This window comes from Streptomyces sp. NPDC014734 (assembly GCF_043083325.1).
Lineage (GTDB): Bacteria > Actinomycetota > Actinomycetes > Streptomycetales > Streptomycetaceae > Streptomyces.
The window spans coordinates 499,441-555,614 of the sequence record NZ_JBIBYN010000002.1; the positions used below are offsets into that span (position 1 = coordinate 499,441).

At 70.3% G+C, this 56,174-nt stretch carries 52 protein-coding genes (2 of these 52 only partly in view); 28 read left to right on the top strand and 24 right to left on the bottom strand.

All coding sequences use genetic code 11. From position 1 onward, the window contains the following. Positions 1–919: the 3' portion of a protein kinase gene (locus tag ACF1CT_RS06120; protein WP_391782546.1), read on the top strand. 716 nt of this gene lie to the left of the window's left edge; only the last 919 of its 1,635 coding nucleotides appear in the window; its start codon lies beyond the left edge, outside the window; it ends in the stop codon at positions 917–919. A 204-nt stretch (positions 920–1,123) separates the two neighbouring features. Here the strand turns inward: ACF1CT_RS06120 and ACF1CT_RS06125 are convergent, their stop codons facing one another. The 3 genes from ACF1CT_RS06125 to ACF1CT_RS06135 all read right to left on the bottom strand — a co-directional run bounded on the left by ACF1CT_RS06125 (position 1,124) and on the right by ACF1CT_RS06135 (position 3,499). Beyond that, entirely contained in the window at positions 1,124–2,116 is a 993-nt protein-coding gene (locus ACF1CT_RS06125; protein ID WP_391782645.1) for a phosphotransferase, read from the bottom strand. A 67-nt stretch (positions 2,117–2,183) separates the two neighbouring features. Further along, entirely contained in the window at positions 2,184–2,636 is a 453-nt protein-coding gene (locus tag ACF1CT_RS06130) for a pyridoxamine 5'-phosphate oxidase family protein (RefSeq protein WP_391782547.1), read from the bottom strand. Positions 2,637–2,839: 203 nt separating this feature from the next. After that, the gene (locus tag ACF1CT_RS06135; protein ID WP_391782646.1) at positions 2,840–3,499 is read right to left on the bottom strand and encodes a response regulator; all 660 of its coding nucleotides are present in this window, start codon (positions 3,497–3,499) and stop codon (positions 2,840–2,842) included. 341 nt (positions 3,500–3,840) lie between these two features. Here ACF1CT_RS06135 and pdhA point away from each other — a divergent pair, with 341 nt between their 5' ends. From pdhA to ACF1CT_RS06155, 4 genes are all read left to right on the top strand, one after another. Further along, on the top strand, positions 3,841–5,106 hold the full coding sequence (gene pdhA, locus ACF1CT_RS06140; protein ID WP_391782548.1) for a pyruvate dehydrogenase (acetyl-transferring) E1 component subunit alpha: 1,266 nt from the start codon (positions 3,841–3,843) through the stop codon (positions 5,104–5,106). A gap of 2 nt (positions 5,107–5,108) precedes the next feature. Continuing rightward, entirely contained in the window at positions 5,109–6,089 is a 981-nt protein-coding gene (locus ACF1CT_RS06145; RefSeq protein WP_391782549.1) for an alpha-ketoacid dehydrogenase subunit beta, read from the top strand. Between the two features lie 10 nt (positions 6,090–6,099). Beyond that, positions 6,100–7,533, top strand: a complete 1,434-nt coding sequence (locus ACF1CT_RS06150; RefSeq protein WP_391782550.1) for a dihydrolipoamide acetyltransferase family protein — start codon at positions 6,100–6,102, stop codon at positions 7,531–7,533. A 272-nt stretch (positions 7,534–7,805) separates the two neighbouring features. Then, positions 7,806–8,312 (top strand): DUF2004 domain-containing protein, encoded by a 507-nt coding sequence (locus tag ACF1CT_RS06155; RefSeq protein WP_391782551.1) that lies wholly within the window; start codon positions 7,806–7,808, stop codon positions 8,310–8,312. A gap of 170 nt (positions 8,313–8,482) precedes the next feature. Here ACF1CT_RS06155 and ACF1CT_RS06160 read toward each other — a convergent pair whose 3' ends face one another. Further along, complete coding sequence (locus tag ACF1CT_RS06160; RefSeq protein ID WP_391782552.1) at positions 8,483–9,247, bottom strand: alpha/beta hydrolase; 765 nt, start codon at positions 9,245–9,247, stop codon at positions 8,483–8,485. Positions 9,248–9,354: 107 nt separating this feature from the next. Here ACF1CT_RS06160 and ACF1CT_RS06165 point away from each other — a divergent pair, with 107 nt between their 5' ends. The 3 genes from ACF1CT_RS06165 (at position 9,355) to ACF1CT_RS06175 (ending at position 10,813) form a co-directional block, all read left to right on the top strand. Then, complete coding sequence (locus tag ACF1CT_RS06165; protein WP_391782553.1) at positions 9,355–9,486, top strand: hypothetical protein; 132 nt, start codon at positions 9,355–9,357, stop codon at positions 9,484–9,486. Between the two features lie 110 nt (positions 9,487–9,596). Further along, positions 9,597–10,280 carry an SMI1/KNR4 family protein gene (locus ACF1CT_RS06170; protein WP_391782554.1) on the top strand — a complete coding sequence of 228 codons (684 nt, stop codon included), beginning with the start codon at positions 9,597–9,599 and terminating at the stop codon, positions 10,278–10,280. Positions 10,281–10,423: 143 nt separating this feature from the next. Then, positions 10,424–10,813 carry a VOC family protein gene (locus ACF1CT_RS06175; protein ID WP_391782555.1) on the top strand — a complete coding sequence of 130 codons (390 nt, stop codon included), beginning with the start codon at positions 10,424–10,426 and terminating at the stop codon, positions 10,811–10,813. Between the two features lie 141 nt (positions 10,814–10,954). Here ACF1CT_RS06175 and ACF1CT_RS06180 read toward each other — a convergent pair whose 3' ends face one another. Continuing rightward, on the bottom strand, positions 10,955–11,458 hold the full coding sequence (locus ACF1CT_RS06180; protein WP_391782556.1) for an ATP-binding protein: 504 nt from the start codon (positions 11,456–11,458) through the stop codon (positions 10,955–10,957). A 263-nt stretch (positions 11,459–11,721) separates the two neighbouring features. On the opposite strand from ACF1CT_RS06180, the gene ACF1CT_RS06185 reads away from it, so the two are divergent. Together ACF1CT_RS06185 and ACF1CT_RS06190 are read left to right on the top strand one after the other, a co-directional pair. After that, entirely contained in the window at positions 11,722–12,612 is an 891-nt protein-coding gene (locus tag ACF1CT_RS06185) for a helix-turn-helix domain-containing protein (RefSeq protein ID WP_391782557.1), read from the top strand. Further along, entirely contained in the window at positions 12,609–12,791 is a 183-nt protein-coding gene (locus tag ACF1CT_RS06190; RefSeq protein ID WP_391782558.1) for a DUF397 domain-containing protein, read from the top strand. Before ACF1CT_RS06185 ends, ACF1CT_RS06190 begins: the two co-directional genes overlap by 4 nt. A 33-nt stretch (positions 12,792–12,824) precedes the next feature. Here the strand turns inward: ACF1CT_RS06190 and ACF1CT_RS06195 are convergent, their stop codons facing one another. Then, entirely contained in the window at positions 12,825–13,478 is a 654-nt protein-coding gene (locus ACF1CT_RS06195) for a class I SAM-dependent DNA methyltransferase (protein WP_391782559.1), read from the bottom strand. 396 nt (positions 13,479–13,874) lie between these two features. Here ACF1CT_RS06195 and ACF1CT_RS06200 point away from each other — a divergent pair, with 396 nt between their 5' ends. Beyond that, positions 13,875–14,957 (top strand): hypothetical protein, encoded by a 1,083-nt coding sequence (locus tag ACF1CT_RS06200; RefSeq protein WP_391782560.1) that lies wholly within the window; start codon positions 13,875–13,877, stop codon positions 14,955–14,957. A 203-nt stretch (positions 14,958–15,160) separates the two neighbouring features. Here ACF1CT_RS06200 and ACF1CT_RS06205 read toward each other — a convergent pair whose 3' ends face one another. After that, entirely contained in the window at positions 15,161–16,060 is a 900-nt protein-coding gene (locus tag ACF1CT_RS06205) for a D-alanyl-D-alanine carboxypeptidase family protein (protein ID WP_391782561.1), read from the bottom strand. Positions 16,061–16,438: 378 nt separating this feature from the next. Between ACF1CT_RS06205 and ACF1CT_RS06210 the strand changes: the two genes are divergently transcribed. Next, on the top strand, positions 16,439–17,131 hold the full coding sequence (locus tag ACF1CT_RS06210; RefSeq protein WP_391782562.1) for a GntR family transcriptional regulator: 693 nt from the start codon (positions 16,439–16,441) through the stop codon (positions 17,129–17,131). Further along, positions 17,128–18,438 carry a nitrate/nitrite transporter gene (locus ACF1CT_RS06215; RefSeq protein ID WP_391782563.1) on the top strand — a complete coding sequence of 437 codons (1,311 nt, stop codon included), beginning with the start codon at positions 17,128–17,130 and terminating at the stop codon, positions 18,436–18,438. The genes ACF1CT_RS06210 and ACF1CT_RS06215 overlap by 4 nt, the downstream gene beginning before the upstream one ends. A 100-nt stretch (positions 18,439–18,538) precedes the next feature. Here the strand turns inward: ACF1CT_RS06215 and ACF1CT_RS06220 are convergent, their stop codons facing one another. Then, entirely contained in the window at positions 18,539–19,363 is an 825-nt protein-coding gene (locus ACF1CT_RS06220; protein ID WP_391782564.1) for a maleylpyruvate isomerase family mycothiol-dependent enzyme, read from the bottom strand. A 194-nt stretch (positions 19,364–19,557) separates the two neighbouring features. Here ACF1CT_RS06220 and ACF1CT_RS06225 point away from each other — a divergent pair, with 194 nt between their 5' ends. Further along, complete coding sequence (locus ACF1CT_RS06225) at positions 19,558–20,358, top strand: carbon-nitrogen family hydrolase (protein WP_391782565.1); 801 nt, start codon at positions 19,558–19,560, stop codon at positions 20,356–20,358. A 107-nt stretch (positions 20,359–20,465) separates the two neighbouring features. Here ACF1CT_RS06225 and ACF1CT_RS06230 read toward each other — a convergent pair whose 3' ends face one another. Further along, positions 20,466–20,957 carry an LURP-one-related/scramblase family protein gene (locus tag ACF1CT_RS06230; RefSeq protein ID WP_391782566.1) on the bottom strand — a complete coding sequence of 164 codons (492 nt, stop codon included), beginning with the start codon at positions 20,955–20,957 and terminating at the stop codon, positions 20,466–20,468. Positions 20,958–21,021: 64 nt separating this feature from the next. Here ACF1CT_RS06230 and ACF1CT_RS06235 point away from each other — a divergent pair, with 64 nt between their 5' ends. The 3 genes from ACF1CT_RS06235 to ACF1CT_RS06245 are packed head-to-tail and all read left to right on the top strand — an operon-like array spanning position 21,022 to position 22,725. Next, a complete protein-coding gene (locus tag ACF1CT_RS06235; protein WP_391782650.1) occupies positions 21,022–21,153 on the top strand; it encodes a hypothetical protein in 132 nt (43 codons plus the stop codon). A 24-nt stretch (positions 21,154–21,177) separates the two neighbouring features. Then, on the top strand, positions 21,178–21,852 hold the full coding sequence (locus ACF1CT_RS06240) for a recombinase family protein (RefSeq protein WP_391782567.1): 675 nt from the start codon (positions 21,178–21,180) through the stop codon (positions 21,850–21,852). Between the two features lie 30 nt (positions 21,853–21,882). After that, positions 21,883–22,725, top strand: a complete 843-nt coding sequence (locus tag ACF1CT_RS06245; protein ID WP_391782568.1) for a zinc ribbon domain-containing protein — start codon at positions 21,883–21,885, stop codon at positions 22,723–22,725. Between the two features lie 60 nt (positions 22,726–22,785). Here ACF1CT_RS06245 and ACF1CT_RS06250 read toward each other — a convergent pair whose 3' ends face one another. Next, the gene (locus tag ACF1CT_RS06250) at positions 22,786–23,517 is read right to left on the bottom strand and encodes an XRE family transcriptional regulator (RefSeq protein ID WP_391782569.1); all 732 of its coding nucleotides are present in this window, start codon (positions 23,515–23,517) and stop codon (positions 22,786–22,788) included. A gap of 131 nt (positions 23,518–23,648) precedes the next feature. Between ACF1CT_RS06250 and ACF1CT_RS06255 the strand changes: the two genes are divergently transcribed. Both ACF1CT_RS06255 and ACF1CT_RS06260 read left to right on the top strand, forming a co-directional pair. Continuing rightward, a complete protein-coding gene (locus ACF1CT_RS06255) occupies positions 23,649–23,846 on the top strand; it encodes a hypothetical protein (RefSeq protein WP_391782570.1) in 198 nt (65 codons plus the stop codon). Positions 23,847–24,089: 243 nt separating this feature from the next. Further along, positions 24,090–25,913, top strand: coding sequence for an NHL domain-containing thioredoxin family protein (locus ACF1CT_RS06260; RefSeq protein WP_391782571.1), 1,824 nt, complete (start codon positions 24,090–24,092; stop codon positions 25,911–25,913). Positions 25,914–26,017: 104 nt separating this feature from the next. On the opposite strand, the gene ACF1CT_RS06265 is transcribed toward ACF1CT_RS06260, so the two are convergent. The 4 genes from ACF1CT_RS06265 to ACF1CT_RS06280 form a co-directional block, all read right to left on the bottom strand. Next, on the bottom strand, positions 26,018–26,764 hold the full coding sequence (locus tag ACF1CT_RS06265) for a DUF4232 domain-containing protein (protein ID WP_391782572.1): 747 nt from the start codon (positions 26,762–26,764) through the stop codon (positions 26,018–26,020). Between the two features lie 299 nt (positions 26,765–27,063). Further along, a complete protein-coding gene (locus ACF1CT_RS06270) occupies positions 27,064–30,045 on the bottom strand; it encodes a BTAD domain-containing putative transcriptional regulator (protein ID WP_391782573.1) in 2,982 nt (993 codons plus the stop codon). A 234-nt stretch (positions 30,046–30,279) separates the two neighbouring features. Continuing rightward, positions 30,280–31,578, bottom strand: a complete 1,299-nt coding sequence (locus tag ACF1CT_RS06275) for a M18 family aminopeptidase (RefSeq protein ID WP_391782574.1) — start codon at positions 31,576–31,578, stop codon at positions 30,280–30,282. Positions 31,579–31,949: 371 nt separating this feature from the next. Further along, a complete protein-coding gene (locus ACF1CT_RS06280; protein WP_391782575.1) occupies positions 31,950–33,776 on the bottom strand; it encodes an acyl-CoA dehydrogenase in 1,827 nt (608 codons plus the stop codon). Between the two features lie 172 nt (positions 33,777–33,948). Between ACF1CT_RS06280 and ACF1CT_RS06285 the strand changes: the two genes are divergently transcribed. The 3 genes from ACF1CT_RS06285 (at position 33,949) to ACF1CT_RS06295 (ending at position 36,843) form a co-directional block, all read left to right on the top strand. After that, positions 33,949–34,389: an SseB family protein gene (locus ACF1CT_RS06285; protein ID WP_148836880.1), complete on the top strand. Its 441-nt coding sequence runs from the start codon at positions 33,949–33,951 to the stop codon at positions 34,387–34,389. Between the two features lie 252 nt (positions 34,390–34,641). Further along, positions 34,642–35,598 carry a pirin family protein gene (locus ACF1CT_RS06290; protein WP_391782576.1) on the top strand — a complete coding sequence of 319 codons (957 nt, stop codon included), beginning with the start codon at positions 34,642–34,644 and terminating at the stop codon, positions 35,596–35,598. 189 nt (positions 35,599–35,787) lie between these two features. Continuing rightward, positions 35,788–36,843 (top strand): AI-2E family transporter, encoded by a 1,056-nt coding sequence (locus tag ACF1CT_RS06295; protein WP_391782577.1) that lies wholly within the window; start codon positions 35,788–35,790, stop codon positions 36,841–36,843. Positions 36,844–36,845: 2 nt separating this feature from the next. On the opposite strand, the gene ACF1CT_RS06300 is transcribed toward ACF1CT_RS06295, so the two are convergent. Next, entirely contained in the window at positions 36,846–38,975 is a 2,130-nt protein-coding gene (locus tag ACF1CT_RS06300) for a SpoIIE family protein phosphatase (RefSeq protein ID WP_391782578.1), read from the bottom strand. A gap of 250 nt (positions 38,976–39,225) precedes the next feature. Here ACF1CT_RS06300 and aspS point away from each other — a divergent pair, with 250 nt between their 5' ends. Continuing rightward, positions 39,226–41,016 (top strand): aspartate--tRNA ligase, encoded by a 1,791-nt coding sequence (gene aspS, locus ACF1CT_RS06305; RefSeq protein ID WP_391782579.1) that lies wholly within the window; start codon positions 39,226–39,228, stop codon positions 41,014–41,016. Between the two features lie 104 nt (positions 41,017–41,120). On the opposite strand, the gene ACF1CT_RS06310 is transcribed toward aspS, so the two are convergent. Continuing rightward, on the bottom strand, positions 41,121–41,462 hold the full coding sequence (locus tag ACF1CT_RS06310) for a DUF5713 family protein (protein ID WP_391782580.1): 342 nt from the start codon (positions 41,460–41,462) through the stop codon (positions 41,121–41,123). A 454-nt stretch (positions 41,463–41,916) separates the two neighbouring features. Here ACF1CT_RS06310 and ACF1CT_RS06315 point away from each other — a divergent pair, with 454 nt between their 5' ends. After that, positions 41,917–42,768: a L,D-transpeptidase family protein gene (locus ACF1CT_RS06315; RefSeq protein WP_391782581.1), complete on the top strand. Its 852-nt coding sequence runs from the start codon at positions 41,917–41,919 to the stop codon at positions 42,766–42,768. 213 nt (positions 42,769–42,981) lie between these two features. Here ACF1CT_RS06315 and metG read toward each other — a convergent pair whose 3' ends face one another. Further along, positions 42,982–44,595: a methionine--tRNA ligase gene (gene metG, locus ACF1CT_RS06320; RefSeq protein WP_391782582.1), complete on the bottom strand. Its 1,614-nt coding sequence runs from the start codon at positions 44,593–44,595 to the stop codon at positions 42,982–42,984. Positions 44,596–44,926: 331 nt separating this feature from the next. Here metG and ACF1CT_RS06325 point away from each other — a divergent pair, with 331 nt between their 5' ends. Together ACF1CT_RS06325 and ACF1CT_RS06330 are read left to right on the top strand one after the other, a co-directional pair. Further along, positions 44,927–45,619 carry a response regulator transcription factor gene (locus ACF1CT_RS06325; protein WP_391782648.1) on the top strand — a complete coding sequence of 231 codons (693 nt, stop codon included), beginning with the start codon at positions 44,927–44,929 and terminating at the stop codon, positions 45,617–45,619. 194 nt (positions 45,620–45,813) lie between these two features. After that, the gene (locus tag ACF1CT_RS06330) at positions 45,814–46,992 is read left to right on the top strand and encodes a sensor histidine kinase (RefSeq protein ID WP_391782583.1); all 1,179 of its coding nucleotides are present in this window, start codon (positions 45,814–45,816) and stop codon (positions 46,990–46,992) included. On the opposite strand, the gene ACF1CT_RS06335 is transcribed toward ACF1CT_RS06330, so the two are convergent. Further along, the gene (locus ACF1CT_RS06335) at positions 46,926–48,608 is read right to left on the bottom strand and encodes a VWA domain-containing protein (RefSeq protein ID WP_391782584.1); all 1,683 of its coding nucleotides are present in this window, start codon (positions 48,606–48,608) and stop codon (positions 46,926–46,928) included. The two genes, ACF1CT_RS06330 and ACF1CT_RS06335, sit on opposite strands and share 67 nt — an antisense overlap. Positions 48,609–49,128: 520 nt before the next feature. Here ACF1CT_RS06335 and ACF1CT_RS06340 point away from each other — a divergent pair. Next, a complete protein-coding gene (locus ACF1CT_RS06340) occupies positions 49,129–49,530 on the top strand; it encodes an RNA-binding S4 domain-containing protein (RefSeq protein WP_391782585.1) in 402 nt (133 codons plus the stop codon). Positions 49,531–49,548: 18 nt separating this feature from the next. Here ACF1CT_RS06340 and ACF1CT_RS06345 read toward each other — a convergent pair whose 3' ends face one another. From ACF1CT_RS06345 to ACF1CT_RS06355, 3 genes are all read right to left on the bottom strand, one after another. Beyond that, positions 49,549–51,564, bottom strand: coding sequence for an FUSC family protein (locus ACF1CT_RS06345; protein WP_391782586.1), 2,016 nt, complete (start codon positions 51,562–51,564; stop codon positions 49,549–49,551). A gap of 367 nt (positions 51,565–51,931) precedes the next feature. After that, positions 51,932–52,882 (bottom strand): NADP-dependent oxidoreductase, encoded by a 951-nt coding sequence (locus tag ACF1CT_RS06350; RefSeq protein WP_391782587.1) that lies wholly within the window; start codon positions 52,880–52,882, stop codon positions 51,932–51,934. A gap of 12 nt (positions 52,883–52,894) precedes the next feature. Further along, positions 52,895–53,857 (bottom strand): hypothetical protein, encoded by a 963-nt coding sequence (locus tag ACF1CT_RS06355; RefSeq protein WP_391782588.1) that lies wholly within the window; start codon positions 53,855–53,857, stop codon positions 52,895–52,897. 118 nt (positions 53,858–53,975) lie between these two features. Here ACF1CT_RS06355 and ACF1CT_RS06360 point away from each other — a divergent pair, with 118 nt between their 5' ends. Then, complete coding sequence (locus tag ACF1CT_RS06360; protein WP_391782589.1) at positions 53,976–54,392, top strand: hypothetical protein; 417 nt, start codon at positions 53,976–53,978, stop codon at positions 54,390–54,392. 239 nt (positions 54,393–54,631) lie between these two features. Here ACF1CT_RS06360 and ACF1CT_RS06365 read toward each other — a convergent pair whose 3' ends face one another. From ACF1CT_RS06365 to ACF1CT_RS06375, 3 genes are all read right to left on the bottom strand, one after another. Beyond that, entirely contained in the window at positions 54,632–55,054 is a 423-nt protein-coding gene (locus ACF1CT_RS06365; RefSeq protein WP_391782590.1) for a universal stress protein, read from the bottom strand. A 165-nt stretch (positions 55,055–55,219) separates the two neighbouring features. Beyond that, entirely contained in the window at positions 55,220–55,891 is a 672-nt protein-coding gene (locus tag ACF1CT_RS06370) for an FMN reductase (RefSeq protein WP_391782591.1), read from the bottom strand. A gap of 5 nt (positions 55,892–55,896) precedes the next feature. Further along, positions 55,897–56,174, bottom strand: partial view of an LLM class flavin-dependent oxidoreductase gene (locus ACF1CT_RS06375; RefSeq protein WP_391782592.1) — the end only. The gene runs 814 nt beyond the window's last position; only the last 278 of its 1,092 coding nucleotides appear in the window; its start codon lies beyond the right edge, outside the window; it ends in the stop codon at positions 55,897–55,899.

A 56,174-nucleotide genomic window follows, 5' to 3' on the forward strand; every position in this document is an offset into this window, starting at 1 on the left:
CCCGTTGTCCGTCGTGTACCAGCATGTGCAGGACACTCCGGTCCCGCCGTCCGAGGTGCTGCAGGCGGTCCCGCCGGAGCTGGACGGGCTGGTCATGCGCTCGCTCGCGAAGGACCCGGACGACCGGTTCCAGAGCGCCGAGGAGATGCGCGGGCTCATCCAGTACAGCCTGCAGATGCTCCAGGCGCAGGGCGGCCACACCGGTATGTGGAACACCGGACCGGTCGTGGCGCACGAGCCCGGTCACACCCCGCCCATGGGCCTCACCGGCCGCACGATGGCGATGAACCAGGCGCCGCACGGCGACACCTCGCAGGGCCCGATCCTGCCGCCGATGAACCCGGACGACGGCGGCTACGACGGCGGATACCAGGGCGGCGGCGGGCGCGGCAAGCTGTGGCTGTTCGTCGTGCTCGCCCTGATCGCGATCGGTGCCGGTGTCGCTCTCGCGGTCAACGCGGCGAACGAGAACGACAAGCAGCACGAGAAGACACCGGCCACGACGTCCGGTTCGCCGTCCGCGTCGGAGAGCCCGTCCGCGCCGAGCGACGAGCAGACCGAGCAGAGCAGGCAGCCGGAGAACTCCTCCGGCAACCAGCAGGAGACGCCGCCGCGCAACCCCTACACCCCGCCGGTCCGGCCGAGCCACACGCCCGACCTTCCGTCCAACGAGGCGTCGACGCCGCCCGACGGCAACACCGACTCCGGTACGGGCACGAACGAGGGCGGCAACGGCAGCGGTGAGAGCACGAACAACGGTTCGGGTGAGAGCGGCAGCAACGGCAGCGGCGACAACACGAGCACCGGCCCCGGCACGAACGAGGGCAGCACCAACGGCAGCGGTCCCGGGGGCGATTCGAGCGGAACCGGCAACGGCGCGGCCGCCGGCCCCGGCGCCGCGGCCGGCAGCGGTACGTGACCGGCCGGGCCGCCGCCCGCCGACGAGGCCCGCGGCGGCCCGGCTCCGGGGTCACGGCCCCGCAGATGACGGGCATCGGCCCGGTACATGTCCGGCATCGGCCGTGCACAGGGCCGTAGCGGTCCGGCCGTGCACAGGGCCGTAACGGGTCCGGCCGTGCGTGAGGCCGTAACGGGTCCGGCCGTGCGTGAGGCGTTCACGGCCTCACCCCGTGAACGCCTGGCGCACCGCCTCGTACTCGCGCGTCCACCAGACCGCCAGGGCCGACACCGCGGGGAACTGCGGGTCGGCCCTTCGGTCGTGGAGGCAGTACCGCCAGCGCAGTATCCAGAAGTCGTTGAGCCGCTCCCACCACACCCGGTGCACCGCCGCGGCAAGTTCCGCCGTTCCCGCTCCGGCCGCCCGTCGGTACGCCTCCGCGTACGCCCGCACCTTCGGCAGGTCCAGTTCCCCGGCCGGCTGCACGAAGAAGATCGCCGCCGCCCGTACCGCCTCCTCGGCACGCGGCTGGACCCCCAGCCGGTCCCAGTCGACGATCGCGACCGGCTCGGTGCCCCGGTAGAGCACGTTCAGCGGGTGGAAGTCGCCGTGCACCCAGCCGGTGGCCGGGACCCCGGGCGTGGGCGGCCTGCGGTCGGCGTGGCGCTCCAGCAGGGCGCGCCGCTCCCGCAGCCGGTGCTCGGCCAGTTCGTCGAACGAGTCGCGGGTGCACCGTTCGCGGGTGGCCGTCAGCAGCTCGTCGATCAGTGCGAAGGTGTCGACGGGGTCCGGGCTCAGATATCCGCCGGGCGGCCCGGAGGGTTCGGTGGCCGGCCCCATGACCTGCTCAAGCCCGGTGTGCACGGTTCCGAGCAGTGCGCCGAGCCGTCGCGATTCGGAGGTGGTGAGCTGGGCCCCGGCCCGGTGCAGCCCGTCGATCCAGGGGTGAAGGGCGTAGCACCGGCCGCCGATCTCCGTGACCGTGTCGCCCTCCGCGTCCTGGAGGGGTGGGGCGACCGGCACGCCGAGCGACTGGAGCCGCTGGGTGGCCCGGTGCTGGCGGACGATCGTGGCACGGTCGCCGGTGGAGGCGTCGAGGTGGTGCTTGAGGAAGTAGGAGCCGCGCGTGGTGGAGACCCGGTAGCCGTGGTTGAGCAGGCCCTGCGTGACGGGCCTGCAGACGAGCGGTTCACCGGCGTCCGGGTAGTGGCGCAGCACCTCGTCCACCGGCGGGACCGGTGGAACGGGAGCGAGGGGTACAGATGAGCGCGGCACTCGCCAGATGTTAGATCACGCTGCGTTGCGGTTCGGCTGACTTGCGTGACGGACCGGAGTGTGCGTGGAAACCCAGCGTATGCACGGTGACGAAGCGCGGGGCGACCGCGAGGTAGGCCGCGGCGAAGGGTTCGCCGTTCACCAGGGCGGGGGCGGAGCCGAAGAGCTCCTGTTGTCCGGGAGTGGGGTGCACGATCTCCGCGGGGCCGGTGAACTGGACGGACCACAGCGCGCCGTCGTCCCCCGAGGGCGCGGTGTTGTAGTTGTCCGCCCCGTACGCGACCACCGTGCCGTCGCAGGCGTCGTGGTAACCGAGCCCTCCGTGCATGCGCAGGACGACCCGGCCGTCGGCCACGATGTGGCGGGCCACCGCCAGTATCGGAAGGGCCCGCATGCTCGTCGCCAGTCGGCCGTACGCGACGCGGCCGAGCAGGTCGAGCGCGTGGAGATCCTCTGAGGGCATGCCCACCACTCTCCGACACCGTCGCGGCGTCAGAAAGAGGCCGGGGCCCCGGGTGGTACGGGACCAAAGTCCCGCGGACCACGGCGCCCGCGGACCACGGCGCCCGCGGACCACGGCCGCCCGCAGGTGCGACGGCCCGGCTCCCCGTTGGTGGCTCGGAGCCTGTCGGGTGACCTCTGACCGGGTGGCCACCCGACAGGCCCTCAGCCCTTCTCCGCCTGGAGCCTGGCCACGTACGCAGCGGCCTGCGAGCGTCGTTCCATGCCCAGCTTGGAGAGCAGACTGGAGACATAATTCTTGATCGTCTTCTCGGCGAGGTGCAGCCGCTCACCGATCACGCGGTTGGTCAGCCCCTCGCCGATCAGGTCGAGGATCTTGCGCTCCTGTTCGGTGAGACTGGCGAGCCGCTCGTCCCCCCGGCCCTTCTTGCCCTCCCGCAGCCGCTCCAGCACCTGCGCCGTCGCGACCGGGTCCAGCAGCGACTTCCCGGCCGCCACGTCCCGTACCGCGCTCAACAGTTCATTTCCGCGGATCGCCTTCAGCACATACCCCGATGCGCCCGCCATGATCGCGTCGAAAAGCGCCTCGTCATCGGCGTACGAGGTCAGCATCAGGCACTTGATGCCGTCGTCCTGGGAACGGATCTCCCGGCACACCTCCACCCCGCTGCCGTCCGGCAGGCGTACGTCGAGCACGGCGACGTCCGGCCGGGTCGCGGGAATGCGGACCAGTGCGTCCGCCGCCGTTCCGGCCTCGCCGACCACCTCGATGTCGTCCTCGACCGACAGCAATTCATGGACCCCGCGCCGGACCACCTCGTGGTCGTCCAGCAGAAAAACAGTGATTTTTCCTTGTTCGCGCACAAAACGCAGTCTCACACACTCGCCCCTTCCCTGCCGCCGAACGGCGGGATAACGTGCGCTTGTTCCGGTAGCCCGCAAGGCTGTTCCCGGCGCCGTGACCAGCGGGACTTCCCGACTTTTTCGATTTACTTGGAAATCCAAGCAAAATCGCAGGTCAGATGGGGTTTCGCAGTTATGCGGTGCACTGGGTAACGTGCTTTTGACAGGGCGCTCGCCGGGGCACCTGTCACGCCTGTTTTCCGGACCGAGCGGCACCCACCCCGTGCACGGGTACGGACGCAGGCGAGCCGCACTGGTTTCCCGGCAGACCCCGGGGGCCGGACCGACGGAGGAGCACGCACGTGACCGTGGAGAGCACTGCCGCGCGCACACCGCGACGCAGCAGCAAGCGGACCAGCGCCGTGAAGACGACCGCGAAGACGACCGCGAAGACGACTGAGAAGTCGACTACCGGGGCAACCGCGAAGGCGGCCACCAAGGCGACCGCGAAGAAGCCCGCTCGTACGCCGCAGAGTTCCGATCCCGAGCTCGTACAGCTGCTGACGCCCGAGGGCGAGCGCGTGGAGCACCCGGACTACAGCATCGACCTGACCGCCGAGGAGCTGCGCGGTCTGTACCGGGACATGGTTCTCACCCGGCGTTTCGACGCCGAGGCGACCGCCCTGCAACGCCAGGGCGAGCTGGGCCTGTGGGCGTCGCTGCTCGGTCAGGAGGCCGCCCAGATCGGCTCCGGCCGGGCCCTGCGCGACGACGACTACGTCTTCCCGACCTACCGCGAGCACGGTGTCGCCTGGTGCCGGGGGGTGGACCCGACCAATCTCCTCGGCATGTTCCGCGGCGTGAACCACGGCGGCTGGGACCCCAACAGCAACAACTTCCACCTGTACACGATCGTCATCGGCTCGCAGACCCTGCACGCCACCGGCTACGCCATGGGCGTCGCCAAGGACGGCGCGGACTCGGCCGTGATCGCGTACTTCGGCGACGGCGCCTCCAGCCAGGGGGACGTCGCCGAGTCCTTCACCTTCTCCGCGGTCTACAACGCCCCGGTCGTCTTCTTCTGCCAGAACAACCAGTGGGCGATCTCCGAGCCCACCGAGAAGCAGACCCGCGTCCCGCTCTACCAGCGCGCGCAGGGCTACGGCTTCCCCGGCGTCCGGGTCGACGGCAACGACGTGCTCGCCTGCCTGGCCGTGACCCGTGCGGCGCTGGAACGGGCCCGCCGGGGCGAGGGCCCCATGCTCGTCGAGGCGTTCACCTACCGCATGGGCGCGCACACCACCTCCGACGACCCGACGAAGTACCGGGCCGACGAGGAGCGCGCCGCGTGGGAGGCCAAGGACCCGATCCTCCGCCTGCGTACCCACCTGGAGAAGGAGGGCGCCGCCGACGAGGCGTTCTTCACCGAGCTGGAGGCCGAGAGCGAGGCCCTCGGCAAGCGGGTGCGCGAGGCCGTGCGCGCGATGCCCGACCCGGACCCGATGGCCATGTTCGACAACGTCTACGCCGACGGGAACCCGCTCGTCGACGAGGAGCGCGCGCAGTTCGCCGCGTACCAGGCATCGTTCGCGGACTCCGCCGAGGACTCCGTCGAGGAAGGCAAGTAGCCATGGCCATGGAAAAGATGTCCATCGCGAAGGCGCTCAACGAGTCGTTGCGCAAGGCCCTCGACACCGACCCCAAGGTTCTCGTCATGGGCGAGGACGTCGGAAAGCTCGGCGGTGTCTTCCGGATCACCGACGGACTCCAGAAGGACTTCGGCGAGGACCGGGTGATCGACACCCCGCTCGCCGAGTCCGGCATTGTCGGCACCGCGATCGGCCTGGCGCTGCGCGGCTACCGCCCCGTTGTGGAGATCCAGTTCGACGGCTTCGTCTTCCCCGCGTACGACCAGATCGTCACGCAGCTCGCCAAGATGCACGCCCGCGCGCTCGGCAAGATCAAGTTGCCGGTCGTCGTGCGGATTCCGTACGGCGGCGGCATCGGCGCCGTCGAGCACCACAGCGAGTCCCCCGAGGCGCTGTTCGCGCACGTCGCGGGGTTGAAGGTGGTCTCGCCGTCGAACGCGAGCGACGCGTACTGGATGATGCAGCAGGCCGTCCAGAGCGACGACCCGGTGATCTTCTTCGAGCCGAAGCGCCGCTACTGGGACAAGGGCGAGGTCGAGACCGACTCCATCCCCGGCCCGCTGCACAAGGCCTCGGTGGCCCGTTCCGGTACCGACCTCACGCTCGTCGCGTACGGCCCGATGGTGAAGGTCTGCCTGGAAGCGGCAGCCGCGGCCCAGGAGGAGGGCAAGTCGATCGAGGTCCTGGACCTGCGTTCGATGTCCCCGATCGATTTCGACGCCATCCAGACCTCCGTGGAGAAGACCGGGCGGCTCGTCGTGGTCCACGAGGCGCCGGTGTTCTACGGCTCCGGGGCCGAGATCGCCGCTCGCATCACGGAGCGCTGCTTCTACCACCTGGAGGCACCGGTGCTGAGGGTCGGTGGCTACCACGCCCCGTACCCGCCGGCGCGGCTGGAGGACGAGTATCTGCCGGGTCTCGACCGTGTGCTCGACGTCGTCGACCGCTCGCTGGCGTACTGAGGACTGGGACGTGACAACGATGACCGACACTTCCAACGCGGCCCGCTTCCGCGAGTTCAAGATGCCCGACGTGGGCGAGGGCCTTACCGAGGCCGAGATCCTCAAGTGGTACGTCCAGCCCGGCGACACGGTCGCCGACGGCCAGGTCGTGTGCGAGGTCGAGACGGCGAAGGCGGCCGTGGAGCTGCCCATTCCGTTCGACGGCGTGGTGCACGAGCTGCGCTACCCCGAGGGCACGACCGTCGACGTCGGCCAGGTGATCATCGCGGTGGACGTGGCCCCGGGCAGCGGTGACGCGACCCCGGCGCCGGTCGCCGAGCCGGTCGCCGAGGTCGCAGCCGAGGACAAGGCCGAGGACGAGGCGCCGAAGGGCCGCCAGCCCGTCCTGGTGGGGTACGGCGTCTCCGAGAGCTCGACCAAGCGGCGGGCCCGCAAGGGCACTACCGCTTCCGTACCCGCCGCCGCGGCGGCGGTCCAGGGCGAGATGAACGGCCACCGCGCCACCGTGGTCCCGGAGAGCCGGCCGCTGGCCAAACCGCCGGTGCGCAAGCTGGCCAAGGACCTGGGCATCGACCTGGCGACGGTCGTCCCGACCGGCGAGGGCGGGATCATCACCCGCGAGGACGTCCACGCGGCGGCCACGCCCGTACCGGCCCAGGCGCAGGCCCCGGCGCCCGTTGCCGCCGCTCCGGTGGCGGCCGAGGCCGAGGTTCCGGCTCCGGTTGTCGTCGCGACGGTGGGTGCCCGCGAGACCCGCATCCCGGTCAAGGGCGTACGGAAGGCCATCGCCCAGGCGATGGTCGGCAGTGCCTTCACCGCCCCGCACGTCACGGAGTTCGTGACCGTCGACGTGACGCGGACGATGAAGCTGGTGGCGGAGCTCAAGGAGGACAAGGACATGGCGGGGGTGCGGGTCAACCCGCTCCTGATCATCGCCAAGGCCCTCCTGGTCGCGATCCGTCGCAACCCGGACATCAACTCCGCCTGGGACGAGGCGAACCAGGAGATCGTGCGCAAGCACTACGTCAACCTGGGCATCGCCGCCGCCACCCCGCGCGGCCTGATCGTGCCGAACATCAAGGACGCGCACGACAAGACCCTGCCGGAACTCGCCGCCGCACTGGGCGAGCTGGTCTCCACGGCACGCGACGGCAAGACGTCCCCCGCGGCCATGGCGGGCGGCACGGTGACCATCACCAACGTCGGCGTCTTCGGCGTCGACACGGGCACCCCGATCCTCAACCCGGGCGAGTCCGCGATCCTCGCGGTCGGCGCGATCAAGCTCCAGCCGTGGGTCCACAAGGGCAAGGTGAAGCCGCGTCAGGTGACCACGCTGGCCCTGTCGTTCGACCACCGCCTGGTCGACGGCGAGCTCGGCTCCAAGGTCCTGGCCGACGTCGCCGCGATCCTGGAGCAGCCGAAGCGGCTGATCACCTGGGCGTAGGGGTCCCGGCGGCACGCACGCCCCCGGTGGTGCGCGTGCTCCGGGTGGTGTGAGCGCCTTCGGTGGTACGTGCACGAGGTGGGCCCGCGCGGAGTTCGCGCGGGCCCACCTTCCGTCGGGGCCCGCTTTTCGTCCGGGCCACCTTCCGTCCGGGCTGTCGGTACTCCGTCGACGGTCCCGGGCGTCGACGGCCGGTGTCAGAGGGCTTCGCTACGGTGGACCGATCCATGGAGTCGCCCGCATTCGGCACGGCAAGAGGACGGTGGCCTCGCGTGAAAGCCATTGAGCACGCCCACTTCGGGCGCGTGGAAGCACGCGCGCCGGATGGTGCGGACGCCGTCTGGGAAGGCACCGCACGGCTCGGGGACGACGAGGTGGAGGCCCAGCTGTGGGCCGGACCGTCCAGTGAGCCGGACGTCGACGAGCTGGACGCACTTGCTGCATGCCTCACCGACTTGTCGGCTCTCGACACGGCGGCTCGCACGGCGCTGCGGACGTACCTGCACGAGGATCGCTACTTCATCGACTTCCACGTCGAGGAGCTTGAGGACAGCGAGACGCTTGCTCGTCTCGTACGGGACGCGGCCGGTGAAGCGGTCGGAGCCGATTCCTTCACCGCAGCCATGCGCCTGAGCCGTGTCGGCCTATGGCTGGGCGATCTGTCCGACGGGGCCCCCGTCATCCTGGACTACACGTTCGATCCTGATCTCAGTGATCAAATACTCGCCGTCAAGTCGACCCGGGACGGGACGGTGGTCTCCGTCGACTGGGAGAGCTGACGGCGTCATCGCGGCACGACACGACACCCCGTGCGGACGCGGGATCACGGCGGTCGTCCCGGAGAAGGCCGATCAGGCCGCGTAGCGCGTGAAGCACCGCGGAAAGCGCCGTGGAAAGCGCCGCGGGGACGGCGCCCGGTCGGCAGACCGGACGCCGCTGCCGCTCACCTTCAGGCCGGTGGGGCGACCGCCCGGTCGAGGTGACGGGCGAGGAACCGGGCCGCGCTGTCGGCCTCGAACCTGGGCAGTTCGAAGTGGGTGCCCGCGTTGGCGTGCAACGTCTTCTCCTTCGAGGCGAAGGCGTCGAACAGCGCGAGGCTGCCCTCGCGCGGGATGCGCTCGTTGTCCCACTGCACGTCGAACTCGATCGGGACGGTGATCCGCTTCGCCGTCTCGATCAGGGCATCGGGCCAGTGCATGCCGAAGACCGCGGCCGTGATCCTGGGCTCGTTCGCCACCAGCGGTACCCCGATCGCGGTGCCCAGGCCGATGCCGATGTAGCCCACCGGTCCCTCGGCGCCGATCTCCGGGAGTCGCTGGAGGGCGTCCAGGGCCGCCTGCCACTCGGGCACGGCGATCTCCGCCAGTCGGGCGTTGTAGCGGACGACGATCGGGCCCTCCGGCTCGCCCGCCGCCTGCGCCGTGCGCAGCTCGGCGATCTCCCGCTCGTCGTGAGCGGAGCGCGGCCGGTCGCCGTGACCGGGTGCGTCGATGACGGCGACATGGAAGCCGCAGCCGTTCACGAGAAGGCGGGCGCGGCCCGTCATCGCGGGATGCTTCTTGTGGGCGCCGCCGCCGTGGCCCATCAGGACCAGGGGCGCGCGACCGGTGCCGGAGGCCGGCGACCAGAGGACGCCGGGGACGTCGCCCATGGTGAAGTCGCGCTCGACCATGCCGTTCGACGACGACTCGTCGGTGAACTGAAGAGAGTGCACGGGTGTTGCCTTTCGGGAGTGCCTTGTTGTCGAGGCGCTCCCGGCGACACCAACGTCAGTCGCCGGCCGTGACGGGAAGGGGGAGCACCCACGTCGATACAGCGTTCATGGGTCTCACCTCCTCGGGCGGCGTCACGGTCGTCCGCAAGGCAAGCTACCAGCCCGATGCGATCCCGCTCATTCCTTTTTTCGCGTTCCTCTTCCGCGCAGCGGCGATCCGTTCACGGTTCCGTTTGTGAAGCACGTGATCCGTCGCCGCGACCCACTCCGCGCCCTTGTCCGCATCACCCTCCGGCGATGACCGCCCGCTGTGTACGGGTGTGTCGGTGCCGGCAGGGAGACTGCGGTCATGCCATACGAACCATCCGCGGTGCGTTCCGCGTGGACGCGCATCGACAACTGGCTCCGGGCGCATGCGACCGTGTCCTACGAGAACCTCGCTCCGCCCGCCGACCCGCGGGAGATCGAGGAGGCGGAGACGGCCATGGGCCTGGCGCTGCCCGACGAGTTGTTGCAGTCGCTGGCGTGCCACAACGGCCTGCGCTCCGAGGACATGACCTTTCCGGGAGGAACGCCCCGTTCCATTGCCGAGATCGTCTCCTTCCGACAACTGTCCATGGACATCCCGCGCCGTGGTGAGTCGGCCCCGCGGGGCCAGGCGCCCCCGGCCGACGGCAAGGAGCCCTGGTGGGATCCGCAGTGGATTCCGTGGGCGCACAGCAATGGGGACGCGCAGGTCATCGACATGCGGGAGGGACCGGACCAAGGACGGGTCGGCATCCAGCGGCACGACGGCTCCGGCGACTTCAGCCGGTCCTGGCCGTCGCTGTCCGCGTACCTCGAAGCCGTCGCCGACGTCCTGGAACAAGGGGGGACGGTACTCGACCTGAGCCCATTCGTCTGCGAGGCGTACGAGGACGAGGAGCGCGAGGACGGCGAGTACGAGCTGTACTGGGAGCCGCTGGACGAGTCGAAGAGGTCGCGGTTCTCCCCGGGAGGTGTACCGGCGCCGGTGTCCCGGCCACTTCGGTGAAGAGCCCGTGCCGCCTTCACCGCAGCGACGCACCTCTGCGGGCGGGGCGGCGCGCGGTCGGGACCACTTCCGTTCATCCACCGCTCAACACGCTGGGACACATCGGGAATTGGGCCGCCGGTACGCGTTGTTAGGGTGGCCCGATGGCAACGGTCAAGAAGTTCCAGGTCACTTTCGACTGCGCAGAACCGGAGCGCGTGGCTCGCTTCTGGTGCGAGGTGTTGGGGTACGCCATCACGCTGCCTTCCGAGGGGCAGGGTTCATGGGCCGTGGCCTCCGATCCCACGGGTGAGGGACCGCGCATGTACTTCCAGCGCGTGCCCGAGGGAAAGGTCGCCAAGAACCGGGTCCATCTCGACGTGCGGGTCGGCACCGGCCTCGTGGGCGAGGAGCGCCTGGCCACCCTTGAGGCCGAACGCGATCGGCTGGTCGCGCTCGGCGCGGTGTGCGTGACGGTCCTGTATGCCGATGAGGAAAACGAGTCGTGCATCCCGATGCGGGACATCGAGGGCAACGAGTTCTGCGTCGACTGAGCAATCGGCCGAGCACCTTCCCTTCCGGGACGACAAGGTGGGAGGCCGTCCTCGGACGACGTGTGCGTCGTGCCTCCTCGGGAGGCCGCCGTTCGGATGGTGCGGCTGATCACCCGGACCTGACGGCTCCTGGCTCGCACGTCACCGATGGGCCCGCGCACCACGCGCGGGCCCATCGGCGTTTCCGCACTCCGTGCGGGTGAGGTCGAGTTCGGCGAATACGGTCTTGCCGACGACACGGGACTCGGCGCCCCATCGGTCGGCCACCTGGCTGACGATCAGCAGCCCGCGCCCGGTCTCGTCCCCGGCCCCCACCCGCTCCCCGCGCTCGCGCGGGCGCTCGACGCCCGCGTCGCTCACCTCGATCCGCAGGGCGCCGGGCACCAGGATGAGCCGGACCCGGAACAACCGCTCCGGCCCGGCACCGTGCAACAGCGCGTTGGTCGCCAACTCGCTGACCAGCAGCGCCGCGTCACCGGACCGCTCCGGGTATCCCCACTCCGTGACGAGCCGGGCGACGCGCCGACGACTGAAGCTGACGTTGCTGGGGTGCGGGGCGTAGTCGAGCCGGTCCTCGCGGAGTACGGGGGCGGGGCCGGGCAGCCCGGTGGCGAAGGGCGGCGGGACCTCTTGGGTTGCGGACATGGGTGCGAACTCCTCGTGGGCGGTCATGGACGCGTGCCTCCGTGGGTGCGAGCGGTGGCGATGCCGCGGCTGCGGCGCGCCGCTTCCGGCGCGGGGCAGGGCGGTGCGCTTCCGCCTGAACAACGTGATCAGTTCGGCACCGAACGTAGCGTCGCCAATGTGCGGGACTCAAGACTCTGGGTCATATATTCCCCGTACGGATTAAAGAGTGCTGTGGGCGCCCAACTAGCTGCGACACTGAGGGCGTTCATCGGGAGGGCGAAATGCAGACAGCCGGCAGGAAAGCCAATGGCAACCGCGTCTCCACCGTTCTCGGTCGACGGCTGGGCGGGGAGCTTCAGAGGCTACGAGTGGCGGCGGGCCGGACCCAGCGCGAGGCGGCCGATGTACTCAGCGCTACCCAGACCAAAGTGGTGAAGATGGAAAGCGGATGGGTTCCCATGCGTGATCCGGACATCATCGCGCTCTGCGGTGCGTACGGTGTCGGGGATCCGAAGGTCCGCGCGTACTTGCTGGAGTTGGCCAGGACAGACCGGGAGCGCCGCAAGGTCAAGGGGTGGTGGAACGAAACTCCCACACTGGCGACTCAGGCCGACTACATCGCGATGGAGGATGTGGCGGTCAAGGTGCGTCAATGGCAAATGGCCATCATCCCGGGCTTGTTCCAGACCGCTGAGTACACGCGGGCCATGGGTGTGGCCGACATGTCCTGGGACGACATCGACCGGATCGAGGACATCGTCGCTGGCAGAGCGAAGCGGCAGGCCAGATTGCAGGGCGACGATCCACTTCGCATCCACGCGGTCATCTGGGAGGCGGCGTTCCGCCAGCTGATGGGCGGACCCCACGTGATGGCGCGCCAACTCGGGCATCTGTGCCAACTCGCCGAGCTCCCGAATGTTCATATCCAGGTGCTGCCATTCTGGGCGGGTGGCCATCCGTGCATCGGCGGACCGTTCAATGTGCTGTCATTCGGAGAGGACGAAGCTGTCGATGTCGTGCACATGGACACTCCCCGGTCCACGATCTGGGTGGAGCATGCCGGAGAGAGTGAGGTGTTCGTCAACCTCTTCAACCAGGCGGCACGCATGAGCCTGGCGCCGTACGACTCCATTCAGTTCATCGACAGCATCGCGAAGGAAATGACCAGATGAACACGTTCTGTTTCCGTAAATCCAGCTACAGCGCAACGGCCAGCGAGTGCGTCGAAATCGCCCGCAACATACCCCACACCGTCGCCGTCCGTGACTCCAAGAATCCCGCCGGTCCGGTCCTGATAGTCGCCCCCGCCGCGTGGGATGCCTTCCAGGACGGCCTGGTCCGGTCCGACTGACCCGGAACGGCCCGGCCGAGACTTCCGGAGTTTTTACGCGTTCGCGCGTACGAGCAGCGTCCCGATGTGACCCGGACGGGGAGCGTCCAGAACCTGTGCCTCGGCCGTGGCGAATCCGGCGCGGATGAGCAGGCGTTCCCACAGGGCGGGGCGGTAGCTGTAGCGGTAGGTGTACATCGCCCTGCCCGCGAAACCGCCCTTGTACATGCCCTGCGGTCCGTACGCGCCGGGGATGGCCGGTGGCTGCGAGAAGACGAAGACGCCGCCGGGGGTGAGGCGCCGGCGGACGAGTGGGAAGAGGCGGCTCGGGTCGCTGAACCAGGCGGCTCCGAAAATGGAGTAGACGGCGTCGTACGTGTCCTCGTGCTCGCTCAGATGGTCCAGGACCTCGGCGCACACGAACTCCGCACCGGTACCGGCCCATTTCGCGGAGGTCTTCTCGACCATGACGGGAGACAGGTCGATTCCCCTGGCGGCGATGCCCAGTCGGGCGAGATGGGCGAGGGAGCGGCCGGTGCCGCAGCCGATCTCCAGGACGGAGCGCGGGGAGCCGAGCAGTTCGGGACCGGGGCCGTGACCGGTGTACTGGGTCCAGCAGAAGACCGGCTCCATGTCGGTCTTGAAGGCCGAAGCGGCGTAGACGTCCCACAGTTCGGTCTCGGTGGCGATGTCGTGCTGTGCGGGCAAGGCGGTTCCTCATTCTCGGGGGCTGTCCCTGTACCTGCTGTGATCTGGTCATGAAGGCGGCGGTAGGACCCGGCGGCGTTGCAACGTGACGGAAGCTGCGCGGAGTTGTGCTCTCTCATGGTGGGGCTGTTCATCTGGGCCGAAGCGACCCGAGGCGCGCGGTTGCGACGAGTCCGCGGCACGGAGGGCGCTGCTGTCGCGTTGAATCCGGTGTCCGGAAGGCGAGCGCAGGGGTGCGACGGGGCAGCGGCACGTGCCGTCGCATCCGGCAGAGGCATGAACCTGCCACGGAAACCGAGTGTGGTGGACGTGGCACGTTCTGTCACCTTGGATCAGATGAAATGACCCCGGCAGCGCGCCAACGCTCCGGGGTCCGGCACAAGGACCAAACTCCCCATGCAGATTCATCGTAGCCGCCATGCGCGCGGTTTCACTGTTCTTCCCAACGCGTTGTTGCAGGACCGGCGGTTGTCGTACACCGCGCGCGGTCTGCTGGCCGATCTTCTCTCCCGTCCGGACGGCTGGTCCGAGGACGGTCGGCAGATGGCCGACGCCAGCCCGCAGGGCCGTCTCGCGGTCGCGAAGGCGCTGCGGGAGCTGACGGCCTTCGGGTACTACCGGGTCCGCACGTTCCGTCGTGACGACGGAACGTGTGTCAGCGAGTCCCATGTCTACGACACCCCGCAGGCCGTTCCGGGCCCGGAGGCCGAGCGCCAGGTCGTACCGGGTACCGGCCGTCCGGGTTCCGGTGGGCCGACCGCCGGTGGCGCGGGTGCCAACCCCGTAAAGGACCGAAGGAAAAAACCCTCCCTCCCCGGTCGGCGTCGGCGCCGACCGCCGGGCGTGGTGGGTACGGGGGGTGTTCGTACCGGTCCGGGGGAGGGCGAGCCGCCGGGGATGGCCGGGGCGGTCGATTCGGGGGTCTGTGCCGGAGGCGGGGGTGATCGGGGCCGTGCCGGTCCTTCGACGGCCGGGGCGCACGGTGCGGCCGTGGCCACGCTGCTGCGGGCGATCGGGCCGGAACCCCGACTGCGGTTGGGCGCGGGCGAGGCGCTGGGCCTCGCGCCGTTGGTCTCCGCCTGGCTGGAGCGCGGCTACGACCACCGTGACCTCGCCGGGGCCCTCCTGGGCGGGCTGCCCGCACGTATCCACTCCGCCTCGGCGTTCCTGGGGAACCGCCTGAGCCGCAAACTGCCCCCGCCGTCGCCCGAGTCGGCCGGACCGGTCCGGCCACGCGGGGCCGAATGCGTCGAATGCCGCCGACCGATCCCGCGCGAAGGCACGTGCCGCGACTGCGTTCGCGCCACCGGCGGTGGTGGCGGCGGTGATGGTGGTGGTGGCGGTTCACGCCGTGACGCCGACATCGGTGTCCGTGCCCGTACGGCCGTCAGGGGCCGTGCATTGGTCCGCGCCGCGCTGCGGACGGGTGGTGCGCACGTGCCGGCCATCGCATCGGCGGAGGGTGACGGCGCAGGCTGATGGCGAGCGGCCCCGTCCCCGACTCGTGCCGGGGCCGGATGCGACTGTGTGACGGGGCTGCGTGCGGGGTTGCGTGCCGGCATCGCGTGCCGGGCGATCGGGCAGGGCAGGGCAGAGCAGGGCGATCGGGCAGGGCGGTACGTGACGGCGGGAGGGGTCCCGCGTGGCGCGGGACCCCTCCGTGTGCGCGGTGCCGGACCGGGCTACTTCTTGAAGCCGTAGTCCATGATCTTCTTCATGTCCGCCGACCGGTTGGTCGCGTTGGTCGAGGCCAGCACGGTGCCGACGATCGTCTTGCCGTTGCGGGTCGCGGCGAAGACCAGGCAGTACTTGGCCGTCGGGCCGGAACCGGTCTTCACGCCGATCGCGCCGCTGTAGCTGCCGAGCATCGTGTTGGTGTTGGCCCACGACATGTAGCGGTAGCCGCCGGACTTCGTGGTGACCTTCTGCTTGGTCGACCTGGTCTTCACGATCGAGCGGAACGTGGAGTTCTTCATCGCGCTGGAGGCGATCTTCGTCAGGTCGCGCGGCGTCGAGTAGTTCGTGCCGTTCCCTATGCCGTCGAACGAGTCGAAGTGGGTGTTCTTCAGACCGAGGGACTTGGCGGAGGCGTTCATCTTGCCGACGAACGACTTCACCCGGGCCGCGCGGGTCGAGCCCGAACCGAACTTGTCTGCGAGGGCGTACGCGGCGTCGCAGCCGGACGGCAGCATCAGGCCGTACAGCAGCTGGCGGACCGTGACCTTGTCGCCCACGATCAGACGGGCCGACGAGGCGCCCTTGGAGACGATGTAGTCGCTGTATGCCTTCTGGATCGTGACCTTGGAGTCCAGGTTCACATTCTTCTGGTCCAGGACGACCTTGGCGGTCATGATCTTCGTGGTGGAACCGGTGGAACGGCGAGTGTCCGCGGTCTTGGCGTACAGGGCCTTGCCGTTTCCGCTGTTCATCACGAAGCCGCCCTTGGCGGTGATCTTCGGGACGGGCGGTGCGGCGGCCTGCGCGGAGGAGGCGAACACGCTGCCCGCGATGACGGCACCTGCGGTGAGAGCCACCGTGGCAGTGGCGGAAACGCGGTTGATGCGCTTAAAGCCGATTTTCAACTTGGTTGCTCCAAATGCCCCTGAAATGCGGCCACATGAAGGTGCCGCTCGGTGATGAGACTCACGAGCCGCGGGAATGGATGCGTGGTTTCCCGGGGTTATCGGGGCAATTTCGGAGTCAAGGGCGGTTCAGGGGATGGTCAAGGCGGTGGGTGCCGGGCGTCGGCCGGCCGTCCTGCCGGGCCGTGTCGCCCCGCGTTGCAGTGCCGTCCTGCCGCCCCGCGGCGCCCCGCACTGTCGTGTCGCCCCGTACTGCCGTGTCGCCCGGTGCCGCCGTGCCGCCCGGTGCTGCCGTGTCGGCCGCCCCTTCATGCCCCCCGGTGGTCGGAGTCCGGACAGAAATTCGTCATGTACGCATGTTGTATCTATCCTGTGTGCATGCCTGCCTCACCCCCGGCCGTGAAGCCCCCTGTCCACTCGCTCAAGCCCGGCTCCAAGCGGCCACCCGCCGCCGAGCGCGTCTACACCCACATCAAGGAAGCGGTCCTGGAGCGCCGCTACGAGGGCGGCACCCTGCTCACCGAGGGCGATCTCGCCGAGGCCACCGGAGTCTCCCGCACTCCGGTCCGGGAGGCGCTGCTCCGCCTGGAGGTCGAGGGGCTGATCAAGCTGTACCCGAAGAAGGGCGCCCTCGTGCTCGCCGTCTCCGCCCAGGAGATCGCCGACGTGGTGGAGACCCGGCTGCTGGTCGAGGAGTTCGCGGTCCGCAAGGCGGTGCCCGCCTCCGCGCAGTTGATCGGACGGCTGGAAGAACTTCTCGACGAGCAGCGGCAGTTGGCCCGGGAAGGCGATCTGGCCGCCGTGTCCGTGAAGGACCGCTGCTTCCACGCGGAGATCGTGCGCAACGCGGGCAACGACATTCTCTCCCGCCTCTACGACCAGTTGCGGGACCGGCAGTTGCGGATGGGAGTCGCCGTGATGGAGGCACACCCGGACAGGATCACCGCGAACATCACCGAGCACGGCGAGCTGCTGGAGGCGATCAGAGCCGGCGACGCCGACGGCGCCGCGCAGGTCGTGCGGCGCCATGTCAGCCGGGTCAAGGTGCTGGTCAGGGGTGAGGACCGGTGAGTTCAGCCGCCGCTCCCACCCTGTCCCTGCCCGGTGATCCACCCGGTGGCCGGCGCGCCGCGTGGGTGTGGGGCATCGGGGTCGCCGTCTACTTCGTCGCCATCATCTTCCGCACCAGTCTGGGCGTCGCCGGGCTCGACGCCGCCGACCGCTTCCACGTCAACGCCTCCGCGCTCTCCACGTTCTCCATACTTCAGCTGCTCGTCTACGCGGGGATGCAGATACCCGTCGGCCTGATGGTCGACCGGCTCGGTACCAAGAAGGTGCTCACCTTCGGGGCCGTGCTGTTCACGCTCGGGCAGCTCGGCTTCGCGCTGTCGCCCTCGTATGGCATGGCGCTGGCCTCCAGGGCGCTGCTCGGCTGCGGTGACGCGATGACGTTCATCAGTGTGCTGCGGCTCGGCGCCCGCTGGTTCCCGGCCCGGCGCGGTCCGCTGATCGGCCAGGTCGCGGCACTCATCGGGATGGCGGGCAATCTCGTCTCGACGCTCTTCATCGCCCGGGCCCTGCACGGGTTCGGCTGGACCACCACCTTCGTCGGCAGTTCGGCCGCCGGGGTCGTCGTCCTGGTCCTGCTGCTGCTGTTCCTGAAGGACCACCCCGAGGGCCATGAGCCGCCGCCCGTCGAGCACGCGGGTGCCGCCTTCGTGCGCAGGCAGATCGCCGACGCCTGGCGGGAGCCCGGCACCCGGCTCGGCATGTGGGTGCACTTCACCACGCAGTTCCCGGCCATGGTGTTCCTGCTGCTGTGGGGGCTGCCGTTCCTGGTGGAGGCGCAGGGGCTGAGCAGGTCCACCGCCGGTGAGCTGCTCACCCTGGTGGTGCTCTCCAACATGGCGTTCGGGCTGGTCTACGGGCAGATCATCGCCCGGCACCACGCGGCCCGCGCCCCACTGGCGCTCGGGACGGTCGGGGTGACGGCCCTGCTCTGGGCGTCGGTCATCTTCTGCCCGGGCGGCCACGCGCCGATGTGGCTGCTCATCGTTCTGTGCGTGGTGCTCGGCGCGTGCGGCCCGGCCTCGATGATCGGGTTCGACTTCGCCCGGCCCGCCAACCCGCCGGAGCGCCAGGGAACCGCGTCGGGCATCGTCAACATGGGCGGCTTCATCGCCTCGATGACCACGCTGTTCGCCGTCGGCGTGCTGCTGGACGCCACCGGCGACGACTACCGGATCGCGTTCGCCACGGTCTTCGTACTGGAGGCGCTCGGCGTCGTCCAGATCCTGCGACTGCACTCCCGGGCCACGCACCGCGAGCGCGAACACCATGTGGTCAGCCGCGTGGAGGCCGTGCACGTCCCCGTGTGACCGGCATCCGGTCGGCGGCGCGCCCGTCCTGACCCGACGGGCGCAGCCGACCGCGGTGGCGCGAAATCCGGGACGTGACGGCGTCAGGCCGCCGTGCCGGTCACGGTGTCACGGCGAAGTTCCGCAGGATCGCCTCGGCCAGGTCCGGATCGCCCTCGACCTTGACGCGGTCCGCGACCGCGCCCGCGCGCACCCGTCCGCAGGCGAGACGTGCGTACGTCTCCCAGTCCATCGCCAGAGTCACGGCAGGGCCGAGCGACGGCGAGCCGTCCACCGAACCGCGTCCTTCCGCGTCGACCCTGACCGTGCGCAGAAACTCGACAGGTCCGTTCACATCGATCACCACCGCCGAATGGGCGGGCGCCCCGGCGTCCTTGGCGACCACCTTCGGCAACTCGTCGAGCAGGACGTCCCGGACGATGGTGGCGCCGGGCGAGTCCAGATTGCCCGGCCGGCCCAGCGCCGCACGCAGATCCTGCTCGTGCACCCAGATGTCGAACGCCCGCATCCGCAGCGCCACTTCGAGGGTCTGCTCGGCGCCGAGCGGCGCCCGGATCAGGGTCTGCGGGTCACGGTTCTCGTTGCGCAGCTGACGGGCGCGGCGAATGATCGTGTACTCCAGCTCGGCGAGCATCTCCGGGGAGGTGTGGTGGCGCCGCACATCGACCTGCATCTCCATGTAACGGGCGAGGTCGTTCTGCATGTGGTAGAGGTCGCGCGGCAGCGTGTGGATCGGACGCGGATCGCCGAGCTGCTCGCACTCCATACCGATGATGTGCGAGACGATGTCGCGCACGGACCAGGCGGGACACGGAGTGCGGCGGTTCCACTCCGCTTCGGCGAGCGGCTTCACCAGCTCGACTATCGACTCGATGGAGTGGGTCCAGGCATCGGCATAGGTCTGAAGGCTGGGATGGACGGTCACGGGACCCCTCGTGCGGTTCTGCGGTGCGTGGGCTGAGTGCTGGGCGCGGGCGGGCCGCGGGCTGCGGACGGCGGACGGTGGGCTGCGTGGGAGGTTCGGTCGCTAAGTTACGCTGCGATCAGGCACCCCGGCAGTGCTTTCGTGTGACGATCGTAGGCCTGTGTTGACGGCTCGAATGCCAGGACGGTGGTAGTGTGCGCGCCTCCCTCATCCAGATCGCAGTAGACCCGGACGAATCCGTCGACTCCCGCAGGCGGCGGGCGGCGGAACTGATCGCCGCCGAGCGCGGCGCCGACCTGGTGGTCCTTCCCGAACTCTGGCCGGTCGGCGCCTTCGCCTACTCCGCGTTCGCGGACGAGGCCGAACCGCTTCTGGGGCCCACCCACGAGATCATGGCGAAGGCCGCCGCCGACGCCGGAGTCTGGCTGCACGCGGGCTCCTTCGTCGAGCGCGCACCGGACGGCACGCTCTACAACACCGCGCTCGTCCTCACTCCCGAGGGCGAGTGTGCCGCCGCCTACCGCAAGATCCACCGCTTCGGCTTCGACCAGGGCGAGGCGGTGATGATGGGCGCCGGTGAGGAACTGGTGACGGTCGCCCTGCCGCAGACCACCCTGGGCCTCGCCACCTGCTACGACCTGCGCTTCCCGGAGATGTTCCGGGGCCTTGTGGACGCGGGCGCCGAGACACTGGTCGTGGCGGCCGGCTGGCCCGAACGGCGTCGCGCCCACTGGACGCTGCTGGCACAGGCGCGGGCCGTGGAGAACCAGGCGTATGTCCTGGCCGTCGCCACCGCCGGTACCCACGGCGGGGTTCAGCAGGCCGGACACAGCATGGTCGTCGACCCCTGGGGCGAGATCCTCGCGGAGGCGGGGGCGGACGAGGAGGTGCTGAACGTGGAGTTCGACCCGGCGAAGGTGGCGACGACGCGCGAGCAGTTTCCCGCGCTCAAGGACCGCCGCCTGGGGCTGGCCGTGCCCGTGGCCGACGCGTAGGGCCTCCCGGAGGTTCCGGCGAACCGCCCGGGGGCGGTTCGCCCGGATGCCCCGTTTCACGTGAAACGGGGCAGACCCATCGATCGGTGGGGCGGTGAGGTGGTGGATCAGTCGTCGTGTTCCTTCTCCGCGAGCACGATGACGCACACCGATACGGCGATGAGGAGGGCCAGGTCGGCGTCCTCCCGCACGATATCGATGCCGTAGGTGTCACGAACGGTCAGCCAGCGCCGCGAGATCTGGGCGAGCAGCTCCCCGTCGTAGTCGATGGCGAACTCGCGGTCCAGGATCTTGCCGCTGACGTCCAGCTCGGTGCCGTCCACCAGTGTGACCCGGTAGTGGTTGCGCAGCAGCGACAGACGTTTGCGCCTGATCTTGGCGAGTTGTTCTCCGCCGCGCTCGATGAGCATGGTGTCCCGCAGACTCAGCAGCTTCTGCCGGATCTCGATCAGCACGCGGCCCTCGGAGTCCTTCAGCTCGAAGGTGTCGCGGACCCGCATGGCCTTGCCGTCGACGAGGAAGACCTTGCGGCCGTCCGCGTCCTCGATCCAGTAGTCGTCACCGATGGCGAAGAGGCGTTCACGTACCTGGAATCTCATGGCTCACAGGTTCCCCCAGGACCCGCAGGAATGCGTGCGGGCCACGGTGATGTTGACTGTTCACATGGCAACACGTGCGCGCGTCAGGGCCCCCGAGCTGATCGGCAAGGGCGGCTGGCTCAATACAGGCGACCAGCAGTACACCCTCGCCGACCTGCGAGGACGCATCGTGGTCCTGGACTTCTGGACGTCCTGAATCATTGAGGGAACTCCAGATAGGGTGAACGTGCATCACCACACCATTGCTGACCTGTACCTACGCCTGTCGCTGGACAGGGAGGGCAAGACCGCGATCGACCGCCAGGAAGCGGACTGCCGCGCGTGGGCGGAGCGCAACGGGATCACGGTCCGCAAGGTTCACATCGACCGGGGACGGTCCGGGTACAAGAGCGTCAGCCGCAAGGGCTTCGATGCTGCGATCACCGCTGTGACGTCGGGTGTCGTCGGCGTGCTGATCGTGTGGAAGCTCGACCGGTTGAGCCGTAAGGGAATCGGTGAAGTCGGCAAGGCGCTGGACGACTTCAGCCGTGTGGGCGGACGGCTCGTGTCCGTCATGGACGGTCTCGATACGGCGAACGACAGCGCCCGCGTCACCATCGCGCTCCTCGCTGAGCTTGCCCGCAACGAGTCCCGGAACCTGGGCATGCGTGTCAGCAGCGCGAAGCGGTTTCTGCGGCAGCGTGGTCAATGGATCGGCGGTCAGCCCCCGTACGGGCTCAAGGTGGACCCGGACACCAAGAGACTCGTGCACGACCCGGAGACGGCTGTGTACGCGCGTCTGATCGCTGACGAAGCACTCTCGGGGAAGGCGCTCGTACATGTGGCGCGCTTCCTGAATGAGCACGGGATCGAGTCATCGCGTGGTGGGAAGTGGAACTCGTCCAGCGTGATGTAGTTGCTTCGCGGTCCCGCCTTCGCAGGGCTCATGCCTCAGACAACGTACGAAGAGGCTGCGGACGGTACCCGGAAGTACGGCTCGAAGGTCATTCCGTACCGTGATCCCGAGACCCTGGACACCGTGAGCATCGGTGAAGGCATCATCACGGTGGGAGAACGCGAACTCATCATCAGACAGCTTGAGTCCCGCACCTTCCCGCTTGCCGGAAAGCGTCACGGACACAAGCAGGGGACAGCGCTCCTCACCGGGATTGCCCGCTGCGGTCTGTGCGGGGCACGCATGAGCCAAGCGGGAACGTCGTATGCCTGTTCCTCGAACCGGATGGGACGCGGTTGCATCGGAGTCACAGCACGGGTCGAAAGTCTTGATACCTACGTGAGTGACGCGTTTCTGCGTCGTCTTCCCTCCCTTGAGCCCGACGATGACCTCCTTGCCGTCATCGCGGAGCGCTGGGTGAAGCAGGAAGATCCGGAAGTGTTCGCGAAGCGCAGTGCCATCGAGGCGGAGATCCGCGAGGAGGACGCACGTCTCGCTGACCTTGAGGAAGCTCGTTATGTGCGAGGGGAGTTCAGCGGAACGGACGCAATCGACCGATACAACAGGCTTGCGGGAAGACTCCGAGGGCGCATCGAGGGGCTGCGCATTGGTCTCGCTGAGATGCCAGCGCCGACCATCGATATGACCCCGCTATTGGACGGGGAACTTCTCCGAGAAGCGTGGAAAGCCAGCGATACGGCGGGGCGGCGGGAACGGCTCCGTCTCGCGATGGACTCCGTGACCGTCAGCAAGGGGCGCCGGGGCGCGCGGTTCGTCGGCCATGAGCGCTGTGACATCGCGTGGGCAGACCACTCGGATGACCTGGGGGCGTAAGCCTGCCCGAGAGACCGTTCACCGATGGTGGGCGGTCTCTCTCGTGTCCGGGTGCTGACGTTACGGACGCTTGGGTGCCGCACCGTTCCAGAGTTCCTCGCCATGCTCGCTGAACCGGTCGAACATGCCACCGTCGCCCCGCTTGTGGAGGTGGAGGAGCGGGGAATCGTGGCCGACCAGCCGGGCGAGGTGAGGAGTCACGAGCGCGTCGGCATCGAAGCGGAACACCGACAGGCTCACATGGTTGATCGCGTCTTCTGGAGCGCTGAAGCGTGTCTCAAGACCCTCCAGCGGGCCGAGACGGTCAAGGTGCTCCAGAGTGATGCGGATGCGTGTGGAGACAGTCAAGGCCACGTCCTCGATGCTTTCCCGCTGACGGGTCACGTCGCCGTCGGGGTCGCCCAGCAGGAAGCGGACGCGACACCCGGAAGCGACCTTCCGGCGCAGCATGTCAGGGAACGCCGGAACCTGGGTCCACAGGAAGTAGTTCGTGTATCCGGCGAAGAACAGTTCTGTGGTGGCATCGCTGATCAACTCGCTCCACACCGTTGACGGGCACGCGGAACGGTACGGGTAGCTGTGGACCAGTTCGCGGTCGTGGCCGCTCTTGATGCGGTCCTTGACTACTTGCGGCCAGATCATTTCCTCGTCCACTCCCAACGCCCGAGAGGCGTCATCGCGGTTCCGTGCGTGGGGCGTCAGTTCGGCATCCGCTAGCCATCGCTCGATCGTCTTGCCAGTCACACCAATATGCATGGCGAGCTGACGCGTGCTGACACCAGCATCCGCCATAGCTGATCGTAGGGCAGAGTTCAAGAGGTCCCCCGTAGACGTTTGGGCCTTTCTGTGACCGTAGCGAAGAATGGTCCAACCGTCCTTCGTTCGGAATGGATACGTCCGTGAGGGCGCGTCACGATCGCGCAATGAGCGAACCGACGAGGTATCAGACCGGCGTGGTGGAACTGCCGTTGCGTATGGAGTTGGAGCCGTCCCCGGTGGAGGGGTGTCCGGGCTGTACCGAACTCGCGAACGTGCGTGATCGGTCCCGCACGGTGGGCGACATGAGTACGGTGTCCGACTGCAACGTTTTGATGCGTCGGCACCCGGACGGCCACCAGTGATCACGCGGAAGGACATCGGCGCACGCGTGGAGGATGCGGCGGGGCGGGTCGGCATCCTGCGGGACGTGGTTCCTGACTACGAGGACCCTGGCGAGTCCCCGGGGCTGCGCCGCAAGCGTCCTACGGCGTTCCTCGGGCCCGTGGGCGGGGGTGCTGAATGGCTGGTGTCGCCGGAGCATGTGAGGCGGGCGTAGTGGGGTGGGGCGTCGTGGTCACCGTGGTGGTAGTGGCACGCTTGGACGCATGAGCAAGCGTGTCCGCGTCCGCGCCCCTGAGCTGCAAGGACGGTCCTGGATCAACACCGGTGGCAAGGAACTGTCCCTCTCGGACTTCCGAGGTCGCACATTGGTGCTAGATTTCTGGACCTTCTGCTGTGTGAACTGTCTGCACGTCCTCGACGAGCTTCGCGAGCTGGAGGAGAAACACCGCGACACCGTCGTGATCATCGGTGTCCACTCGCCGAAGTTCGTCCACGAGGCCGAACACCGGGCGGTCGTCGATGCGGTCGAACGCTACGAGGTCCGGCACCCGGTCCTCGACGACCCGGAACTCGCGACCTGGAAGCAGTACGCCGTACGGGCCTGGCCCACCCTTGTCGTCATCGACCCCGAGGGCTACGTCGTCGCGCAGCACGCGGGCGAGGGCCATGCGCACGCCATCGAGAAGCTGGTCGAGGAGCTGGAGACCGAGCACGCGGCGAAGGGCACGCTGCGCCGGGGCGACGGCCCCTACGTCCCGCCCGAGCCGGTCGCCACGCATCTGCGGTTCCCCGGCAAGGCACTGCTCCTGCCCGACGGCGGCTTCCTCGTCTCCGACACCACCCGCCACCGCCTGGCCGAGATCGAATCCGACGGCGAAACGGTCCGTCGGTATGTCGGCACCGGCGACCGCGGGTACGCCGACGGCGGCTTCGAAGGGGCCCGGTTCTCCGAACCTCAGGGGCTCGCCGAACTGCCGGACGGCCGGATCGCCGTCGCGGACACCGTGAACCACACCGTGCGGGCCCTGGACCGCACCACGGGAACGGTGACGACCCTTGCCGGTACCGGCAGCCAGTGGTGGCAGGGATCGCCGACCTCCGGCCCGGCCCGCGAGGTCGACCTCTCCTCGCCGTGGGACGTCGCCTGGTTCGCGGACCGGCTGTGGATCGCCATGGCCGGGGTCCACCAGCTGTGGACGTACGACCCGGCGACGGGGTCCGTGCGGGTCGGGGCCGGCACGACCAACGAGGGACTTGTCGACGGACCGGCCGAGGAGGCGTGGTTCGCCCAGCCCTCGGGGCTCGCCGTTTCGGCGGACGGGGAGCGGCTGTGGGTCGCGGACTCGGAGACGTCCGCGCTCCGGTACGTCGAGCGCGACGGCGACGGCTTCGCCGTCCGTACGGCCGTCGGCACCGGACTCTTCGATTTCGGGCACCGCGACGGCGCCGCGGACCAGGCGCTGTTCCAGCACCCGCTGGGAGTGACCGCGCTGCCCGACGGATCCGTCGCCGTCTGCGACACGTACAACCACGCGCTGCGCCGCTACGACCCCGCGAGCGGCGAGGTCACCACCCTGGCCACGGACCTGCGCGAGCCCAGCGACGCGGTGCTGGCCGACGGTGATCTCGTCGTCGTCGAGTCCGCACGGCACCGGCTGACCCGGCTGCGGCTGCCGGAGGAGGCCGTGCGCGTCGACGAGCGGGCACATCGCACGCAGCGCGCCGCCACCGAGATCGCCCCGGGCACGCTCCGGCTCGATGTGGTCTTCCGGGCGCCCGCCGGGCAGAAGCTGGACACCCGCTACGGCCCCTCGACCCGGCTGCTGGTCTCGGCGACCCCGCCGGAGCTCCTGGCGGAGGGGGCGGGAGCGGGCACCGACCTCTTCCGCGACCTGGTCCTCGCCGACGGGATCACCGAGGGGGTGCTGCACGTCTCCGCGATGGCCGCCTCCTGCGACGACGATCCGTCGAACGAGTACCCGGCCTGCCACGTCCACCAACAGGACTGGGGCGTCCCCGTCCGCGTGAGTGCGGAGGGAACGCCCCGACTGCCGCTGGTGCTGGCGGGACTGGACGACCAGGTCTGAGGGAGCGCACGGCGCCGGAAGCGGAGGGCCCCCGTGTCGGTGCGGTGTGCGGCGCGGGGGAGTCGTCGCACACCGCGGCCCGTCGTGCGGCCCGGCCCGGCGGGTCAGGAACCCGCCTGCTTCATGGAGCTCACGGCGTCGGCAACCGTGTTCTGGTAGAGGCCCAGCTTCGGGTTGTTGACCTTCACATCGGGGCCGAGGTCGAAGTTCTGCGTGTCCGCGTTGGGCATGTGGTCGTCGTCGGCGAGCACGTTCATCTCGTTGACCCAGGTCACACCGTTCGCACCGCCCGGGTTGAGGTCGATCACCGCGATGGCGGCCGTCTTGGGCTTGACCGGGTAAGCGGGGGCGCCGCCCAGGCCGCCGGGAACGGCCGGCGTGATGTCGGAGCTGTGGTCCGAGGCCTTCGCGGCACCCAGGCTGACCCGCGGGTAGTAGCTCAGACCGCAGGAGTTCGCACCGACGTTGTTGACCTCGATCACGTGCTGGGTGGTCGAACCCTCGCGGGGGTACACACGCACCGACAGGTCCTCGCTCTTGCACGGGTGCTTGTAGGCGTAGCTGTCGCTGGTGTCGCCGCCCGCCTTGGCGCCGCCGTTGGACGCGCCGGTCTTCGAGCTGTCCGTCTTCGTGGTTCCGGCGTTCTGCGCGGTACCGCCGGTCTTCGCGGTGGTCGTCGCGTCGGTGGCGGGCTGGGAGGCGTCCGCCGAAGCACCGGCAAGTGCCGTGTCGTTCGCCGGGCCGGCGGACTTCGTGCCGGTGTCGTCACCCCCGCAGGCGGTGAGCGCCAGGGCGAGCACGGCGGTGGTCGCGGCGGCGAGGGCGGCGGAGCGGTTGCGGAAGGTACTCATGGAAATTCCCCCGAGTGTGACGAGTGCGATGGGAGGCGGACGCCCCGGTCATGTGGCGAGCGCCTCTGACCTGCTGACATCCATGAGTCTGGGGTCTGCCGCTCATGTTCCGCTGTCGTCCGGCTGACGTCCCGCTGACGTCGTCGACCGTGCTTCCGTGCGTCCCTTCACCGCTGCTCGGAGCTTCGGCCGGGCGGTTCGGTCCGGGCGTCTGGGGCGGGCGGTTTGGTCCGGGCGGTTCGGGCCGGACGGCTTCGAACGGGAGGGCTGGGCCAGGCGGCTTGGGCCGGGCGTCTGGGTCAGTGGTCGTCGGTGAGTCGCCCGACCGCCTCTTCGTACCGCCTGCGGTACTCCGTGCGCGCGGTGACCCGCAGCAGTGCTTCGAGGGCCCGCACCGCCCCCTGGTCGTACCCGGCGCGTTCCGCCTCCACGGCCGCCAGGTCCAGCAGCCGGATGCCCTCCTCCTCGTCGCCGAGCGCGAGCATGGCCTCCCCGCCGACGGTCAGCAGCAGGATCCGGCGGGCCACCTCCTCGTGTTCGGGCCCGAGGTCGAGCGCGGTCCGGGCCGAATCGAGGGCTTCCTGAGGCCGGTTCGCGGTGAGCTGCATCCGGGCGAGATGCTGGAGGGCGAGCATCTCGGTGTGCGCGTCGGCCTCCTCGCGGGCCAGGTCGACGGCGCGCGCGCAGTCCTCCAACGCCGTGTCCAGACCCCCCTGCTCCGCCTGGACGACCGCCAGATTGATCAGCGCGGTCGCCTCGCCGAGCCGGTCACCGGCTCGGCGGGCGAGGTCCGGCGAGCGTTCGAGCAGGGCGATGGCCTCCGCGGTCCTGCCCTCCTCGGTGAGTACCCAGCCCAGCAGGTTGAGCACCCGTGACTCGGCGTACGGATCCTTCTGGCAGCGGGCGGAGTCGAGGGCCAGTTCCAGCAGCGGGGACCAGTTGTCCCGTACCCGCCACACGACCTGCGGCCACTGGAGCAGGATGATCCGCCAGGCCCGGTCGTGGAGTCCCGCGGCCCGGGCCGCGATGGCGGCCAGGCACAGGTCGTCGCGTTCGGCGGCGAGCCAGCGCATGGCCGTGGCCCGGTCGGTGAAGTCCCGGACGGCGGCGGGCGCGCGGAACCCCTCCGGCAGGACGAAGCAGGGCTCACCGCCGGGTTCGGCCGTGTCGGCGGCGGCGAGCGCGGTGGCGGTGTAGTGGTCGAGGACGTTGAGGAGTGCCTCGCCCTCGGCGGCGGGGTCCAGGCCGCGGGCGTAGAGGCGCACCAGGTCGTGCAGCACCCAGTGGCCCGGGGTCGTCTCGGTGACGAGGTGGGCGGTGGCGAGCCGCTCCAGCGCGGTGGCGGCGGCGACCGGGTCCGTATCGGCGAGCGCGGCGGCCGTGTACGGGTCGAAGTGACTGCCCGGGTGGTGCCCGAGCCGGGTGAACTGGTGGACGGCGTCCGGGGGAAGCTGCTGGACGGTAAGCCGCAGCGCGGCCGGGACACCGGTGTCGTCCACGTCGAGATACGTCAGTCGGCTGCGTTCGTCGGCCAGTTCGTCTGCCATGCCCGCCAGCGTCCACCGGGGGCGTCCCGCCAGCCGGGCCGCGGTGACCCGCAGGGCCAGTGGCAGGCCCCCGCACAGTTCGGCGAGTCGGCGAGCCGCCACGGGTTCGGCAAGGACCCGGTCCTCACCGAGCACTCCGGCCAGCAGCGCGGTGCCGTCCGGCGGTTCGAGGACGTCGACCGGCACGGGACGGGCCGCGTCCGAGGCGATGAGGCCCTCCAGCCGGTTCCGGCTGGTGACCAGCGTGACGCAGTCGGCGCCGCCCGGCAGCAGTGGCCTGACCGCGGCGGATTCGCGGGCGTTGTCGAGGACGACGAGCAGTCGGCGCCGGTCGGTCAGCGACCGGAAGAGCGCGGCCGCGGCGGGCACGGACTCGGGGACGCGCCGCGGGGCGACGCCCAGCGCCAACAGGAACTCGCGCAGAACCTCCATGGGCTCGGGCTCACCGGTGTCGCTGAACCCGCGAAGATCGGCGAAGAGCCGTCCGTCCGGGAACGCGGCGGTGTTGCGGTGCGCCCACTGGAGGGCCAGTGCGGTCTTTCCCACTCCGGCCGGCCCGGTGACCAGGCAGACGGGTGCCTCGCCCGCCGCGGCCCGGCTGAGCGCGGCCAGCTCGCCGGTCCGCCCCTGGAAGCCGCGGGGTGCGCGGGGCAGCAGATCGGTGGGGTGCGGATCGCCGACCACGAGGACGGGTGCGGCGGAGGGACGGGACGGTGGGACGGCGGGGGAACCCTCCACGCCGACTGCCGCGCCTGCGCCGGTGGTTGTGGGCTTCGGGCCGGTGGATGCGGGGCTCGGGCCGGTGGTTATGGGGCCTGCGCCGGTGGTGGACGGGCCCGGGTCGGCGGCTGTCGGGACCGCGCCGGTGGTACCGGGGCTCGGGCCGGTGGCTGTCGGGCCTGTGCCGGTGACCGGGGCCGGGTCGTTCTCGGCAGCCCTGCCGCGGACCGGTTCGACGGTGCCGTCGAACCGGTCCGTGAGGGGTGCCGGTCCCGGGTCGCCGCGCAGGATCAACGCGTACGCGTCGGCGAGTTCGTGCCCCGGGTCGATGCCCAGCTCGTCGGCGAGCAGCCGCCTGGTGCGGTGGAACCAGCCCAGCGCCTCGGACTGGCGCCCGGCCCGGTAGAGCGCCGTCATCAGGGCCGCGGCCAGCGACTCCCGCATCGGGTGCGCGACCGCCTCCGTGCGCAGCACGGCGGCGGCCCGGCTGTGCTCCCCCATCGCCGCGTAGGCACGCGCGAGCTGCTCGACCGTCGCCAGCCGCGACTCCTCCAGCGAGTGCGCGGCTGCCTGGAGCGGTGGCGCGGCGAACACACCGGTGAGTGCCGGTCCCTGCCACAGCGACAGGGCCTCCTTGAGCATCAGCACGGAGTCGGCCGGGTTGCGCTGCTCCCGCGCCAGCAGCAACAGTTCCTCGAACCGGTGCGAGTCCAGCAACGTCTCCGGCAGCCGCAGCAGATACGCGTCGCCGAGCGTGACCAGCTCCACCCCGTACGCCTCGGCGTCGGCGTCCACCAGGAGCGCGCGGAGCCGGGACACATGCCCCTGGATGACGCTGCGGGCGTGCAGCGGCGGTGCGTCGTCCCACAGGGAGTCGGTCAGCCGGGCGATGGAGACGGGTGTGTTGGCGGACAGCAGCAATGCGGCGAGCAGACTGCGGCGTTTGGCGGGACCGAGCGGCAGTGGTCCGGTGAACGTGTCGACGGAGACCGTACCGAGCAGCCTGAACTCCACGGGCGTCTCCCCTTCCGGGCGGGTGCGCCCAGAAAGGGGCACTGGCAAAGTCCCAGGATATCGAGGGTGCCGGGAAAACACGGTGCCGGAGACCGCCGGTCCGGACTGGATGCAGGACCGGATGCAGGACCGGATTCCCGGGCCGGATTCCGGGCCGACGGACGGCCGTTGTCCGGTCCGACGGCCGTTCATCGCCTCGGGGGCCGTCGCCGGTCGAAGGCGGTTCCCCCGGCCTCAGCCCGCGAGGAACGCCGACAGTGCGTTGGCCAGCAGATACGGGTCGTCCGCGCCGCACAGTTCACGGGCGCTGTGCATCGACAGGATCGCGACGCCGATGTCCACGGTCTGGATGCCGTGCCGGGCGGCGGTGATCGGCCCGATGGTGGTGCCGCACGGCATCGAGTTGTTGGAGACGAACGTCTGCCACGGCACGCCCGCCCTGCCGCACGCCTCGGCGAAGACGGCCCGGCCGCTGCCGTCGGTCGCGTACCGCATGTTGACGTTGACCTTGAGGATCGGTCCGCCGTTGACGACCGGGTGGTGCGTCGGGTCGTGGCGCTCGGCGTAGTTGGGGTGGACCGCGTGGCCGGTGTCGGAGGAGAGACAGACGGTTCCGGCGAAGGCCCGCGCCCGGTCCTCGTACGTGCCGCCGCGCGCGAAGACGGAACGCTCCAGGACCGTGCCGAGCAGCGGGCCGTCGGCGCCGGTGTCGGACTGGGAGCCGTTCTCCTCGTGATCGAAGGCGGCCATGACCGGGATGTACGGAAGCTCGGCGTCCGGCTGACCGGCGACGGCGGCGAGCGCGGCCGTCGCCGCGTGCACGGAGAGCAGGTTGTCCATCCGGGGACCGGCCAGCAGCTCGCGGTCCCGGCCCAGGTAGGCGGGCGGCTCGACGGGGTGCGGCATCAGGTCCCAGCCGATGATGTCGTCGGCGTCGACGCCCGCCTCCTCGGCGACGAACCGGATCAGGTCGCCCTCCTCGACGTCCCCGAGCCCCCAGATCGGCTGCATGTGCTTCTGCCGGTCGAGCTTCAGGCCGTCCGGGTTGGCCGACCGGTCCAGGTGCACGGCCAGCTGCGGTACCCGCAGCAGCGGGCGGTCGATGTTCACCAGCCGGTGCGTGCCCCCGGCCAGTGAGATCCGGCCGGCGAGCCCGAGATCACGGTCGAGCCAGGTGTTGAGGAGCGTCCCGCCGTAGATCTCCACCGCGACCTGGCGCCAGCCGTACGCCCCGGTGTCGGGCAGCGGCTTGACCCGCAGGTTCGGCGAGTCGGTGTGGGCCCCGACGATCCGGTACGGGGTGTGCGCCTCGGCGCCCTCCGGCACGTACCAGGCCACGATCGCGCCGCCGCGCAGGACGTACTTCCCCCCACTGGTGCCGTCCCAGGACGCGGTCTCCGCCACCTGCCGGAACCCTGCCTTCTCCAGCCGCTCGGCCGCGGTGGCGACCGCGTGGTAGGGGGAGGGAGAGGCCATCAGGAAGGCCATCAGGTCGTCGGTGTGACCGCGATCGAAGCGGGGGGAGGAACTCATGTTCCTCACTTTAACGAGGCCGGGGCCGGGAGATTCCTCGGTTGCCCGCGGCGCCCGTCCCGGGGGATGTGGCGGAATTCCGGCGGCGGAACCGGCCACCTCCGGGGGATACGACGACACCGTCACCCGGAAGCTTCCTCCGGGTGACGGTGTGTGTCGGCCGTGCGTGCCGACGGTTCGGTCACAGCACCAGTGCCGCTCCCGGCACTAGGCCGTGTCTGACAATTCCACGCGGGCGGGCGCCGCCCCGCACGGGACCTCGCCGCGTTGCCGAAAAGCCCTGGTAGCTCCGCTACAAGGACTTCCCGGCGCCTTGCGACGCACCGCACAGGACGACGCCCGCTGATCCACGCGGAATTGTCAGACACGCCCTAGAACGCGGCCTCGTCCAGCTCCATCAGCGCGTTGTCGACGGACTCGGCGAGCGTCCGCTCGACGGCGACGCCCGGCAGGACGTTCGCGGCGAAGAACTTCGCGGCGGCGATCTTGCCCCGGTAGAAGGCGACGTCCTTCGCGGACGCGGTCGGCAGCTTCTCGGCCGCGACGAGCGCGCCCCTGAGCAGCAGGTAACCGACCACGACGTCGCCGGAGGCCAGCAGCAGGCGGGTGGTGTTGAGGCCCACCTTGTAGATGTTCTTGACGTCCTCGCCGGTCGCGGTGAGGTCGGTGATCATCGTGCCGACGATCGCCTCCAGGTCCACGGCCGCCTTCGCGAGGGAGCCCAGCGCACCGGCCAGCTCCTCGTTGCCCTGGGCGCCGGTGAGGAACTTCTTGATCTCCTCGGACAGGGTGTTCAGCGAGGCACCCTGGTCACGGACGATCTTCCGGAAGAAGAAGTCCTGGCCCTGGATCGCCGTGGTGCCCTCGTAGAGGGTGTCGATCTTGGCGTCACGGATGTACTGCTCGATCGGGTACTCCTGGAGGTACCCGGAGCCGCCGAAGGTCTGGAGCGACTGGGCCAGCTGCTCGTACGACTTCTCGGAGCCGTAGCCCTTCACGATCGGGAGCAGCAGGTCGTTCAGGCCGTGCAGCGCCTTGGCGTCCTCGCCCGCGGCCTCCTTCTCCTGGATCGCGTCCTGGACGGTGGCGGTGTACAGGACGAGGGAGCGCATGCCCTCCGCGTACGCCTTCTGCGTCATGAGCGAGCGGCGCACGTCGGGGTGGTGCGTGATGGTGACCTTGGGGGCGGACTTGTCCATGAACTGCGACAGGTCGCTGCCCTGGACGCGCTCCTTGGCGTACTCCAGCGCGTTCAGGTAGCCGGTCGACAGCGTGGCGATGGCCTTCGTGCCGACCATCATGCGGGCGAACTCGATGATGCGGAACATCTGGCGGATGCCGTCGTGCTTGTCGCCGATCAGCCAGCCCTTGGCGGGGTGCTTGTCGCCGAAGGTCATCTCGCACGTGTTGGACGCCTTGAGGCCCATCTTGTGCTCGACGTTCGTCGCGTACACGCCGTTGCGCTCGCCCAGCTCGCCGGTGGTCCAGTCGAAGTGGAACTTGGGGACCAGGAAGAGCGAGAGGCCCTTGGTGCCGGGGCCGGCGCCCTCGGGGCGGGCCAGCACGTAGTGGAGGATGTTCTCGGACATGTCGTGCTCGCCCGAGGTGATGAAGCGCTTCACGCCCTCGATGTGCCAGGAGCCGTCCTCCTGCTCGACGGCCTTCGTGCGGCCCGCGCCGACGTCCGATCCGGCGTCCGGTTCGGTCAGCACCATCGTCGAGCCCCACTGCTTCTCGACGGCGATCTCCGCGACCTTCTTCTGCGCCTCGTTGCCCTCGTCGAAGAGGATGCCGGCGAAGGCCGGGCCGGAGCAGTACATCCAGACGGCCGGGTTCGCGCCGAGCAGCAGCTCCGCGTAGGCCCAGATCAGGGAGCGCGGGGAGGTGGTGCCGCCGATCTCCTCGGGCAGGCCCAGACGCCAGTACTCGGAGTCCATGAACGCCTGGTACGACTTCTTGAAGGTGTCCGGGACCGGTGCGGTGTTGGTCTCCGGGTCGAAGACCGGCGGGTTGCGGTCGGCGTCGGCGAAGGATTCGGCCAGCTCGTTCTCCGCGAGGCGGGTGATCTCGTCGAGGATGCTCTTCGCCGTCTCGACGTCCATCTCGGCGAACGGACCGGTGCCGTACGTCTTGTCGCGCCCGAGCACCTCGAAGAGGTTGAACTCGATGTCGCGGAGATTCGACTTGTAGTGCCCCATGGAAGGCTCCGTAATCAATAGCAGTGGCACGCAACGCCCCGGGCGCGGGGTGCGGGCCGGGCGGGCGACGAGCTGGCGGTGCGGATATCAGCTGACCTCTCCGATGATGCTACCCGCCAGTAATAAGGCGCAACCCCTCAAGGGCCTGATGTGTCCGATTACTCTTTGCTGCATGTACGGCTACGACCAGAACCCGGGCGCGCAGCAGCAGATGGGCGGCGGCTACGGCGAGCAGCCGCTGTATCCCGAGCCCTCGCCGCCGTCCCTCGGGGATGCGGTACGCGCCTTCACGACCGGCTCGCTGTCCGCCGAGGACTTCCAGCAGATCTTCGCGACGTCGAAGGTCTACTGTCCGCGCGGAGACAATCCGGGGTTTCTCGCGCTGCACAACACGCAGCAGCCGGTGATCCCGATGTTCACCACGCTCAAGGAGCTGCGGCGGTACGCGGGCAAGGAGTCCAAGTACTTCGTGATCACCGGGGCCGAGGTGATCGACCTCCTGCCGACCGGCTACGGCTTCGTCCTCGACATGGAGGGTGAGCACCGCATGGTCTTCGACGCCAAGGCCGTGGAGCAGATGGTCGACTTCGCGATGCGCCGTATGTACGGCTGATGCGTCGCGTGCGCCGTGTGCGCCGCGTGTGCGGCTGATGTGCCGCATGCGCCGTATGTACGACTGAGGTCCGTCTCCTCGGCCCCTTCCTCCGTTCTCCGCCGAGGGGTCCGCACTGTCCGGTGCGGGCCCCTCGGCGTTGTCGTGCCGGGCCGCTGCGGGTCGGGCGGTGCGGTGCGGGAATGGACTGCACCTTGCAGGATGTTCACCATTCAACTAAATTGAGTGCAGGACAACACCGGAGGTGGCGACATGCCCGCAGTTACCGTCGAAAACCCGCTGACCCTGCCCAAGGTCGCCGCGTCCGGCGATGCCGTGGCCCGCCCCGTGCTGGCCGTCACCACGGCGCCGACCGGATTCGAGGGCGAGGGCTTCCCGGTTCGCCGCGCGTTCGCCGGGATCAACTACAGGTACCTCGACCCGTTCATCATGATGGACCAGATGGGTGAGGTGGAGTACGCGGCGGGCGAGCCGAAGGGCACCCCCTGGCACCCGCACCGGGGCTTCGAGACCGTCACGTACCTGATCGACGGAACCTTCGTCCACCAGGACTCCAACGGCGGCGGCGGCACCATCCGCAACGGCGATACCCAGTGGATGACTGCCGGAAGCGGCCTCCTTCACATCGAGGCGCCGCCGGAGTCCCTCGTGATGTCAGGCGGTCTCTTCCACGGCCTCCAGCTCTGGGTGAACCTGCCCAAGGCCGACAAGATGATGGCGCCCCGGTACCAGGACATCCGAGGCGGTCAGGTCCAGCTCCTCGCCTCCCCGGACGGCGGCGCGCTGCTCCGGGTCATCGCCGGTGAGCTCGACGGCCACGAGGGCCCGGGCGTCACCCACACCCCCATCACGATGATCCACGCGACCGTTCGTCCGGGCGCCGAGGTGACCCTGCCGTGGCGCGAGGACTTCAACGGACTCGCGTACGTACTCGCCGGGCGCGGCAGCGTCGGCGCGGAGCGCCGTCCCGTCCACATGGGGCAGGCCGCGGTCTTCGGCGACGGCTCCTCGCTGACCGTCCGCGCGGACGAGAAGCAGGACGGCAACGCCCCGGACCTGGAGGTCGTGCTGCTCGGCGGCCGTCCGATCCGTGAGCCGATGGCGCACTACGGTCCGTTCGTCATGAACAGCCAGGCCGAGCTGAAGCAGGCATTCGAGGACTTCCAGGCCGGTCGACTCGGCACGGTGCCCGCCGTCCACGGCATGTGACATCCGCCGACGTGCGCTGACACCCGCCGGGCGCTGTCCGGTTGCCGTTCGGGCGGCGTCCCCGAACGGCAACCGGGCGGTGTCCGGGTGAGGCCCGGCGGAGCCCGGGCGGTGACCTGACGTGACAGTCCGTCACCCGTACGGTCGCGCACGCGGGACACGGCGCGCACACCGTGGTCGGGTGGAAGGGTGCAGATCCCCAAGCCCCTCCTGCCCGACGGCGCACGGCGCACGGCCGCCTGGTGCGGTGTCGTTCTGCTGGTCACCGGGGTGGCCGCGGTCGCCATCTGGCTGTGTGTCGCGCTCAAGACCGCCGTCACGCCTGTGCTGCTGGCCCTGCTGGGTACGGCCCTGCTCGGCCCGGTACACCGCAGGCTGACCGAATGGGGCGTGAACCGTTCGGTGGCCGCGGGGCTGACGTGCACCCTGCTCGTCGCGGTGGTCGGCGGCGCCGGGTACGTCGTCGTCACCGCGCTCGTCGATAACGGCGCGCAGATCGTCCGCTCGCTGAAGCACATCGGGCAGTGGGTCGTCGACCACTTCGGGATCGGTGAGCACACCGATGTGGACAGCCTCGCCGCCAACGCCCGGCAACTCGTCGAGAAGTTCGGCGCGAGCGCCGCGGGCGGGCTCCTTACCGGGATCAGCCTGATCGGCTCGCTGATCGCGGCCGGCGTTCTCGCCCTGCTGCTCACCTTCTTCTTCCTGCGCGACTCCGACCGGGCGGCGGGGCTCGCCCACGCGGTCGCCCCGCGCGGTACGGGGGACCTGGTCGAGGCCATGGGACGGCGAGCCTTCGACGCCGTCGAGGGCTTCATGCGCGGCACCACGTTCATCGCGCTGATCGACGCGCTCTGCATCACCGTCGGCCTGCTGATCCTGCGAGTCCCCGGGGCGGTGGGACTGGGGGCGCTGGTCTTCGTCGGTGCCTACATCCCGTATCTCGGGGCGTTCCTCTCCGGCGCGGTCGCCGTCCTGGTGGCGCTCGCCGACCGGGGATTCGTGATCGCGCTCTGGGCGCTGGGGGTCGTGGTCGCCGTGCAGCTTCTGGAGGGCCATGTCCTGCAACCGGTGATCCAGAGCCGTACGGTCCAGATGCACCCGGCCGTGATCCTGATCGCGCTCACCGCCGGGGCCTCCGTGGCGGGTCTGCTGGGCATGCTGCTCGCGGTGCCGGTCTGCGCGGCGGCCTTCGGCATCCTCGGCGAACTGCGCGGGAGAGGAACGGGTTCGTCCGGCGACTGAGGTCAGTCCGCCGGTTCCGGCTCCGGTTCCGGTTCCGGTTCCGGAACCTGGGCCTTCGACTCGTACAGCTCGAACCAGATCGACTTCCCCGCGCCCCGGGGGTCCACCCCCCACGCGTCGGCGAGCATCTCCATCAGCACGAGACCCCGCCCGCTGGACGCCATCTCCCCGGGGCGTCGCCGGTGCGGCAGTTCGTCGCTGCCGTCGGCGACCTCGACGCGGAGCCGCCGCTCGCCGTGCTCCCCCGTCGCCCTGGCCACCAGCAGGGCGTCCCCGTCCGTGTGGACGAGGACATTGGTCGCCATCTCGGAGATCATCAGCACCGCCGCGTCGACCTGCTCCGGGTCCGCCCAGTCCCGCAGCAGCTCCCGCACCTGCTGCCGCGCCACCGAGATCTGCTCCGGTTCGGCCTGCGCGATGGTCAGCGTGGTGCGCCGCCCCGCTGTCTCCTGCGGTGCTCCGCCGTCCCGCCGCAGCAGCAGTACGGCGATGTCGTCCTCCCGGCGGTCCGCCAGCGGTCCCGTCGTGTAGTGCGAGGTCGGCCCGTGCACGGCCTGGACGAGGGTGTCCGCGAGCTTCTCCAGGTCGTCCGTCTGCTGCTCCAGGATCGGACGCAGCCGGATCCAGCCGGTGGCCATGTCGTGGCCGCCGGTCTCGATGAGCCCGTCCGTGCAGAGCATGATCGTTTCCCCCGGGCCCAGGGTGAGCCGGCTCGTCGGATAGTCGGCGTCCGTCTCGACGCCGAGCGGCAGCCCGCCCTCGGTCTGGCGGATCATCGCCGTTCCGTCGGCCGTCACCACGACCGGGTCGGGGTGGCCGGCCCGTGCGATGTCGAGGACGCCGGTCTCCGGATCGGCCTCCGCGTACAGACAGGTCGCGAAGCGCGGTCCGGTCTCCTCCCCCTCCTCGTACGCGTCGGTGAGCCCGACGAGGAACCGGGACGCCCGGGAGAGCACCGCGTCCGGCCGGTGCCCCTCGGCCGCGTACGCGCGCAGGGCGATCCGCAACTGCCCCATCAGTCCCGCCGCGCGCACGTCATGGCCCTGGACGTCGCCGATGACGAGAGCGATCCGGCCGTTGGGGAGCGGGATCATGTCGTACCAGTCGCCCCCGACCTGGAGTCCGCCACCGGTCGGGACGTAGCGGGCGGCGACGGTCATGCCCGGGACGGCGGGGCCGAGGGACGGCATCATCGAGCGCTGGAGCCCCAGTGACAGTTCCCGTTCGGTCTCGGCGACCCCGGCACGCGCCAGCGCCTGGGCGAGCATCCGTGCGACCGTCGTCAGCACCGACCGCTCCTCCGCGGAGAACGACACCGGGTGGCGGAACGCCGCCAGCCAGGCACCCATGGTCCGCCCCGCCACCGTGAGCGGAAGAAAGGCCCAGGACTGGCGGGCGAACGGGCTGGCGAGCGGCCAGGTGACCGGGTAACGCCTCCGGTACTCCTCGGGCGAGGGCAGATAGATCGCCCGGCCCGTCCGTATCACCTCGGCGGCCGGATAGTCGGCGTCCAGCAGTATCTCGTTGAACGGGCCCTCGTCGCCGGCCTTGTGTCCGTGATGTCCGGTGATCGACAGCCGGTCGCCCGCGATCCCGAAGATCGCCAGACCGTCCGGGGAGAACCCGGGCATGGACAGCGAGGCGGCGACGCGCAGTACCTCCTCCGTGGACCGCGCCTCGGCGAGCGCACGGCCCGCGTCCAGCAGGAACGCCTCGCGGGAACGACGCCAGTCCCCGGTGATGGCGGTGTGCGCCCCGGCGGCACCCGGCTGCGGTTCGGCGACCTCCTGGAGGGTGCCGACCAGCGAGTAGTCCATGCCGCCCGGCTCCTCCGGCGGCAACGGCTTGGACCGGCTGCGCACGGTGCGCAGCACCCGGCCCTGCGGATCCACGATGCGCAGCCGGGCCTCGGCGAGGGTGCCCTCGGCGAGCGCGAGGCTCACCACCCCGTAGATCTCGTTCCAGTCGACCGGATGGAAGTGCGAACGCACCGCCGACTCGCGGAAGACGCCGGGCACCGGGGGCAGCTCCAGCAGCCGGGCCGCCTCCGCGTCGAGCGTCACGGTCCCGGCTCCGTTGTCCCAGTGCCACAGGCCGGTCGAGGTGGCGGCCAGGACATCTTCGCTGCGCATTGTCCCACTTTAGGAAGATCTGATCCGAGAACGCCAGTGTGGTCGGCCACCCGGTGAACCGTGGTCGGCCCGCCGGTGCCGCCCGGTGCCGGGGGCGGGGCGGGGCGGGGTTGTGCTCCGGCCGGGGCCGGGACCCGTTCGCCCGTTCCGGATGATCTTGAAATGACAATGTCAATGAAGAGGTGCGGGCGCGGGCGGTAGCCTTGGGTGGCTGAATCCACCCCGAACCGCGAAGACTGGATGAACGACGATGCATCGGTACAGGTCACACACCTGCGGCGAGCTCCGCGCCTCTGACGTCGGCACCGACGTCCGGCTGAGCGGCTGGCTGCACAATCGCCGAGACCTGGGCGGCATCCTCTTCATCGATCTGCGCGACCACTACGGTCTGGTGCAGCTCGTCGCCCGCCCGGGCACCCCCGCCAACGAGGCGCTGGCGAAGCTCACCAAGGAAACCGTCGTACGGATCGACGGCAAGGTCTCCGCACGCGGCGCCGACAACGTCAACCCGGAGCTCCCGACCGGCGAGATCGAGATCGAGGTGACCGAGGTCGAGGTGCTGGGCGAGGCCGCGCCGCTGCCCTTCACGATCAACACCGAGGACGGGGTCAACGAGGAGCGGCGCCTGGAGTACCGCTTCCTCGACCTGCGCCGCGAGCGCATGCACCGGAACATCATGCTGCGTTCGGCCGTCATCGCCTCCATCCGCTCCAAGATGGTGGCCCTCGGCTTCAACGAGATGGCGACCCCGATCCTCACCGCGACCTCTCCCGAGGGTGCTCGTGACTTCGTCGTCCCGTCCCGCCTGAACCCGGGCAAGTTCTACGCCCTGCCGCAGGCCCCGCAGCAGTTCAAGCAGCTGCTGATGATCTCGGGCTTCGACCGCTACTTCCAGATCGCGCCGTGTTTCCGCGACGAGGACGCCCGCGCCGACCGCTCGCCCGGCGAGTTCTACCAGCTCGACGTCGAGATGTCGTTCGTCGAGCAGGAGGACGTCTTCCAGCCGATCGAGAAGCTGATGACCGAGCTCTTCGAGGAGTTCGGCAACGGTCGTCACGTCACCTCGCCGTTCCCGCGCATCCCGTTCCGCGAGTCGATGCTGAAGTACGGCAACGACAAGCCGGACCTGCGCGCCAAGCTGGAACTCGTCGACATCTCCGACATCTTCGCCGACTCGGAGTTCAAGGCGTTCGCCGGCAAGCACGTCCGTGCCCTCCCGGTCCCGGACACCGCGGGCCAGTCCCGGAAGTTCTTCGACGGCCTCGGCGACTACGCCGTCCAGCACGGTGCCAAGGGTCTTGCCTGGGTCCGTGTCGGCGAGGACGGCGGCCTTGCCGGTCCGATCGCCAAGTTCCTCACCGAGAACGACATCAAGACGCTCACCGAGCGCCTGTCCCTCGTCCCCGGCCACGCCGTCTTCTTCGGCGCCGGCGAGTTCGACGAGGTCTCCAAGATCATGTCCGTCGTCCGCGTCGAGGCCGCCAAGCGCGCCGGCCACTTCGAGGAGGACGTCTTCCGGTTCTGCTGGATCGTCGACTTCCCGATGTACGAGCGGGACGAGGACACCGGCAAGATCGACTTCTCCCACAACCCCTTCTCGATGCCCCAGGGCGGCATGAAGGACCTGGAGGAGAAGGACCCGCTGGACATCCTCGCCTGGCAGTACGACATCGTCTGCAACGGCATCGAGCTGTCCTCGGGCGCCATCCGCAACCACGAGCCCGACGTCATGCTCAAGGCGTTCGAGATCGCCGGTTACGACCGCGAGACCGTCGAGCACGAGTTCGCGGGCATGCTCCGGGCCTTCCGCCTCGGCGCCCCGCCGCACGGCGGTATCGCCCCGGGCGTCGACCGCATCGTGATGCTCCTGGCGGACGAGCCCAACATCCGCGAGACGATCGCTTTCCCGCTCAACGGCAACGCCCAGGACCTGATGATGGGCGCCCCGACCGAGCTGGACGAGTCCCGCCTGCGCGAGCTGAACATCCAGCTCCGCAAGCCCGCCGCGACGGCGAAGGACAAGGACAAGGCGGAGAAGTAAGCCACACCGGAACGCTCCGGGTTTCACGTGAAACAGCCTCCGGCCGGTCTCTCCGGCCGGAGGCTGTTTTCGTGCCGCGCCGTCGGTGGCGTTCGCCGTCGCCCTCACCAATCGCGGGTGGCGATGAGTTCCTCCGCGTCCGCGTCCGCGAAGCCGTAGGCCGTCGCGACGAACCAGAAGTCCTCTGCTATCTCTTCACGGGCAACCGTTTCGATCTCGCTCCCGGCCGCCTCGAACTCCTCCTCCAGCACGTTGAACTCCTCGGTGGCCGCATGCGTCAGGACGTACAGGGCTGTCAGGTCCGAGGGGCGCTCCGCCTCGATGCACTCGCACAACCGCAGCAGGATCGCCTTCCCCTTGTCGAGGACATGATCCGGGTAGTACGTGTCCGCGTAGAGCGGCCGAAGGAAAGCCCGCTCCGCTGCCTGCTGGTTGGTGATCGGCATGGTGTCCGCCCGTCTCTTTCGAGGAACCGATGGGGCGATCATTCATCACCCCACTGACACTGCTCCGTACCGCTGGCTGACGCCTCGGGCCCCTGTTCCCGGGGTGGAGCCGCTGTGGGATGCCGGTCCCGTGGTGTGCGGACGGAGGGGGCGTGCGGTGGGCGGGCCCGCATGCCCGAACTGCGGGGCGAGTCGGCGGCGCGGAGGTCATGTATCTGCGGAGCGGTTGGGGCGGGAGGAGGGTACCTGGACGCGGTGGGCGTACCGCCGTATGGCCCCCGTGCGGATTCGCGCTTGCGTGACTCGGCGTTAACTGGGCTCGGAGGCACCGAGTGTGACGGGGAACCCGCCCGTGTCCGCATGCGCCCACGACCGTCGAGGAGAGTCCGTGTCCGTGTCCCGTACGTCGGCTGTTCGGCGTCGTCCCCCGTATGCCGTCCGTGCCGGTACCTGCGTGGCCGCGATCGTGTTGCTCGCGGCCTGCGGGGATTCGGCGGGTTCCGACGCCGACACCGCCGTCGGCTCCCACGGGAAGTCGGCGGCGGCCACGTCCTCCGCCGTGCCCGGGACGAAGGGGACGCAGCCGAAAGGTTCGCAGACGGAGGGGCCGCAGACGAAGGGATCCGGGTCCGCGAAGCCGACGGAGGAGCGGCAGGCGGACGGGCCGCCGGGAAAGGCCGCCCCCGCCCCGCGTGCTCCGCGTCTCCGCCCCGGCCAGATCCCCGGACTGGGGTCACTGACCAGGGGCAGGATCCCGGCGGACGCCCGGCAGGCTCTCGTCGTCACCGGTGACTCCTACGACTCCAGCCTGTCCACCGCCGTTCTCTACACCCGCGACGCTCCCGGCGGGGGCTGGCGGGCGGTCACCCCTCGCTGGGAGGCACACAACGGGCTGAACGGCTGGGCCGACAAGCACTGGGAGAACGACTTGCGCACTCCGGTCGGGATCTACGGGCTGACGGCTGCGGGCGGGCTGTTCGCGCCGCCGAACACCGTGTTCCCGTACGAACAGGACCCGGCCTACTCGGTGAGCGGCGAGGGCTTTGACGGGGAACCTCTCGAAGGTTCCTTCGATTATGTCGTCGCGATCGACTACAACCGGACGCCCGGTGTCTCGCCCCTGGACCGGGAACGCCCGCTCGGGCAGGAACGAGGGGGCGGCATCTGGCTCCATGTGGACCACGGCGGCCCGACGCAGGGCTGTGTCTCGCTCTCCGAGAACCACATGAGGGAGCTGCTGAGGCTTCTCGACCCGAGGAAGAACCCGGTGGTGGTGATGGGGGACGCCGGATGGCTCGAAGGGTGACGGGGGGAGGCAGTGGGGGGCAGCCCCATGGGGAGCCGACTGGAGGACGGGGTGCGGCCGGTCGGTGGGCTGCGAAGTGCGGAGCGCGGCCGGGGCACGGAGCGCGGCCGGAGCATGGAGCGTGGCAGGGGTATGGAGCGCGGCCGGGGGCCGGGACCACTTGGTGGTGGTCCCGGCCCCCGGCCGTGTGCAGGTGGGGAGGGGAAGGCCCGGTTACGCGGGCTTCTCCTCCAGGCGGGGGAACAGCACCGCGCCCTTGGTGACCGTGGCGCCCGCCGGGAGCCGGCCCCAGCTACCCGCGTCCTGGACGCGCTGGTCGGCGAGTGCGCCCAGGGACGCCTCGGCGCCGAGGGAGTCCCACAGCTTCTGCGAGGTCTCCGGCATCACGGAGTTCAGCAGCACCGCGACGCCGCGCAGCGACTCGGCGGCGGTGTAGAGGATCGTCGCGAGGCGGGCCCGGCCCTCGGGGCTGGTGTCCTTGGCGACCTTCCACGGCTCCTGCTCCGTGATGTAGCCGTTGACCTGCTTCACGAAGTCGAAGATCGCCAGGATGCCCGCCTGGAAGTCCAGCTCCTCGCCGATCTTCCGGTCGGCCGTGGCGACGGCCTTCGCCAGGCCTTCCTGGACCGCCTTCTCCGCCTCACCCGGGGCGGTGGCCTCCGGGAGCGCGCCGTCGAAGTACTTGCCGACCATGGCGGCGACGCGGGAGGCGAGGTTGCCGTAGTCGTTGGCGAGCTCGGAGGTGTAGCGGGCGGAGAAGTCCTCCCAGGAGAACGAGCCGTCGCTGCCGAAGGCGATGGCGCGCAGGAAGTACCAGCGGTACGCGTCCACGCCGAAGTGCGAGGTGAGATCCTGCGGCTTGATGCCGGTCAGGTTCGACTTCGACATCTTCTCGCCGCCGACCATCAGCCAGCCGTTTGCGGCGACCTTGCCGGGCAGCGGCAGGCCCTGCGCCATCAGCATCGCGGGCCAGATCACCGCGTGGAAGCGGAGGATGTCCTTGCCCACCAGATGGACGTCGGCGGGGAAGGTGGCGTCGAACTTCTCCTGGTTGGCGCCGTAGCCGACCGCTGTGGCGTAGTTCAGCAGGGCGTCGACCCACACGTAGATGACGTGCTTCTCGTCCCACGGCACCGGGACGCCCCAGTCGAAGGTCGAGCGCGAGATGGAGAGGTCCTGAAGGCCCTGCTTGACGAAGTTCACTACCTCGTTGCGGGCGGACTCGGGCTGGATGAAGCCGGGGTTGTTCGCGTAGAACTCCATCAGCTTCGGGCCGTACGCGCTCAGCTTGAAGAAGTAGTTCTCCTCCTTGAGGATCTCCACCGGCTTCTTGTGGACCGCACACAGCTTGGTGCCGTTCTCGTCCTCGATGAGGTCGCCGGGGAGCTTGTACTCCTCGCAGCCCACGCAGTAGGGGCCCTCGTACCCGCCCTTGTAGATCTCGCCCTTGTCGTACAGGTCCTGCACGAACTCCTGCACCCGGTCGGTGTGGCGCTTCTCCGTCGTACGGATGAAGTCGTCGTTGGCGACGTTCAGGTGCTCCCAGAGGGGCTTCCACGCCTCCTCGACGAGCTTGTCGCACCACTCCTGCGGGGTGACGTCGTTCGCCTCGGCCGTGCGCATGATCTTCTGACCGTGCTCGTCCGTGCCGGTGAGGTACCACACCTTCTCGCCGCGCTGACGGTGCCAGCGGGTGAGCACGTCGCCTGCGACGGTCGTGTAGGCGTGGCCCAGGTGAGGAGCGTCGTTGACGTAGTAGATGGGGGTCGATACGTAGAAACTCTTCACGCCGTCGCCCCCTTGCTTCTCGGATCCAGTGGCCGCCATGGTCGAAATCCTAACGGCCTGCGGGAGATCGACTCACACGGATAAGCCCCGGGTCCGGCTCGTGGGAACGCCGGGACCGGTCCGTGGAACCCGCGGGAGCCGGGACGCGCGCCCGGGGCCGCCGACGAGGTCGTCACCGTCGCGACTCCCGGCCGCCGCCCTCCCCTGCCGGTTCCACACCTGGCCCACAGACGCCCCACAGGGCTTCTCAAGCGCCCCCACAGGGTTCCCCGTGACGGCGCAAAGAGACCTTTGCGAGACATCCATTCCCCCGACGAAGACGCATCCTGGTGGGGAGTGGACACGCATGTACGAGGCAGAGGACATCACGATGCGGGTACTGGTCGCCGAGGACGAAGAGATCTTGGCGGAGCTGGTCGCCACCGGGCTGCGGCGGGCCGGCTTCGCCGTCGACACGGTGTACAGCGGCGACGCGGCCCTCGCCTATCTGGGGCTGCACGACTACGACGTCGTCGTCCTCGACCGCGATCTGCCACGGGTGCACGGCGACGACGTGGCGCGGCGACTTGTCGCCACCGGTTCCCGGACCAGGATCCTGATGCTCACGGCGGCCGGTTCCATGGAGGACCGGGTCGCCGGACTCGATCTCGGTGCCGACGACTACCTGGGCAAACCGTTCGAGTTCCCCGAGCTGGTGTCGCGGGTACGGGCGCTGCGCCGTCGCAGCGCCCGCCCCGTGCCGCCGCAGCTCGAACGGCACGGCATCCGGCTCGACACCGTGCGGCGCACCGCTTCCCGGGAGGGCCGGGAGCTCGATCTCTCGCCGAAGGAGTTCTCGGTGCTCCAACTGCTGCTGGAGGCGGACGGCGGGACCGTCAGCGCGGAGGAACTGCTGGAGCGGGCCTGGGACGCCAACGCCGATCCTTCCCCGAGCTCGCGACTCGGTTCGAGCAGGGAGATGCCCCAGCCCGGTGCCGTCCGGGTCTGCATGAGCAAGCTGCGGGGGAAGCTGGGGGAACCGGCGCTGATCCGTACGGTGCAAGGCGTGGGGTACGTCCTGTGACGCGCTCGTCGCGCGACGCCCGTGCCGCGCGCACGTCGCGCGTGTCACCCATGTCCCGTACGTTTCGTTTCTCCCGTTCATCCTGTTCATCGGAATCGTCGGGATCGTTCAGTGGGCCATCGGGGTCGTTCCGTGGACGTTTCCTTCACGTCCCGCACGTTCAGCACTCCACGATCCGGACCCGGATCGCGCTCGTGTACGGGGGCGTCTTCCTGGTCCTGGGCACCGCGCTGCTCGCGACCGTCAACCTCGCCTCCCGCGCGGGCACGGACTCCCAGGCGCGGGACATCGCCCGCACCGCCGCGGTCGTCCAGCCGGGATACGCGGTGAACGGCCCTCTCGTCTACCGGCGCCCGCTCGGGCCGCCCACCGTCTACGACCTCACCGACCACGTCAGCGACGCGGCCGGCCACCAGTTGCTCATCTGGTCCGTCGCCGCGCTGCTGGTCATGACCGCCTGTGCGGTCGGCGTGGGGTGGTGGATCGCGGGACGTGTCCTGAGGCCCGTCCACGCCATGACCGCGAAGGCCCGCCGCCTGTCCGAGCACACACTCCACGAACGGATCGCGTCCAGCGGCCCCGACGACGAGCTCAAGGAGCTCGGCGACACGCTCGACGCGCTGCTGGCCCGGCTGGAGAAGGCGTTCGACAGCCAGCGACGGTTCATCGCCAACGCCTCGCACGAACTGCGGACACCGCTCGCCACCCAGCGGGCCGCGATCCAGATCGGTCTGGACAACCCGTCCCAGGAGGACCTGGTACGGACCCGGCAGACCCTCCTGGACAACAACCGGCGCAGCGAACGGCTCATCGAGGGGCTGCTGGTCCTGGCGCGCAGCGAGCGCGGGCTCGCGGCGGGCGAGCGGGAGGCGGTGGACTTCGCGCGGGTGGTGGTGGAGGAGGCGGCCCGGCGACCGGCCGCGAACGGTCGGTACCCGGACATGAAGGTCGACGCCGGACCGTGCACGGTGCGGGGGAACCGGATGCTGCTCGCCCAGCTGGCGGCCAATCTGCTGGCCAACGCCGTGACCTACAACGTGCCCGAGGGCGTTGTCGAGGTGTCGGTGGTGACGGCGGGCGACGGTGTGCTGCTGGAGGTGCGCAACACCGGACCGGAGGTGGACGCGGCGGACATTCCCGGGCTGTTCGAGCCGTTCCGGCGGGGTGAGGGGAAGGACCGGATGGGGCGGGGATCGGGGCTCGGCCTCTCGATCGTGCGGTCCATCGCCGTCGCGCACGGCGGTACGGTCACGGCTGTGCCGGGCCCCGGGGGCGGGCTCACCGTGACCGTACGCCTGCCGGCCGATCAGCCTTCGGTGTCCGCCGCGCGGTCCGCGATCCACGCGGGGAGGGCGGCCAGGATCTCGCGGTAGAACGTGGTGTCCGCGACCTCGCGGGGAGCGGGGCCCGCGTGGAAGAACCCGGCGTTCGGCGCGTCCAGCTTCCGCAGGAAGTCGAAGCCCTTCGCGTCCTCGTCGCCGAACGCGACGAACTGGAAGAACAGCGGCAGTCGCGCCGCGTCGGCGAGCGCCTGCTTGGCGGCCTGCTTGACGTCCGGCGGACCGTCCGTCTGGAAGACCACCAGGGCGGGACCGGTCGCGTCCGACTTCTCGTAGTGGGCGACGACCTCCTCGACGGCGCGGTGGTAGTTCGTGCGGCCGAGGCGTCCCAGGCCCGCGTTCAACTCGTCGATCCGGCCCTCGTGGTCGGCGAGTTCGACCGTGCCGGTGCCGTCGATGTCGGTCGAGAAGAAGACGACGTGGACGGTGGCGGCCTCGTCCAGATGCGCGGCGAGCGCCGCGGTGCGGTCGCCGAGGTGCTGGGCGCTGCCGTCCTTGTAGAACGGGCGCATGGAGCCGGAACGGTCCAGGACCAGGTAGACGGTGGCCCGCAGCCCGGTCAGGCCGTGCGTCTTCAGCCCGGACTGGGCGGCCTTGTACGCGTCGACGAGCCCGGGGGCGCGGGACTTGACCCGGGCGAGGGAGAGGGCCGGCTTCGCGGGAGCGGGAGCGGGAGCGGGAGCGGGAGCGGAGGTGGGGGTGGGGGTGCTGGGCGCGGTGGGAGCGGGGACGGAGACGGGGTCGGGGCCCGGCTCTGCGGTTTTGGCCTCGGGCTTGAGCTCGGGCTTGGGTTCGGCCTCGGGCTTGGTTTCGGTCGCGGTCGCGGTCGCGGGTTCGGCCTCAGGCTTGGTTTCGGTTTCCGGCTCGGGCGCGGTTTCGGCCTCGGGCTCGACCCTGACCTCGGCCTCGACCTCGGGCTTGACCTCGGCCTCGGATTCCGGCTTCGTGGGCGCGGTCGTGGCTTCGATCGGCTCGGGTTCGGCGGCCGGTTCGTCCACCGGCTCGGCGACCGGTTCGGCGACCGGTTCGGGCGCGGTGACCTCGGCCACCGGCTGGGGTTCGGGCTCCCGCGTCGGTTCCGGTGCCTGTTCCGGCGCCGGCGTCTCCGTCGGCTCGGCGGGAACATCGGCGGAGACCTGGTCACCGGCCTTCTCCGATGCCGTGGTTTCCTCGGCCACCGTGGTTTCCTCGGCCACCGGTTCGGGCTCGGCCACCGGTTCGAGCTCGGTGGCCGTCGACTCCCGGGGTTCGGTCTTCTTCGGCTCCGGTTCGCGCTCCGGGCTCTCGGCCTTCGGCTCCGGCTCCTGTTCCGGCTCCGGTTCCGTGGTCCTCGGGGTCGACCCCTGGGACGGAACAGTGGGGAGGGACGCCTTGTCGAAGGCGGCAGCCACCAGGTCCGATGCCAGGCCGCTGTCGCGATCGGCGGACCGGGGCGAAGCGGGGGCCGGGATCGAAGCCTTGGCGGCCGGGGCGGTTTCGCGCACCGGGGCGGTCTTCGCGGACGGCTCGTCCACCGTCTTCGTGGCCGCCTCCGACTCCGTGGGCGCGGTGCGTTCGGCCTGGGGCGGAACCGTGGCCGTCGGTGCCGGCACGTCCTGCTCCGCGCGGTCGCGGCCGAACACCTTGCGCAGCAAGCTCCGAATGCCCATGAACGAGGCCTTTCGCGTGAGTTGAGTGCGATGAAATGTCCGACCTGTGGGAATTGATCCCTGGCCAGGGCGGATACGTAAGGTTAGCGGCCGGATCCGGCCCTTCGTCGGCACGGCCCGCCCGTGTGGACGGCGATCCCGCGATCGGTCCACGTCCGTCACACCTTGTGCGCATGGAGTGCGGGCCCGACCTGTGTCGTTCGCATGTACTCCCGTGGCCCGGAGCCGTCTCGTTGGCGTGCGCGAGCGGTGTATCCGGCCCAAAGTCGGCCGCAGCGCCGTCCGTTGTTCACGCCTGTGGGCGGGCAGGGACCTCAGGGGAAAAGCGTCTCGTAGAACACGTCGTGGGGCGTGTGCCGTTGTGGACGGGACGATGCATTCCGGCCTCGTTCGTGTGACCGGCGGCGCAGTCGCTCCGGCGACGGCGCCGCCGTCCCCCGGGCGGCCTGGTCGGCGGAACCACCGGCGGCAACCGGCGGCAACCGGCGCTGCGCCACCGGACCGCACTACAGTCGTACGCATGGTTTCCGGTGAGGCGCCGCAGGCGGAAGGCAGTGTCCGGGTCGACGTCTGGATCTGGTCGGTCCGGCTGACGAAGACGCGTTCGCAGGCCACCGCCGCCTGCCGCGCGGGTCATGTGAAGGTCGCCGGCGAGCGAGCCAAGCCCGCCCAGACGGTGCGCGTCGGCGACGAGGTACGGCTTCGGCACGCGGGCCGGGACCGGATCGTGGTCGTGTCGAAGATCGTGAAGAAGCGCGTGGGGCCGCCGGTGGCGGCGGAGTGCTTCATCGACAACAGCCCGCCACCGCCGCCGCGCGAGGCGGCGGTCCAGGTGCCGGTACGGGACCGGGGTGCCGGACGGCCGACCAAGCGGGACCGGCGCGAGATGGAGCGGCTGCGGGGGAGCGGGCCCGCCCTGTGACGATCGGGCCGTGGCCGCCTACGGCTGCGGCGAGGCGATCGCCCGGGCCGCCGCCACCTCCTGACGCAGCGGAGCCAGCACACCCCGGTCGTCGCCGGGCACCTCCGTCCGGACGTCGACCAGGTCCTCGCCGGCGCGTATCCCGTCCGCCAGTTCCCGCAACTGCCGCCGGATCGCCGCCACCTCCTCGGCGGGCGGCTCGGGTGCCCCGTGATCGACCCGGACCCGGGCCGCCGTCGCCGCGTCCACGACGCGTTCGACCGCGACCACCAGTGGCCACCACGCGGCGGCCCGGGTGCCGACCGGTGGCGGTTCCGTCAGGGCCCGCTGGAATTCGGAGCGCACGACCGACAGATCGCGGTAGATCCGGCGCCGGGCCCGCACCCGCTCCGCGGCTGTCGATTCGCCGCCGGTGGTGGTGCCGTCGATGGTGGTGGTTTCGGGCCCGTCCGGCCCACCGGCGCCCTGCCCTTCGAACGCGCACGCCACGTAGTCGGCGATGTCCGCCACCGCGTCCGCGAGCCGGTGCCCGACCCGGACGTGCCAGCTCTCCGGCCACAGCAGGTAGCCCGCGACCAGCACGATCGCGCAGCCGATCAGGCTGTCCAGGAAACGCGGCAGGACCAGGTGGACGCCCTGGTGGTTCAACAGGTCGGACAGCAGCAGGATGACCGGGGTGATGGCCGCGGTCTGGAACGCGTATCCCTTCGCCGTGAGCGCCGGGATCAGCGCCGCGAGCACCACCATCACCGGCACGTCCCACCAGCCGATCGGTACCTCGGCGAGCACCGGGGCGGCGATCACCAGACCGGCCGCGGTGCCCACCGAGCGCAGTACGGCCCGCGAGAAGACCGAGCCGAAGTCGGGTTTCAGGACGAACGTCACGGTCAGCGCGACCCAGTAGGAGCGCGGGACCGGGATCAGCGAGGTGAGCGCCTGGGCCAGGCCGATGCACAGGGCCAGGCGGAGCCCGTACCGCCACGAGGCCCCGGAGAACAGCACGGCGCGCGTCGTGCGGCGCACGCGTACTCCGAGGGCGGCGGGGCGGCCGAGCCGGTCGTCGACGTTGTACGGGTCGGGATCGGCCTTGTGCACGACGGCCGCCGCGTGCCGCAGCGCGGCGTCCACCGCCCGGGCGGCCGGAAGATCCGGTGCGAGCAGGGTGAGCGCGGGGTCATCGGTGCGGCTCTCCTCGACGGCGGCGGCAAGATCGCGCACCGCCGCCGGGATCGCGTCCGGCAGCGGGCGTCGCCGCACATGCACCGCGGGCGCGGCCTCCACGAGCGGGATGACGACGTTGAGCTGGGCGAGCAGCCGCACCATGGCGTTGCTGCGGCCGTGGTAGCGGGCCCGGCGGGCCAGGATCAGGTCGTAGGAGGTGTTGAGGGACTGGGTGACTGCCTGCCGCCGTTCCTCGTACGCGTCGGTGCCGGCGGCCTCCAGCAGGTCGGCCACGGCGAGGTAGGTGTCCGCGACCGCCACCCGTTCCGGCAGTTTGCCGCGCAGCGGCCACGCCAGCAGGGTCAGCGCGAGGACGAACAGGCCGCCGACCGTGAGCAGCAGCGGTGCCACCCACCAGGGGTCCGGCATCGGGAGTCCGGCGCCGACCACCGCGTTGAGCAGGAGCAGCAGACCGGACACGGAGGCGATGGCGCCGATCGTCGACATCATCCCGGAGACCAGGCCGACCACCGTCAGCGCGGCGACCGCCGTCCAGCCGGTTCCGTACACCAGCGTGCCGAGCATGATGCCGAGTGCGCCGAAGAGCTGCGGCACGGCGATGTTGAGGACGCGCATCCGGTACGCGTCGGCGGTGTCGCCGATGACGCCGGAGAGCGCGCCCATGGAGACCAGCGCCCCGTACGCGGGACGGTCCAGCGCGAACCCGACGGCGAGCGGGGCGGCCAGGGCGATCGAGGCGCGGACGACAGCGGCCCGGGCGATGGGGGTGGACGGCCGGGGCCGCAGCCCGCTCAGCAGCCACGGGGGCGGGGCGGCGCGCCTGCGTCCGGATTCGGCCTCCGTGTCGGTCATGGTGTCCCCCTGCGCGGTGTTCTCGGAGCCCCGCGGTGTTCTTGGAGCCTCGTCGGGTGACCTTCGACCGGAAGGCGGACGCGGCATGGTGCGTGCGATTCCGAGGTGCCGGGACGGCCCGGTGGTGGAGTCACCACCGTACGCAGGAGGGACTGCTCGTCCGCGGCGAGGCCTGCTTCCCGGACGGGCGCGGGACGGGTGCGGTGCGGCTCCGGGGCGGTCTTTCGGGGGACCCGGGACGGCTTGCGCCCGTCTTCCGGACCGACGCGGGGCGGGCCGGGGCGGTCTTTCGGGGGACCCGGGACGGTCTGTGTCCGCTTCCCGGGGACGCGGGACGGTCCGGGCGTGCGGGCCGGACGGCCGGGGGTCAGAGCACCAGGACGGTCTTGCCGCGCGCGCCGCCCGCCCGGTTCCGGTCGAGGGCCTGCGGGGCCTTCTCCAGCGGGAGTTCGATGTCGATGGGGACGCGCAGCATGCCCTCGGCGGCGCCTGCGGCCAAGACGTCGAGCAGCACCGGGCTGGGTTCGAGCCGGAAGTCGATACCGGTCACACCGGCGGGGAGCGCGGCTCGCCCGGCCACGCCTCGGGTGGTGAGGGCGGTGCCTCCGGCGCGCACCAGCGCGGCGCGGGCGGCGAAGGCGTCCGGATCGGTGGCGACCAGGTCGACCAGCGCGTCCACACCGTTCGGGAACATCTCCCGCACCGCCGTTTCGAGGGGGCGGTACACCGTGTCGATCGTGGCAGCGGCGCCCAGGTCCGCCATTCGCCGCCGCTCGTCGCCGCGTACGGCCGCGATCACGCGGATGTCCCGGGCCGCCGCGAGCTGGGTCAGCAGGCTGCCGACGCCGCCCGCCGCCCCGACGACCAGCAGGCTCTCGTGGCCGCGGAGCGCCACGGTCTCCAGGATCTGGGCGGCTGCCGTCCCGGCGGACGGCAGCGCCGCGGCGACATCGAGGGGCAGCCCGGGCGGAACGAGGGCGACCGCGGAGTCCTGCGCCACGGTCGTGTAGTCGCAATACGTGCCGATGCCGGTGCCGGAGGAAGGACCGGCGGCCCGGCCGAAGACCGGGTCGCCGACCCGGAAGCGGTTCGGCCCGTTGCCGATCATGTCCACCCGGCCCGCGAAGTCCACCCCGACGACCAGTGGGAACACCTGGGAGGTGCTGTCGTCCGGGGAGCGTTGCGCGGCCTGCCAGTCGCACGGGTTGAGAGCGGTGTACTCGACCCGGACCCGGATTTCCCCGGCCCCCGGCTCCGGCTTGGGAATCTCGATGAGTTCGGGCTCGGCCCGGAACGCGCTGACGGCTATCGCTCGCATGCGGAAGACCTTTCAGTCGTCCCCGATCCGACGGTCATGAGAACCACTTTTCCCCGGCTCGTCCACCGACGCACGTCGAGTCCGGCCCGGCCACCGGTGGGTGCGTACGGCGTACAGCGCCGCCGCGCACAGCGCCACCGCGAGTCCCGCGCCGAACACGGTCCACACCGTGGTGCGCAGCGATTCCGTCAGCGCGTCGTACACCGCCGCCGCACCGCCCGTCTCGCCGTCCGGCACCTCGGCCAGCACCCGGCTGCGGGCGATCGCGATCACCGCGCGCAGCACCAGCGCCCCCAGCGCGAAGCCGAGGCCGACCACCGCCGTGGCCAGGAGCGCGGCGTGGATGCCCCGCCGCCGTACGGGACCGCCGCGCAACCGTCCCACGACCGCGGCCGCGCCCACCGTCAGCACCGCGAACACCACCGTGCCGACGGCCGGCCAGAGGCTGCCGGTGCGCAGCAGGCGGAAGCTCCGGCGCAACTGCTCGGCCCGGTCGGCGGAGATGAGCGTGATGTCGGTGTGCTGGACCGGAATCCGGTCGGCGAACGGCACCCCGTTCTCCTCCAGGTTCTTCCTGACCTGCTCGGTCACCGGGGCCAGATCGATGGTCACGGCCTCGCCGGTGTCGCCGTCCAGGGCGGCGGTGACGGCCTGGTGGGCGGTGCGGTTGGCGGCGTCCCACGCGTCCCGGAAGGCGTCGGTGGTGGTGAAGGACAGCACCGCCCGGTGCAGGAAGTCCCGCACGGTGCCCTGGAGCGGACCCGCGTCGATCTGCTTCGTCGTCGCGTCGGTGATCAGGCCCGCGACCGTGTCGCGGACCTGGGGATCGGAGGCGAGCGGGGACACCGCGGCGACGTACCGGTCGGTGTCGTCGATCTCCAGGTCCACCCAGGCGGACAGCGCGCTCAGCGGAACGAGCAGGGCGAGCAGCACCAGCACCGCGCCCGCCCATGTCGCCGAGAGATACGTCCGCACCTCTCCAGGAAATCCCGTGCCCCGGTGCCGCGCCCCGGACCGTACGCCATCCGAGTTGCCGGGTGGGGCGGCCGGGTGTGCCCTGGATGGAGACCGGCGACGGAAGGAGTTCTCCGCCATGGCCACTCACGCAGCGATGCCGACACGCCGACGGACCCGGGGCCGGGGCCGGGCGCATGCGCGTCGGAGCAGCACGTTCGCCTGGGCCGTACCCGCCGTGCTGGGTGCGGCGTACGGCCTGTACGCGTCGTTCATCCTCCGCAACAACGGCGCGACCGGCTACCGGCAGTTCTGGTACGGCCTGATCACCGCGGCGGTGCTCGCGGTGCTCTGCTTCGGGCTGGGGCGGATCCAGCGCTCCATGCTGCCGTTGGTGCGGGCGGCGGCCTACGGGGCGCTGACAGCCGCGTCGATCGGCCTGCTGGTGGGGCTGACGGGGTCGAGCGTGCTGAGGTCCTCGGCGCTGGGACTGTCGGTCGGGCTGGGGATGTTCGTCACCATGTTCTACATCTTCTACACGCACGAGAGAACGTGACCCGTTGCGCGTACGAGAGCGCATGACCCGTACGCGCACGGGAGGAACCTGACCCGTTACGCGCACGGGAGGACCTGACCCGGTCTCCGGGAACCGGTCCGGGGCGCGTTCTTCTCCCGGACACGACGACGGGCCCGCACAGTCCTTGTGCGAGCCCGTCGTCATCCCGTCCGGCCGTGGCCGTGTCGTCCGGCCGTGCTGTCGGATCGTGCGGTCAGGTCATGTGGTCCGGTCGTCGGTCAGTCGCGTACGACGGTCACCGGGCACGGGGCATGCTGGGTGACGTGGAGGCTGACCGAGCCGAGCAGGGTCGCCTTGAAGCCGCTGTACCCACGCGCCCCGACGACCAGCAGGTTCGCGCCCTTGGCCCGCTCCAGCAGGGACTGGGCGGGGTTGCCGATCACCACGATCTTGCTGACCGCTGCCGCGCCCTCGGCGCCCAGGGCCTCCTCCAGCGCCTCGTTCAGCGACACGGTCGCCACGGCCTGCGGGTCGAAGTCCTCAGGCATGCCCGGCATCATGGACGCCCAACTGGTCGCCGGGTACTCCCAGCTGTTGACGGCCTCCACCGTGTCACCGGTCAGTTCCGCCTGGCGTACGGCCCAGTGCAGTGCCTTGATCGACGACTCGGAGCCGTCAACGCCCACCACGATCCTGCCCATCACTGCCTCCAGCTAGGTTTCGGCTCAGTGCGCGGAGGCGTCGTGCGCGGACATGCGAAGGAACCCCGCACATGTACTTCGTACGACGCATCTTTCACGGCAACTCTAATCAAACCGGACAGCCCCGCCCGGGCGGGGGGTCCCGGCGGGGTCCGACGCGGTGGATCAGTCCAGTCGCAGGTCGGCGAGGTGCTGCTCGAACGGCACCACCTCGTCGTCGAGGCCGTGTGCCCTCGACGCCCCGGACGCCGCCCGGCCGCCCGTGATCATGGTGGCGAGTTCGCCGCCCGCCCGCCGGATGCGGGAGGGCAGGCCGTCGGTGTACTCGTCGCCGGACGCGCCCCAGTCCTCCGACGCCGCGTAGACGGAGGTCGGTACGACGGTGGCGCGCAGGTAGGCGAAGAGCGGGCGCATCGCGTGTTCCAGGACCAGCGAGTGGCGGGCGGTGCCGCCCGTCGCCGCGATGACGACGGGCTTGCCGGTCAGCGCCGTGTTGTCGATCAGGTCGAAGAACGACTTGAACAGCCCGCTGTACGACGCGGTGAAGACCGGCGAGACGGCGATCAGGCCGTCGGCCCCGGTCACCTCCTTGATCGCCTGTTCCAGGGCGGCGGGCGGGAACCCGGCCACCAGGTGGTTCGCGATGTCGACGGCGAGGTCGCGCAGGTCGATCACCCGGATCTCGACCGTGCGGTCCTGCTCGGCGAGCAGGCGTTCGCGGGCGGCGCCGGCCAGCCGCTCGGCCAGCAGCCGGGTCGACGAGGGGCTGCTCAGCCCGGCCGAGACGGCGACGATCCGCACGGGTTCGGTGGTGAAGGCGAGGGGTGCGGTGGACACGGTGGTCAGACCTCCTTGGCGGCGGCGCGGGCGGCGGCGACGGCCGGGTGGACGGGCGCGGAGTCCGGGACCCCGGCCGGGCGCAGGTTGGCGAACTCCTCGCGCAGCACCGGGACGACCTCCTCGCCGAGGATGTCGAGCTGCTCCAGGACCGTCTTCAGCGGCAGTCCCGCGTGGTCCATCAGGAACAGCTGGCGCTGGTAGTCGCCGACGGCGTCCCGGAAGGACAGGGTCCGCTCGATGACCTCCTGCGGGGAGCCGACGGTCAGCGGGGTCTCGCGGG

What these genes read in the sequence shown, in the direction of transcription:
- ACF1CT_RS06130 (WP_391782547.1), bottom strand. Translation starts at nt 2,636, where the DNA reads ATGCCCTCAGAGGATCTCCACGCGCTCGACCTGCTCGGCCGCGTCGCG.
- ACF1CT_RS06145 (WP_391782549.1), top strand. Translation starts at nt 5,109, where the DNA reads ATGGCCATGGAAAAGATGTCCATCGCGAAGGCGCTCAACGAGTCGTTG.
- ACF1CT_RS06165 (WP_391782553.1), top strand. Translation starts at nt 9,355, where the DNA reads ATGGGTCTCACCTCCTCGGGCGGCGTCACGGTCGTCCGCAAGGCAAGC.
- ACF1CT_RS06170 (WP_391782554.1), top strand. Translation starts at nt 9,597, where the DNA reads ATGCCATACGAACCATCCGCGGTGCGTTCCGCGTGGACGCGCATCGAC.
- ACF1CT_RS06175 (WP_391782555.1), top strand. Translation starts at nt 10,424, where the DNA reads ATGGCAACGGTCAAGAAGTTCCAGGTCACTTTCGACTGCGCAGAACCG.
- ACF1CT_RS06180 (WP_391782556.1), bottom strand. Translation starts at nt 11,458, where the DNA reads ATGTCCGCAACCCAAGAGGTCCCGCCGCCCTTCGCCACCGGGCTGCCC.
- ACF1CT_RS06185 (WP_391782557.1), top strand. Translation starts at nt 11,722, where the DNA reads ATGCAGACAGCCGGCAGGAAAGCCAATGGCAACCGCGTCTCCACCGTT.
- ACF1CT_RS06190 (WP_391782558.1), top strand. Translation starts at nt 12,609, where the DNA reads ATGAACACGTTCTGTTTCCGTAAATCCAGCTACAGCGCAACGGCCAGC.
- ACF1CT_RS06200 (WP_391782560.1), top strand. Translation starts at nt 13,875, where the DNA reads ATGCAGATTCATCGTAGCCGCCATGCGCGCGGTTTCACTGTTCTTCCC.
- ACF1CT_RS06210 (WP_391782562.1), top strand. Translation starts at nt 16,439, where the DNA reads ATGCCTGCCTCACCCCCGGCCGTGAAGCCCCCTGTCCACTCGCTCAAG.
- ACF1CT_RS06230 (WP_391782566.1), bottom strand. Translation starts at nt 20,957, where the DNA reads ATGAGATTCCAGGTACGTGAACGCCTCTTCGCCATCGGTGACGACTAC.
- ACF1CT_RS06235 (WP_391782650.1), top strand. Translation starts at nt 21,022, where the DNA reads ATGGCAACACGTGCGCGCGTCAGGGCCCCCGAGCTGATCGGCAAGGGC.
- ACF1CT_RS06245 (WP_391782568.1), top strand. Translation starts at nt 21,883, where the DNA reads ATGCCTCAGACAACGTACGAAGAGGCTGCGGACGGTACCCGGAAGTAC.
- ACF1CT_RS06250 (WP_391782569.1), bottom strand. Translation starts at nt 23,517, where the DNA reads ATGGCGGATGCTGGTGTCAGCACGCGTCAGCTCGCCATGCATATTGGT.
- ACF1CT_RS06255 (WP_391782570.1), top strand. Translation starts at nt 23,649, where the DNA reads ATGAGCGAACCGACGAGGTATCAGACCGGCGTGGTGGAACTGCCGTTG.
- ACF1CT_RS06260 (WP_391782571.1), top strand. Translation starts at nt 24,090, where the DNA reads ATGAGCAAGCGTGTCCGCGTCCGCGCCCCTGAGCTGCAAGGACGGTCC.
- ACF1CT_RS06265 (WP_391782572.1), bottom strand. Translation starts at nt 26,764, where the DNA reads ATGAGTACCTTCCGCAACCGCTCCGCCGCCCTCGCCGCCGCGACCACC.
- ACF1CT_RS06275 (WP_391782574.1), bottom strand. Translation starts at nt 31,578, where the DNA reads ATGAGTTCCTCCCCCCGCTTCGATCGCGGTCACACCGACGACCTGATG.
- ACF1CT_RS06280 (WP_391782575.1), bottom strand. Translation starts at nt 33,776, where the DNA reads ATGGGGCACTACAAGTCGAATCTCCGCGACATCGAGTTCAACCTCTTC.
- ACF1CT_RS06285 (WP_148836880.1), top strand. Translation starts at nt 33,949, where the DNA reads ATGTACGGCTACGACCAGAACCCGGGCGCGCAGCAGCAGATGGGCGGC.
- ACF1CT_RS06290 (WP_391782576.1), top strand. Translation starts at nt 34,642, where the DNA reads ATGCCCGCAGTTACCGTCGAAAACCCGCTGACCCTGCCCAAGGTCGCC.
- ACF1CT_RS06300 (WP_391782578.1), bottom strand. Translation starts at nt 38,975, where the DNA reads ATGCGCAGCGAAGATGTCCTGGCCGCCACCTCGACCGGCCTGTGGCAC.
- aspS (WP_391782579.1), top strand. Translation starts at nt 39,226, where the DNA reads ATGCATCGGTACAGGTCACACACCTGCGGCGAGCTCCGCGCCTCTGAC.
- ACF1CT_RS06310 (WP_391782580.1), bottom strand. Translation starts at nt 41,462, where the DNA reads ATGCCGATCACCAACCAGCAGGCAGCGGAGCGGGCTTTCCTTCGGCCG.
- metG (WP_391782582.1), bottom strand. Translation starts at nt 44,595, where the DNA reads ATGGCGGCCACTGGATCCGAGAAGCAAGGGGGCGACGGCGTGAAGAGT.
- ACF1CT_RS06325 (WP_391782648.1), top strand. Translation starts at nt 44,927, where the DNA reads ATGCGGGTACTGGTCGCCGAGGACGAAGAGATCTTGGCGGAGCTGGTC.
- ACF1CT_RS06335 (WP_391782584.1), bottom strand. Translation starts at nt 48,608, where the DNA reads ATGGGCATTCGGAGCTTGCTGCGCAAGGTGTTCGGCCGCGACCGCGCG.
- ACF1CT_RS06340 (WP_391782585.1), top strand. Translation starts at nt 49,129, where the DNA reads ATGGTTTCCGGTGAGGCGCCGCAGGCGGAAGGCAGTGTCCGGGTCGAC.
- ACF1CT_RS06345 (WP_391782586.1), bottom strand. Translation starts at nt 51,564, where the DNA reads ATGACCGACACGGAGGCCGAATCCGGACGCAGGCGCGCCGCCCCGCCC.
- ACF1CT_RS06350 (WP_391782587.1), bottom strand. Translation starts at nt 52,882, where the DNA reads ATGCGAGCGATAGCCGTCAGCGCGTTCCGGGCCGAGCCCGAACTCATC.
- ACF1CT_RS06360 (WP_391782589.1), top strand. Translation starts at nt 53,976, where the DNA reads ATGGCCACTCACGCAGCGATGCCGACACGCCGACGGACCCGGGGCCGG.
- ACF1CT_RS06365 (WP_391782590.1), bottom strand. Translation starts at nt 55,054, where the DNA reads ATGGGCAGGATCGTGGTGGGCGTTGACGGCTCCGAGTCGTCGATCAAG.